Origin of the sequence: Rugamonas violacea (assembly GCF_016461825.1) — a bacterium.
Lineage (GTDB): Bacteria > Pseudomonadota > Gammaproteobacteria > Burkholderiales > Burkholderiaceae_D > Rugamonas.
Genome location: NZ_JAEMNU010000123.1, coordinates 45931 through 90912, shown reverse-complemented (window position 1 = coordinate 90912; position 44982 = coordinate 45931). Strand labels below are relative to the sequence as shown.

40 protein-coding genes and 5 tRNA genes are annotated in these 44982 nt (G+C 67.8%); 19 read left to right on the top strand and 26 right to left on the bottom strand.

What is annotated here, in order from left to right; genetic code table 11:
- The coding region (locus H7U20_RS22640) for a copper resistance D family protein (protein WP_199761397.1) at positions 1-725 on the top strand (725 nt) is incomplete at its 5' end.
- A 16-nt stretch (positions 726-741) separates the two neighbouring features.
- Here H7U20_RS22640 and H7U20_RS22635 read toward each other — a convergent pair.
- Positions 742-1008, bottom strand: a complete 267-nt coding sequence (locus H7U20_RS22635) for a putative signal transducing protein (RefSeq protein WP_199761396.1) — start codon at positions 1006-1008, stop codon at positions 742-744.
- A 57-nt stretch (positions 1009-1065) separates the two neighbouring features.
- Positions 1066-2049, bottom strand: a complete 984-nt coding sequence (locus H7U20_RS22630; protein ID WP_199761395.1) for a 2-dehydropantoate 2-reductase — start codon at positions 2047-2049, stop codon at positions 1066-1068.
- A gap of 419 nt (positions 2050-2468) precedes the next feature.
- Here H7U20_RS22630 and H7U20_RS22625 point away from each other — a divergent pair, with 419 nt between their 5' ends.
- The 4 genes from H7U20_RS22625 to H7U20_RS22610 all read left to right on the top strand — a co-directional run bounded on the left by H7U20_RS22625 (position 2469) and on the right by H7U20_RS22610 (position 6897).
- Entirely contained in the window at positions 2469-3719 is a 1251-nt protein-coding gene (locus tag H7U20_RS22625) for an ABC transporter substrate-binding protein (protein ID WP_199761394.1), read from the top strand.
- Positions 3720-3918: 199 nt separating this feature from the next.
- Positions 3919-4845 carry a carbohydrate ABC transporter permease gene (locus H7U20_RS22620; protein WP_370593222.1) on the top strand — a complete coding sequence of 309 codons (927 nt, stop codon included), beginning with the start codon at positions 3919-3921 and terminating at the stop codon, positions 4843-4845.
- A gap of 10 nt (positions 4846-4855) precedes the next feature.
- The gene (locus tag H7U20_RS22615) at positions 4856-5710 is read left to right on the top strand and encodes a carbohydrate ABC transporter permease (RefSeq protein WP_199761393.1); all 855 of its coding nucleotides are present in this window, start codon (positions 4856-4858) and stop codon (positions 5708-5710) included.
- A gap of 59 nt (positions 5711-5769) precedes the next feature.
- On the top strand, positions 5770-6897 hold the full coding sequence (locus tag H7U20_RS22610; RefSeq protein WP_199761392.1) for an ABC transporter ATP-binding protein: 1128 nt from the start codon (positions 5770-5772) through the stop codon (positions 6895-6897).
- A gap of 7 nt (positions 6898-6904) precedes the next feature.
- Here the strand turns inward: H7U20_RS22610 and H7U20_RS22605 are convergent, their stop codons facing one another.
- The gene (locus H7U20_RS22605) at positions 6905-8383 is read right to left on the bottom strand and encodes an aldehyde dehydrogenase family protein (RefSeq protein ID WP_199761391.1); all 1479 of its coding nucleotides are present in this window, start codon (positions 8381-8383) and stop codon (positions 6905-6907) included.
- A gap of 414 nt (positions 8384-8797) precedes the next feature.
- Between H7U20_RS22605 and H7U20_RS22600 the strand changes: the two genes are divergently transcribed.
- Positions 8798-10204, top strand: a complete 1407-nt coding sequence (locus H7U20_RS22600) for a hypothetical protein (protein ID WP_199761390.1) — start codon at positions 8798-8800, stop codon at positions 10202-10204.
- 57 nt (positions 10205-10261) lie between these two features.
- On the opposite strand, the gene H7U20_RS22595 is transcribed toward H7U20_RS22600, so the two are convergent.
- Positions 10262-11302 carry a type II asparaginase gene (locus H7U20_RS22595; protein ID WP_233411022.1) on the bottom strand — a complete coding sequence of 347 codons (1041 nt, stop codon included), beginning with the start codon at positions 11300-11302 and terminating at the stop codon, positions 10262-10264.
- Between the two features lie 323 nt (positions 11303-11625).
- On the opposite strand from H7U20_RS22595, the gene H7U20_RS22590 reads away from it, so the two are divergent.
- The gene (locus H7U20_RS22590; protein WP_199761388.1) at positions 11626-11967 is read left to right on the top strand and encodes a hypothetical protein; all 342 of its coding nucleotides are present in this window, start codon (positions 11626-11628) and stop codon (positions 11965-11967) included.
- 111 nt (positions 11968-12078) lie between these two features.
- Here H7U20_RS22590 and H7U20_RS22585 read toward each other — a convergent pair whose 3' ends face one another.
- From H7U20_RS22585 to H7U20_RS22555, 7 genes are all read right to left on the bottom strand, one after another.
- Complete coding sequence (locus H7U20_RS22585; RefSeq protein WP_199761584.1) at positions 12079-13203, bottom strand: sulfotransferase family protein; 1125 nt, start codon at positions 13201-13203, stop codon at positions 12079-12081.
- Positions 13204-13253: 50 nt separating this feature from the next.
- Positions 13254-14609 (bottom strand): chromate efflux transporter, encoded by a 1356-nt coding sequence (gene chrA, locus H7U20_RS22580; RefSeq protein ID WP_199761387.1) that lies wholly within the window; start codon positions 14607-14609, stop codon positions 13254-13256.
- Positions 14599-15636, bottom strand: coding sequence for a hypothetical protein (locus H7U20_RS22575; protein ID WP_199761386.1), 1038 nt, complete (start codon positions 15634-15636; stop codon positions 14599-14601). Before H7U20_RS22575 ends, chrA begins: the two co-directional genes overlap by 11 nt.
- A gap of 3 nt (positions 15637-15639) precedes the next feature.
- Complete coding sequence (cysC, locus tag H7U20_RS22570; RefSeq protein ID WP_199761385.1) at positions 15640-16299, bottom strand: adenylyl-sulfate kinase; 660 nt, start codon at positions 16297-16299, stop codon at positions 15640-15642.
- Between the two features lie 66 nt (positions 16300-16365).
- Positions 16366-18156, bottom strand: coding sequence for a methyl-accepting chemotaxis protein (locus tag H7U20_RS22565; protein ID WP_199761384.1), 1791 nt, complete (start codon positions 18154-18156; stop codon positions 16366-16368).
- A 297-nt stretch (positions 18157-18453) separates the two neighbouring features.
- On the bottom strand, positions 18454-19002 hold the full coding sequence (locus H7U20_RS22560; protein WP_199761383.1) for an FxDxF family PEP-CTERM protein: 549 nt from the start codon (positions 19000-19002) through the stop codon (positions 18454-18456).
- A gap of 225 nt (positions 19003-19227) precedes the next feature.
- Complete coding sequence (locus H7U20_RS22555) at positions 19228-20319, bottom strand: patatin-like phospholipase domain-containing protein (RefSeq protein ID WP_233411021.1); 1092 nt, start codon at positions 20317-20319, stop codon at positions 19228-19230.
- 146 nt (positions 20320-20465) lie between these two features.
- On the opposite strand from H7U20_RS22555, the gene H7U20_RS22550 reads away from it, so the two are divergent.
- The 8 genes from H7U20_RS22550 (at position 20466) to H7U20_RS22515 (ending at position 26131) form a co-directional block, all read left to right on the top strand.
- Positions 20466-20870 (top strand): hypothetical protein, encoded by a 405-nt coding sequence (locus tag H7U20_RS22550; protein ID WP_199761382.1) that lies wholly within the window; start codon positions 20466-20468, stop codon positions 20868-20870.
- A gap of 106 nt (positions 20871-20976) precedes the next feature.
- Complete coding sequence (trhA, locus tag H7U20_RS22545; protein ID WP_199761381.1) at positions 20977-21594, top strand: PAQR family membrane homeostasis protein TrhA; 618 nt, start codon at positions 20977-20979, stop codon at positions 21592-21594.
- Between the two features lie 36 nt (positions 21595-21630).
- Entirely contained in the window at positions 21631-22512 is an 882-nt protein-coding gene (locus tag H7U20_RS22540; protein WP_199761380.1) for a LysR substrate-binding domain-containing protein, read from the top strand.
- A gap of 174 nt (positions 22513-22686) precedes the next feature.
- Positions 22687-22848, top strand: a complete 162-nt coding sequence (locus H7U20_RS22535) for a hypothetical protein (RefSeq protein ID WP_193616304.1) — start codon at positions 22687-22689, stop codon at positions 22846-22848.
- A 247-nt stretch (positions 22849-23095) separates the two neighbouring features.
- Positions 23096-23470: a LiaF transmembrane domain-containing protein gene (locus H7U20_RS22530; RefSeq protein ID WP_199761379.1), complete on the top strand. Its 375-nt coding sequence runs from the start codon at positions 23096-23098 to the stop codon at positions 23468-23470.
- 7 nt (positions 23471-23477) lie between these two features.
- Positions 23478-24299 (top strand): LiaI-LiaF-like domain-containing protein, encoded by an 822-nt coding sequence (locus H7U20_RS22525; protein WP_233410994.1) that lies wholly within the window; start codon positions 23478-23480, stop codon positions 24297-24299.
- A 3-nt stretch (positions 24300-24302) separates the two neighbouring features.
- Entirely contained in the window at positions 24303-25376 is a 1074-nt protein-coding gene (locus H7U20_RS22520; RefSeq protein WP_199761377.1) for a sensor histidine kinase, read from the top strand.
- Positions 25377-25378: 2 nt separating this feature from the next.
- Complete coding sequence (locus H7U20_RS22515) at positions 25379-26131, top strand: LytR/AlgR family response regulator transcription factor (RefSeq protein ID WP_199761376.1); 753 nt, start codon at positions 25379-25381, stop codon at positions 26129-26131.
- Here H7U20_RS22515 and H7U20_RS22510 read toward each other — a convergent pair.
- From H7U20_RS22510 to H7U20_RS22480, 7 genes are all read right to left on the bottom strand, one after another.
- Positions 26112-28418, bottom strand: coding sequence for an ATP-dependent DNA helicase (locus tag H7U20_RS22510; RefSeq protein WP_199761582.1), 2307 nt, complete (start codon positions 28416-28418; stop codon positions 26112-26114). The genes H7U20_RS22515 and H7U20_RS22510 overlap by 20 nt on opposite strands.
- A 79-nt stretch (positions 28419-28497) precedes the next feature.
- The gene (locus H7U20_RS22505; RefSeq protein ID WP_199761375.1) at positions 28498-30138 is read right to left on the bottom strand and encodes a VRR-NUC domain-containing protein; all 1641 of its coding nucleotides are present in this window, start codon (positions 30136-30138) and stop codon (positions 28498-28500) included.
- A gap of 206 nt (positions 30139-30344) precedes the next feature.
- Positions 30345-30908 (bottom strand): phasin family protein, encoded by a 564-nt coding sequence (locus H7U20_RS22500; RefSeq protein ID WP_199761374.1) that lies wholly within the window; start codon positions 30906-30908, stop codon positions 30345-30347.
- A gap of 97 nt (positions 30909-31005) precedes the next feature.
- Positions 31006-31293 carry a hypothetical protein gene (locus H7U20_RS22495; RefSeq protein WP_370593220.1) on the bottom strand — a complete coding sequence of 96 codons (288 nt, stop codon included), beginning with the start codon at positions 31291-31293 and terminating at the stop codon, positions 31006-31008.
- Between the two features lie 8 nt (positions 31294-31301).
- Complete coding sequence (locus tag H7U20_RS22490) at positions 31302-32462, bottom strand: GGDEF domain-containing protein (protein WP_233410993.1); 1161 nt, start codon at positions 32460-32462, stop codon at positions 31302-31304.
- A gap of 26 nt (positions 32463-32488) precedes the next feature.
- A complete protein-coding gene (locus H7U20_RS22485) occupies positions 32489-34654 on the bottom strand; it encodes an ATP-binding protein (protein WP_199761373.1) in 2166 nt (721 codons plus the stop codon).
- Between the two features lie 86 nt (positions 34655-34740).
- Complete coding sequence (locus tag H7U20_RS22480) at positions 34741-35247, bottom strand: winged helix-turn-helix transcriptional regulator (protein ID WP_199761372.1); 507 nt, start codon at positions 35245-35247, stop codon at positions 34741-34743.
- A 93-nt stretch (positions 35248-35340) separates the two neighbouring features.
- On the opposite strand from H7U20_RS22480, the gene H7U20_RS22475 reads away from it, so the two are divergent.
- Positions 35341-36195, top strand: a complete 855-nt coding sequence (locus H7U20_RS22475) for an SDR family oxidoreductase (protein ID WP_199761371.1) — start codon at positions 35341-35343, stop codon at positions 36193-36195.
- Between the two features lie 52 nt (positions 36196-36247).
- Here the strand turns inward: H7U20_RS22475 and H7U20_RS22470 are convergent, their stop codons facing one another.
- Together H7U20_RS22470 and H7U20_RS22465 are read right to left on the bottom strand one after the other, a co-directional pair.
- Positions 36248-36559, bottom strand: coding sequence for a cupin domain-containing protein (locus H7U20_RS22470; protein ID WP_199761370.1), 312 nt, complete (start codon positions 36557-36559; stop codon positions 36248-36250).
- Positions 36556-37158: a DJ-1/PfpI family protein gene (locus H7U20_RS22465; RefSeq protein ID WP_199761369.1), complete on the bottom strand. Its 603-nt coding sequence runs from the start codon at positions 37156-37158 to the stop codon at positions 36556-36558. The genes H7U20_RS22470 and H7U20_RS22465 overlap by 4 nt, the downstream gene beginning before the upstream one ends.
- An 81-nt stretch (positions 37159-37239) precedes the next feature.
- Between H7U20_RS22465 and H7U20_RS22460 the strand changes: the two genes are divergently transcribed.
- Positions 37240-38220 (top strand): GlxA family transcriptional regulator, encoded by a 981-nt coding sequence (locus H7U20_RS22460; RefSeq protein ID WP_233410992.1) that lies wholly within the window; start codon positions 37240-37242, stop codon positions 38218-38220.
- 139 nt (positions 38221-38359) lie between these two features.
- Here the strand turns inward: H7U20_RS22460 and H7U20_RS22455 are convergent.
- The 6 genes from H7U20_RS22455 to H7U20_RS22430 form a co-directional block, all read right to left on the bottom strand.
- Positions 38360-38444, bottom strand: a tRNA-Leu gene (locus H7U20_RS22455).
- Positions 38445-38664: 220 nt separating this feature from the next.
- A tRNA-Leu gene (locus tag H7U20_RS22450) sits at positions 38665-38749 on the bottom strand.
- A 222-nt stretch (positions 38750-38971) separates the two neighbouring features.
- Positions 38972-39056, bottom strand: a tRNA-Leu gene (locus H7U20_RS22445).
- 310 nt (positions 39057-39366) lie between these two features.
- Positions 39367-39451, bottom strand: a tRNA-Leu gene (locus H7U20_RS22440).
- Positions 39452-39535: 84 nt separating this feature from the next.
- Positions 39536-40798 carry a TonB family protein gene (locus H7U20_RS22435; RefSeq protein WP_199761578.1) on the bottom strand — a complete coding sequence of 421 codons (1263 nt, stop codon included), beginning with the start codon at positions 40796-40798 and terminating at the stop codon, positions 39536-39538.
- Between the two features lie 328 nt (positions 40799-41126).
- Positions 41127-41211: transfer RNA gene (locus tag H7U20_RS22430), tRNA-Leu, on the bottom strand.
- Between the two features lie 344 nt (positions 41212-41555).
- Between H7U20_RS22430 and rnr the strand changes: the two genes are divergently transcribed.
- Positions 41556-44150 carry a ribonuclease R gene (gene rnr / locus H7U20_RS22425; protein WP_199761368.1) on the top strand — a complete coding sequence of 865 codons (2595 nt, stop codon included), beginning with the start codon at positions 41556-41558 and terminating at the stop codon, positions 44148-44150.
- The gene (rlmB, locus tag H7U20_RS22420) at positions 44151-44894 is read left to right on the top strand and encodes a 23S rRNA (guanosine(2251)-2'-O)-methyltransferase RlmB (RefSeq protein WP_199761367.1); all 744 of its coding nucleotides are present in this window, start codon (positions 44151-44153) and stop codon (positions 44892-44894) included.
- Positions 44895-44982 lie beyond the last annotated feature (88 nt).

The window sequence follows — 44982 nt, the reverse complement described above, 5'->3', positions numbered from 1 at the left end:
GCGTGGCGGCGCTGTGGGCGTCGACCGCCGTGATGAGCGGCCTGCCGCTGGACGAGGCGTCCGGCATGTTCTGGACGATGCTCACCACCACCGACCACGGCCACGCCGGCTGCGTCACCATCGTCGTCATGGCGGTGTTGCTGGTGCTGCGCGGAATGGGCGGCGCCGGGCTGCTTGGCGAGGCGGCTGTGGTGTTGTCGCTGGCCGTGTTCGCCTACACGCGCGCCACGATGGGGCACGCCGGCGAGGCCGGTTTCTGGAGTCTGCCGCTGGCGGCCGAGTCGCTGCATCTGGCGGCGATCGCGCTGTGGACCGGCGTGGTCTTGCTGTCGGCTTGTTTCGTCTTCAACGGCGCGCGGCTGGCCGGCGCGGCGGCGGACGGCGGGCGCACGGCGCGCTATCTGGAGCGGATGTCGCAGGCGGCGGTGCTGGCGCTGGTGGTGATCGCCGCCACCGGCGTCTATAGCGGCTGGCATCGGGTGGGCACGGGCGGGAATCTGCTGCACACCGCCTACGGACTGACGTTGTTGGCCAAGCTTGGCTTGGTTGGGTTGGCGGTGGCGCTGGGCGGCTACAACAAGTTGGTCGGACTGCCCGCCGCCGCGCGCTCGGAACGGGGCCTGCGCTTGGTGCGCACGGTGCTGAGGATGGAGGCATTGCTGTTGTTGGCGGTGCTGCTCGCCGCCGCGCTGCTGACTTCGCAGCAGCCGCCGACCGCGCTGTAGATTCCGGCTCGCCGCTTCAGCCGGCCGCGCCGAAGTCGGCGTCATCCGGCAGCGCCAGGTCGCCACGCTCGAAGGCGGCGAGGATTTCGCGCGCCAATGCCAAATCGGCCTCGGGCACCAGCACCCGCGCGCCGCCGATGGCCGGGGCGAGCAGGAGGTTGGCCTGGGTATGCTGATCGTCGGTGACGACGGCGCGGATGCCGGCCGCCACCAGACAACCGCGCAGGACATGGGCGTCCGTCGGCACCAGGCGCCGTGCTACCAGGCGAAAATCGTTGTCCATGGGGTCTCCGATTGGCTGCTGACATTGCACCGACGCCGGCACCCGCCCAGCATACTCCTAAGCGGCCGGATACAGGCCCCGTCCGCGCGCGAACAAACGGGCCAGGCCGAACAGGGCGTCGATGTTGGGCGTGGCGACGCCGACGCGCTGGCCGATCTCGCGCACGGCGCCGACGATGCTGTCGAGCTCGATGGCGCGGCCGGCTTCGACGTCCTGCAACATCGAGGTGCGGAAGCCGCCCAGCTTGCGCGTGACCAGGTGGCGCTCCTCCGGCGTTTGCAGCACGGCGCAGCCGATGCGCTCGCCGACGGCGGCGGCCTCGCGCATGGCGGCGGAGCAGAAGTTGCGCACCAGCTCGTCGTCCTGCAGGCGGTCGGTGGTGGCGCCGGTCATGGCCGAGACGGGGTTGATCGTCATATTGCCCCACAGCTTGTACCAGATGTCGTAGCGTATCCGTGGCGACAGCGTGACGTCGAAGCCGGCATGGCGGAACAGCTCGCACACCGCCCGCGCCCGCGCCGACTCGCCGCCGGCCGGTTCGCCGATGATCAGGCCCTGGCCCATCTTGTGCGCCACCACGCCCGGTTCGGTGGTGGCGGTGCTGGCGTGCACCACGCAGCCGAGCACGGCCGCAAGGGGAATCGCCGCCGCCGCGCGGCCGCCCGCGTCGACGCTGTCGAGCGGGGCCTCGCCGAGCGCCTCAATGCCGCTGCCGAACCACCAGGGCACGCCGTTCATGGCCGGCAGCACGATGGTTTGCGGGCCGAGCAGGGGGGCGATGTCGGCGGCGACGGAGGCCAGCGCCGGCCCCTTGACGGCGATGATCACCAGATCCTGCGGGCCCAGTTCGGCGGCCCGCTCGGCGGCGCGGGCCGGCACTTGCAGCAGGGCGCCGTTTTGTTGCAGGCGCCAGCCGTGCGCGCGCAGGGCGGCCAGGGTGGCGCCGCGCGCCAGTGCGCTCACTTCGCAGGCGCCGGCCGCCGCCAGCCGGGCACCGAGAAATCCGCCGATGGCGCCGGCGCCGATGATGCATACCTTCATGTTGTGACTCCCCAGCTGGTTAAGAGTGGCGATATTGCCTGCGAAGCGGCGCCGATTCAAGTGTCATGAGTGACAAATCGTCAACGTCGTGGAAATGTGCCCAAGTGCGTCGATCCGGCGAACGGCCACGGCGGCGCAATCATGGTATTGCCGCCGCCGCCGCGACGAATGTAACTTTACGTAAGGATATCTTGCGAAGTGTTGCTTGGCGCGACGGGCGGAGAACCGGTCCGGGGGCGGCAAACCCTGTTGTGGCGCGGCTAATACCACTTGCGCGTAAAGAATTGTAAGCCACGACTTTGTGATAAAGAAATCTAGCGAATTTGCCAAGTTTCGGTGTTACGATTCAAAAACACGCCGACCTCAGGCGACGCTTCCGACAGAGAAGCGATCCGCGTTTCAATACAAGGAGACAAGTCATGAAGTTGCACCGGACCCTGGGCCATGCCCTGCTGTTGACGTTGTTGTCCGCCGGCGCCGCCCGCGCCGGCAACCTGCTGATCGAAAGTTGGCGGGTCGACGACAAGGCCTTGTGGGAGACGGTGCTGATTCCCGCCTTCGAAAAAACCCATCCCGGCATCAAGGTCAAGTTTTCGCCGACCGCGCCGACCGAATACGACTCCTCGCTGGCGGCCCGGCTGGCCGGCGGCACCGCCGGCGACCTGATGGCCTGCCGCCCCTTCGACGTCTCGCTGGCCTTGTTCAAGAAGGGCCATTTGGACAAGCTCGACGGCAAGCCGGGCATGCAGAACTTCCCCAACGTCGCCTTGCTGGCCTGGCAGACCGACGACGCCAAGGACACCTTCTGCATGCCGATCGCCTCGGTGATCCACGGCTTCTTCTACAACAAGAAAATCTTCAAGCAGCTCAATCTGCAGCCGCCCAAGACCGAGGCCGAGTTCTTCGGCGTGCTCGACGCCATCAAGAAGACCGGCAACATCGCGCCGCTGGCGCTGGGCACGGCCGACCAGTGGGAGTCCAGCCAGATCGTCTTCACCAACATCGGGCCGAACTACTGGCATGGCGAGGACGGCCGCATGTCGCTGATCGCCGGCAAGGCCAAATTCACCGATCCGGCCTTCGTCGGCGCGCTGGAGTACGAGGCCAAGCTGGGCACCTACCTGGCCAAGGGCGCCAGCGCGCAGACCTACGGCGACAGCCAGAACCAGTTCGCGCTGGGGCGGGCGGCGATTTATCCGACCGGTTCCTGGGACATCTCCTACTTCAACCAGACGCCGGCCCTGGAGCTGGGCGCCTTCCCGCCGCCGGTCAAGCGCGCCACCGACAAGTGCTACATCTCCGACCACATGGATATCGGCATGGGCGTCAACACGCGCTCGAAGAACAAGGCCGACGCCTACACCTTCCTGAGCTGGGTCGGCTCGGCCGAGTTCGCCGACATCTACACCAACCGGGTCACCGGCTTCTTCTCGCTGTCCAAGCATGCGATCACGGTGCGCGATCCGCTGGCCAAGCAGATGATCGACTGGCGCGCCAGTTGCGCCTCGACCATCCGGGTCAACTCGCAGGTGCTCAACCGGGGCCAGCCGAGCATGGAGAACGAGCTGTGGAACATCAACGCCCAGGTGTTGAACGGCAAGCTGGCGCCGAAGGACGCGGCGGCCCGGCTGCAAAACGGATTTGCCAAGTGGTATAAGCCACCGCAATAGAGAAAACGCCTCCTCCTCCTCGGCGTTTGTTGTGCCGGCGCCGCCCTGGCGTCGGCATTTTTTTCCAAGATTCCAAGGTGCCGGGGATGCTGGCGAACCCCACGGGCGCAATCTGGGGTCGGACCCGCGGGGTCCGACCCCGGCTCCTTGCCTTTGGGTGGTTTGTTAGCCGCCGGCGCCTTAAATATCGGAGATCCGTGTGAAATCAGTCGAGCACAATATCGGCCGCTGGCAACTGCTGGCCTTTTTGGCCCCCGCCGTGCTGATCTATGCGCTGTTCAGCGCGCTGCCGCTGGCCGACACGCTGCGCCAGGGTTTCTTTAGCAGCGACGACGCCGGCCGGCAGAGCTTCACCGGCCTGGCCAATTTCCGCACCGTGCTGTTCGACCCGGAATGGTCGGCGGCGTTCTGGAACGCGATGCGCAACAACCTGCTATTCTTCGCCATCCACATGTTGCTGCAAAATCCAATCGGCCTGCTGCTGGCCACCTTGTTCAGCCTGAAGGGGCTGCGCGCCGCGCGCACCTACCGCACCTTGATTTTCCTGCCGACCTTGTTGTCGGTGGTGATCATCGGCTTCATCTGGCAGCTGATCCTGTCGCCGCTGTGGGGCGTCGGCGAGCGGCTGCTGGACACGGTCGGCGCGGCCGGCCTGTTCCAACCGTGGCTGGGGCAGGAGAGCTCGGCGCTGGCCACGCTGGCGCTGATTTCGGTGTGGCAGTACATCGGCATTCCCACCATGCTGATCTACGCGGCGCTGCTGGCGGTGCCGGAGGAGATCGTCGAGGCGGCCCACGTCGAGGGCGCCGGCGCCTTGCGCATCTTCTGGGACATCAAGCTGCCGCTGATCTATCCCACGCTGGGGCTGGTGACCATCCTGACCTTCGTCGCCAACTTCAACGCCTTCGACCTGATCTATTCGGTGAAAGGCGCGCTGGCCGGTCCCAACTATGCGTCCGACATCCTCGGCACCTTGTTCTACCGCACCTTCTTCGGCTACCAGGCCCAGGTCGGCAACGCCAATATGGGCGCGGCGGTGGCCACCTTGATGTTCCTGGTGATCCTGCTCGGCGTCGGCGCCTATTTTGTCGGCGTGCAGCGGCGCCTGAGCCGCTACGCGCTGTGAAGGGGGCGCCATGAAATCCTCGTCCAACGCAACCTTGCTGCGGCCGGATCTGGGCCGGCTGGCCGTGCACGTGGTGCTGCTGGCCTACACCGCGCTGGCGTTGTTTCCCATCGCGCTGATCCTGATCAACTCGCTCAAGACGCGCGCCGCCATCTTCGACGATCCGCTGGCGCTGCCCAGCGCGGCCACCTTGTCGCTGGTCGGCTTCCAGAAGGTGCTGTCGGCGACCAACTTCCTTCTGTTCTACGGCAACAGCCTGGTGGTCACCCTGGGCTCGCTGCTGATGATCGTGTTGTTCGGCGCGATGGCGGCCTGGGCCTTGTCGGAATATACCTTCCGTGGGCAGCGGCCGCTGGCCTTGTTCCTGGCGCTGGGCATCATGATTCCGATCCGCCTGGGCACGGTGTCCATCCTCGAACTGATGGTGGCGCTGGGGCTGACCAACACCTTGCTGGCGCTGGTGCTGGTGTACACCGCGCAAGGCTTGCCGCTGGCGGTGATGATACTCACCGAGTTCATGCGCCAGGTGCCGGGCGAGCTGAAGGACGCGGCGCGCTGCGACGGCGTCGGCGAGTTCAAGATCTTCTTCCAGGTGATCCTGCCCTTGATCCGGCCGGCCATCGCCACGGTCGCCGTGTTCACCATGATCCCGGCCTGGAACGACCTGTGGTTCCCCTTGATCCTGGCGCCGTCCGAGCAGACCCAGACCGTCACCCTGGGCGTGCAGCAGTTCATCGGCCAGTACGCGACGGACTGGAACTCGGTGTTGGCGGCCTTGTCGCTGGCGGTGCTGCCGATGCTGTTGATGTATGCGATTTTTTCGCGCCAGTTGATCCGTGGCTTGACCGCCGGCGCGGTCAAGTAATTCAAGTCAAGTAATTCAATTCAAGTAATTCAAGGCAGCGACAAGATAAGGAAGGCAAGATGGCTAGCGTGAGTCTGAGGCAATTGCGTAAATCGTATGACGGCAAGACCGACGTGTTGGCCGGCATCGATCTGGACATCGCCCACGGCGAGTTCGTCGTGCTGGTCGGGCCGTCGGGTTGCGGCAAGTCGACCCTGCTGCGCATGTTGTGCGGACTGGAGCGTATCAGCGGCGGCAGCATGTTGATCGCCGGGCGCGAGGTCAACCATCTGCCGCCGGCCGAGCGCGGCATCGCCATGGTGTTCCAGAGCTACGCGCTGTATCCGCACATGACGGTGTTCAAGAACATGGCCTTCGGCTTGAAGGTGGCGGGCGAGGGCAAGGCCGCCATCGCGGCGCGGGTGCACAAGGCGGCGGAGATTTTGAAGATCGCCCATCTGCTCGAGCGCTTGCCGCGCGAGTTGTCCGGCGGCCAGCGGCAGCGCGTGGCGATCGGCCGCGCCATCGTGCGCGAGCCGCAACTGTTTCTGTTCGACGAGCCGCTGTCGAACCTGGACGCGGCCTTGCGCGTGCAGACCCGGCTGGAGATCGCCAAGCTGCAGCGCCAGCTCGGCGCCACCACCGTCTACGTCACCCACGACCAGGTCGAGGCGATGACCCTGGGCGACAAGATCGTCGTCATGCACGAGGGCCGCGTGCAGCAGGCCGGCTCGCCGCTGGAGCTGTATCAGCAGCCGGCCAACCGTTTCGTCGCCGGCTTCATCGGCGCGCCGACGATGAATTTTTTCGACGGCAAGGTGCTCGAGGCGGCGGCGGACGGCGTGCTGGTGGCGCTGGAGCAGGGCGGCCAGGCGCGCGCGCTGGTCGACGGCGGCGGCCTGCGCGCCGGCGACGCGGTCAGCCTGGGCCTGCGCGCCGAGCACGCGCTGGCGGACGGCCAGGCCGGCGAGCGCTTCGCCGGCACGGTCAGCGTGGTCGAGCATTTGGGCGAGACCAACTACGTCTACCTGACGATGGCCGACGGCCGCGACGTGGTGATCCGCAGCGACGCCAATCTGGCGCTGCGGCTGGGCCAGCCGCTGGCCTTCACGGCCGACAGCCGGGCCTTCCACCTGTTCGACGCCGACGGCCGCGCCGCCCGCCGCCTGCGTCCCGGCAACATGGTGGCGACCAGCCGCGACGCCTGAGTCCGGCCTACAACATCGGCAGGCGCAGCAGGTCGACGATCTTGCGGATCAGCCGATTGCGGTTCTTCGTGTAGGGCGGGAAGAACAGCTTGATGAGCATCAGCGGCGAGGCGCGCAACACGCCGCGCTCGTGCGAGAAGGTCTTGAAGCCGTACTCGCCGTGGGCGTTGCCGATGCCCGAATTGTTGACGCCGCCGAAGGGCAGGTTGCCGTGGGCGAAGTGGGCGACACAGTGGTTGACGCAGGCGCCGCCCGAGCTGGTCTGCTGCAAGACCTGGTCGATATGCGCCTGGCGCTTGCTCCACACATACAGGGCCAGCGGCTTCGGTCCGGCGTTGATGGTGGCGATGACCTCGTCGAGCGAGTCGTAGGCGATGATCGGCAGCAGCGGGCCGAAGATTTCCTCGCGCATGATGGCGGCGTCCGCTGGAATCTGATCGAGCAGGGTGGGGGCGATGTAGCAGTCTTGCAGGTCGACCTCGCCGCCGCCGCGCAGCACGGCGCCGCCCGCCAGCGCGTCGTTGAGCAGTTCGGCGAGGCGCGCGGTGTGGCGGCGGTTGACGATGCGGGTCAGGTCGGGGCTGCGCTTCTGCTCGGCCGCGCTGGCGCCGTAGCGCGCCGCCAGCACGGCGTTGCAGGCCGCGACGAAGGCCTCCTTGACCGAGGCGTGGACGTAGACGTGGTCGGGCGCCACGCAGGTTTGGCCGTTGTTGAGGAACTTGCCCCACATGATGGTCTCGGCCGCCAGCTTGAGGTCGGCGCTCTGGTCGACGATGGTCGGCGACTTGCCGCCCAGCTCCAGCGTGACGCTGCTCAGGTGGCGCGCGGCGGCGGCCATCACCAACTTGCCGACGTTGGGCGAGCCGGTGAAGAAGATGTGGTCGAAGGGCAGGTCGAGCAGGGCCTGCGAGGTCGGCTGGCTGCCCTGGAACAGCGCCACCTCGTCCGGCGGGAAGACGGCGGCGATGATCTCGGCCATCACCGCCGAGACCGCCGGCGTCATCTCCGACGGCTTGATGATGATCGTGTTGCCGGCGGCCAGGGCCGAGACCAGCGGGCCGAAGCACAGGCTCAGCGGATAGTTCCACGGCGCGATGATCAGCACGCGGCCGCGCGGCTGGCACTGCACCGAGGCGTAGGTGCCCAGCATGGTGGTGGTCGGCCAGGGCCGGCGCGGCTTCATCCAGCGCTTCAGCGCGCCCAGCACCTGGCGGATCTCCTCCATCACCGGCAGCAGCTCGGAGGCCTCGACCTCGGCGGCCGGCTTGTGGTAGTCCTGGGCGAAGGCGCTGTAGAGCGCCGCGCGGCGGCTCAGCATGGCGTCGCGCAGGCGCTTGATGCGGGCGATGCGCTCGGCCGCGCCGGAGCCGCGCCAGCGCAGCGCGGTGGCGCGCTGGGCCGCGAAGGCTTGCTCGATCAAGTGCCGATCGGCCTCGCCGTGGCTATGCGGATGCAAGGCTAGCAGCGGCTGTTGTTGTTCTTTCATAAAGTTTTCCCTTCGTATTGGATCAGCTAGCCTAGCATGACCGCCCGTGCTATTTTTACATGGTTGCTCTAATTTGCACGGCGCTACCCGCCCGGCGCCAACGGCCCAGGCAGGGCCACTGGAATGGCCATTGCGATGACCATTGCGGTGGCTGGCGCGCTGGCCGCCGCGCTGGCGTTTGTGCTGGCACAACGGCGGCCGGCTTAAGGGCACCTCGAAAAACCGTCGTTCCGCATCGGCGGAGCGCCGCGCAGGCGGGAATCTATACCCCGCATGTCCATTGGCTCAGCATGGGTTCCCGCCTACGCGGGAACGACAATTTGGTGGTTTTTCGAAGTGCCCTTAAGGGGGGAGTGGGTGGACTGGTCTGCTTTAATGAATGGTGGTTTATCTCAATCGGACAAGGAGAGGCACATGAAATTTGCAAAAACCGCACTGGCGGTGGCCGTCACCGCGCTGGTCGCGCTGGCGCCGGCGCTGGTGCGCACGCAGGAGGTCGCGGCCGCCAAGCCGGGCAAGCCGTCGAGCTACAGCCCGGTGGTGATCCACGAGGACTTCGCCGTCACGTTGGCGCGCATGAAGGCGGCGCGCGCCGGCCTGATGCGGCGGCAGCAGGAATTGCTGGCCGAGCGCTACGACCTGGGCGACCGGCCCAGCGGCGTGACCATGTTCCGTGGCAAGCCGGTGCAGGGCGGCGTGCGCGTGCGCCTGCCGCGCGGCACGACGTGGGAGCAGTTGGCGGCGCTGACGCCCGAGCAGGTGCGCGAGCGCGACCTGTTCCCGCTCGGCCTGCTGCCGCTGCCGCATCCGCACCAGGCCGAGGGCGGCATGCTGTTCCCGCACTTCCAGATCGAGGAGATCAAGCGGCAGGAGGGGCGCGATTTGACCCGTTTCGACCTGGACTTCGACCTGCCCGACCATTTCCTGCCGGAGTTCCCGGCGCCGATCTTCCTGACCACGCGGCCCGACCTGGGCGACGTGTCGCAGGGCAAGCTGCTGAGCATCGACAACTACTACGAGATGTTCAACGGCGTGCTCAACCCCAAGCAGATCGAGGGCCTGCGCTTGCTGCTGACGCCGTTCCCGCAGCAGCAGTTCAACCAGACCGAGGACCGGCGCAGCGAGCGGCCAAGCCGTGGCGTGGCCTGCTTCGACTGCCACGCCAACGGCCACAGCAACGGCGCCACCCATTTGGTGGGCGACATCCGGCCGCAGGAGTTCCGCCACCGCATCGAGACGCCGAGCCTGCGCGGGGTCAACATCCAGCGCCTGTTCGGCTCGCAACGGGCGCTCAAGACGGTGGAGGATTTCACCGAGTTCGAGCAGCGCGCCGCCTACTTCGACGGCGATCCGGTGATCGCCACCAAGAAGGGTGTCAACGTGCTGGAGCGGGGCAGCCAGGTGCATTTCATGGCCGAGGTGCAGGAGATTTTGGACTTTCCGCCGGCGCCCAAGCTGACGGTGATGGGCAAGCTCGATCCGAAGAAGGCCAGCGAGAGCGAGCTGCGCGGCCAGACCATCTTCTTCGGCAAGGGGCAATGTGTCACCTGCCACGCGCCGCCTTACTACACGGACAATTTGATGCACAACCTGAAGGCGGAGCGTTTCTACAAGCCGCGCCTGATCAACGGCATCATGGCCTCGGCCGACGGGCCGATCAAGACCTTCCCGTTGCGCGGCATCAAGGAGTCGCCGCCGTATCTGCACGACGGCCGCCTGCTGACCCTGGAGGACTCGGTGGAGTTCTTCAATCTGATCCTGGAAACCAAACTGAGCGACAAAGAAAAAGGCGACCTGGTCGCCTTCTTGCGCACGCTGTAGCGTGAGCTTGCCGACGGCGGCGCGGGCCGGCCCGCGCCGCCGTTGCCACGCCTACGATCAGTAGGTGTAGAACATGCGCTGGATTTCCTTGCTGCTGCTGGTCTTGGTCAGCGCCAGCATCAGCAGGATGCGGGCCTTCTGCGGGTTCAGCGTGTCGGCGGCGACGAAGTCGAGTTCGTCGTCGTTGGCTTCGCCGTTGCGCGCCACGATGCCCTGGCCGACGCGGCTGGCGCGGACGATCACGGTGCCTTGTTTGCGCGCCGCGCTCAGCGATGGCACGACCTTCTGGGCCAGGCTGCCGTCGCCGACGCCGGCGTGGACGATGCCCTTGGCGCCGCCGGCGATGAAGGCGTTCAGCGCGGCCGGACCCATGTTGGCGTAGCCGTAGACGATATCGACTTGCGGCAGGGATTGCAGGTTGCTGATATCAAATTCGGTATCGATCGTGTGCTTGCGGCTGGACACATGGTAGAAGTAGGGCTTGTTGCCCTGGATGTAGCCGAGCATGCCCAGTTCGGTGGTCTTGAAGCTGTCCGGGGTCGAGGTATTGGTTTTCGACACGTCGCGGGCGGCGTGGATCTGGTCGTTCATGGCGACCAGCACGCCCTTGCCGACGGCGTCGGGGCTGGCGGCCAGCAGCACGGCGTTGTACAGGTTCAGCGGGCCGTCGGCCGACAGCGCGGTGGACGGGCGCATGGCGCCGACCAGCACGACCGGCTTCTTGCTCTTGACCACGAGGTCGAGGAAGTAGGCGGTCTCTTCCAGCGTGTCGGTGCCGTGGGTGATGACGATGCCGTCGACGTTGTTCTGCGCCAGCAGGGTGTTGACGCGCTTGGCCAGGGTCAGCCAATGCTCGTTGCTCATGTTTTCGCTGGCGATCTGGAATACTTGCTCACCCGTCACATTGGCCACCTTGGCCAGTTCCGGCACGGCCTGGATCAGACGCTCGACGCCCACCGTGGCGGCGGTGTAGCCGATGGTGGTGGTGCTGCTGGCGCCGGTGCCGGCGATGGTGCCGCCGGTGGCCAGGATGGTGACGTTGCCCAGCTTGGGCGCGGCGGCCTCGGCGTGGACGTTGCTCGTGAACAGCACGAACATGGTGGCCACGGCGGTGACGAATTGTGCGGGTTTGTGGTGCAGCATGCGATCTCCTAGTTAAACTTTGGGTAAGGATGGTAACAAATCTACGCCGGGGCCGGGCCGCCGGCACGAAAAAAGCACGCTGCGTGCACATTTTTTGTGGCTTTTGCGGCACCCCCGGCTCAGTGGCGTGCGGACGGCGCGGCCGCGCGCGGCGCGCGGTAAATTATTGCGCAATCGGCTACAATTGCATTTGAGTATCATTTTGGCCGCCAGGGCAATACCGCCGGGGCGGCGCGGCGGGACGGACGGGGCCGCTTTTCACTTTTTTGAAAGATCCTATGGACAAAGGAATTGCGTTGCTGCTGGCGGCGGTCATTTCCTGTGGCGTGGCCGGCTGCGGCAAGTCGGCGGCGCAAAAGCAGCGCGATGAGGCGGCCACCCTGACCAGCCTGGGCGAGAAGTATGTGAAGGAAAAAGTGCTGGAACCGGCCTCGGCCCAGTTCCGCAACCAGTTCATCGGCAAGAAGGGCGCCCCTTGCGGCGAGGTCAACGCCAAGGACGCCTTCGGCGCCTACATCGGTTTCCAGCGCTACATCGCGGTGGCGCGCGACCTGACGTTGCTGGCGCAGGACGTGGTGCCGGCCGAGTTCGAGGCCTCCTGGGCCCAGTTGTGCCGCTGAGCGCCAGCCGCCAGGTGGTTGCCGCGCGGGCGGGCGCCCGTCCGCCATGGATGCCCGCCGGCGCGGCGCGGCGCCGCTGCGCAATGAGGAATTTGGGCTGCTGCGCCGGCCCTAGTCGCTGATCTCGAAGGTGGCCGGGTCGAGCGCGTCGAGCGCGGCGGCGGCGCCACTGCCGCCGCCGCCGGCATGGGCCTCCAGCCGCGCGCGGACCTGGGCCAGATAGTCGGCGCGGCAGCGGCGCAGCACGAAGTCGCGGAAGTTATTTTGCTCGATGTCGTGCCAGGCTTGGCTGCGGCCGGCGGCGGAGCGCTGCAGGGCCTCGCCCTGGTGGCTGTCGGTCACGCTGGCATCGGCCTCGGTCATCAAGGTGTAGCCGTAGCGCTGCATGTAGTCGCGGGTCAGCGTTTCGATGACGCGGATCTCCTCGCCGGACAACTGATGCTTGAACTTGTCGGCGTGGGCGGCGATCGGCGCGTAGCAGTTGGACGACCACAGCGCCGACAACTGGGCGATCTGCTGCGCTTCGACCGAGTTGCCGACGTCGAGCATCTGCGGCAGGAAATCGATGCCCATGAAATCGCACAGCGTGCGCAGCGTGGCCTCCTGGTTGGAGAGGAAATCCTCGTAGCGTATCGTCAGCACGCGGCGCGGATAGTGGCGCATCACGGCGTCGGCGGCGCGGTGGGCGGCCAGCCAGGTGCGGGTGTTGAGCAGGGTGTCGAAGTCGTGGATGATGGCGCGGTTCATCGACGCCACCTGGGCGCGCGGGTCGCGCACCACGTTGACGAACAACATGTCCGGCAGCAGCCGCATCAGCTCGTCGGCGTAGTGCACGCTGTCGAGCGATTTGTCCATCACCACGCGCGCGCCCTGGCGCTCGCCGGCGCGCAACAGCAGTTCCCACACCACCCGGTGCACGCTGCGCGGCTGGTGGCGGATGGACTCGAAGATCTCGACCGGATCGAACACCACCTGCTGCCACTTGACCATGCTGACCGCCTGCAGGCCGACCACGTCGACCACCAGGCGGAAATAGGCGCGGTCGTCCTGCAGGTCGCCGTACAGCGGCAGGATCGGCATCAGATCGACGATGTGCAGCGGGTAGGGCGAGTAGAACTGCGGCGACAGGTTCAAGCGCAGGCGCAGCGCGTGGCTGCCGCAGCGGCGCAGCGGGATCATCATCACCGGATGCGGGCGTTTGCTGTCGGCGGGGGCGGGGTTGGGGGTGGTGCTCATCATGGTCTCCTGGTCGTACCGGTCTGAAAAAAATCTGTTTGCTTCGATGCTTAAAACGCCAGCCAGCCGATCAGCGCGGCGGCGGCCACCACCCAGGCGGCGTCGACGCGCCAGCGCAGCAGGGCCAGCAGGGCGGCGGCGCACAGCGCCAGCGACAGCCAGTTGGGCGCGGCCATGCGGCCGATGGTGACGGCGGCGCCGAACACCATGCCGGCCAGCGCCGCGCGCACGCCGGCCAGCGCGGCCTGCGCCGGCGCCGAATGGCGCAGCCGCTCGACCATGCCGCTGGCGGCCAGCATCAGCGCCGCGCTGGGGACGAACATGCCGGCGCTGGCGGCGGCCGCGCCGGCCAGGCCGGCCACCTTCAGGCCGACGAAGGCGGAGCTGATCATCACCGGGCCGGGGCTGAGTTGGGTCAGGGCGATGCCGTCGATGAACTCGCGCTGGCTGAGCCAGCCGTAGCCGTCGACCACGGTGTGCTGCAACAGCGGGATGAAGACGTAGCCGCCGCCGAAGGTCAGCAGGCTCATGCCGGCGAAGCTGCACAGCAGGGTGAACAGGATGGCGTTGTTGGCGGCCAGCAGGGCCAGCGCCGCCGCCGGCAGGCCCAGCGCGGCCAGCAGGGCGGCGTGGTGCCGGGCCGGCCGGCGCGCCCGCCGGTGGTGGCCGATGCGCGCGCCGCTGTCCAGGGACGCTAAGTGGACGGTTGGCGTCGCGCCGGCGGCGGGCGTGGCCATGCCGCGGCCGGCCAATCCCGCCGCGTCGGCGTTGTTCGGCGTGCCCGGGCGCGGATATTTCCAGCCGGTCCAGGCCGCCACCAGCAGCACCAGCAGCGTGCTCGGCAGTCCCGGCAGCGCCGTCAGCAGCGCCGCCGCGCCCAGCGCCAGCGCGGCCTGGCGCCCGTCGCGTACGGCGCCGCGCCAGAGCCGGCAGGCCGAGGCCAGCACCACGGCGGTGATGGCCGGCGTGACGCCGAGGAAGACGGTGCGCACGGCGTCCATGCTGCCGTAGCGGAAGTACAGCAGGCCCAGGGTGGTGACCCAGACGAAGGCCGGCAGCACGGCGCACAGCATGCAGACGATGGCGCCGGCGACGCCGCGCAGCCGGTAGCCGACGTAGGCGACGACGTTGATGGCGACCGGACCGGGCATCACCGAGGCCAGCGCCAGGCCGTCGAGCAGGTCCTCGGCGGGCAGCAGGCGGCGCTTGTCGACCACCATCTGCTGGGTCACGGCGACCATCGCCATGAAGCCGCCGACGCTGCTGCAGCCGATGCGCAGGAACAGCAGGGCCAGCGTGCGCAGCGACACGGGCGGGAGCGGCGCGGCGCCCGGCTTGCCCGGCAGCTCCGGCCGCTGCTCGGGCGCGGCCGGCGGCGCCAGGCGCAGCTCTTCGCTAATGCCCATGGTGCTGCTCGGGCAGGGCGAAGTAGCGGCGGAATTGTTCGATGAAGCGATCGAGCTCGGCGGCCGGCAGGTGGTTGATGCCGCCGGCGGCCTTGCGTCCGCCGCCGCCGGGGAATTGTTCGCACAGGCCGTGGGCGCTGCGCTCGGCCGGCGCGCCGGAGCGCACGCTGACGACGTAGTGGCCGTCGGCGTGGCAGCTGAGGATGGCGAAGGAGGCGGCGTCGCCGGCTGCCGCCAGGCGGTTGGCCAGCACGCCGCTGACGCGCCGCGCCCAGGGCGCCGGCGGCAGCAGGTAGACGGCGCCGCCGGGCCGCTGCCAATGCGGCCGCAAGCCCTGCAGGCGGGCGCAGTCGGCCCGGTAGCCGTCGAGCAGCAGGGCGTGGCAGGGGCTGTCGGCGATGAAGGCGAGCGGGTCGGCGTAGGGGCTGACGGCGCGGTACAGCCGCTCGGGGGCGATGTGCAGGTCGGCCACGCAGTCGCCGTAGGCGTTGTAGTTGAGCACCTGGCCGAGTTGTTCCAGCGCGGCGACGGCGGCGCCGTCCAGGCCGGCGCGGGCGGCCAGCGCGCGCGCCGGCGCCGCCAGGTTGTCGCCGAAGGCGGCCGCCACCGCCCAGGGCCGGTAGCGGCCGTCCAGGTGGCGGTCGACCAGGATGCTGCTGCAGCAGTCCGGACAGTCGTCCCAGAACAGGCGCAGGCCGGGGTGGGCGAAGGCTTGCGCGGCGGCGTGGTGGTCGAAGTAGTCGACCCTGGCGCCGGCCGCCAGCAGGCGGCGCAGCGGCGCGGCGTTGGCGTCGAGCGAGATGTCGAGCACCAGCAGCTCGGCGCCGGCGCAGTCGCTCTCGCTGAGCTGCGCCGACAAGCGTTCGAGCAGGGCGATGTCGCGCTTGACGCCGGTGACCAGCTCGGACTCGGCCGGCGCGGCCAGGCGCAACTGGTGCAGCGCGCAGATGCCGTCGGCGTCGCCGTTGAAGACGTCGACGCGGCGGCTCGGCGCCGGCCGGCCGCTGGGGGGGACGTCGCGGCGCATGGTCTAGTTGCGGCGCTGCGCCAGGTGTTGGAACAGCAGGCGGCTGGACTGTTGCAGCGTCAGGCAGTCGGTGTCGAGCACCACGGCGGGGTAGAGCGGCACCTCGTAGGGCGCCGAGATGCCGGTGAACTCGGCGATCAGGCCGGCGCGGGCCTTGGCGTACAGGCCCTTGGGGTCGCGCTCCTCGCACACCTGGCAGGGCGTGCTGACGTAGGTCTCGATGAAGTTGTCCGCGCCGATGATGCCGCAGGCCATGGCGCGGTCCTGGCGCAGCGGCGAGATGAAGGCGGCGATGACGATCAGGCCGGCGTCGTTCATCAGGCGCGCCACTTCGGCGCTGCGGCGGATGTTTTCCTGCCGGTCTTGCGGCGAAAAGCCGAGGTCGCGGTTGAGGTGGTGGCGCAGGTTGTCGCCGTCGAGCACGTAGGCGGCGCGGCCGGCGTCGATCAGCATCTTCTCCAGCTCGCAAGCCAGGGTCGACTTGCCGGCCCCGCTCAGGCCGGTCAACCAGACGGTGGCGCCGCGCTGGCCGGCCTGGCGGCTGCGCGCCGCCGCCGACACCTTGCCCGGGTGCCAAAAGATGTTCGGCGCGCAGACTGCGGCCGGCTGGTCGGCGCTCGGCAGGTCGGGCGCCGGCGCTTCGCGTTGCTTGAGCGTGCTCATGCTTCTCCCTTGCGGCGCCGTCGCGGCGCCGTTCGCTGGTGGATGGTGGCGGCTAGGCCGGCCGGCTTAAAACTCTTCCCACTCGGCGTCGGACGGCGCCGTCGGACGGCGCGCGGCGGCCTCGCCGGACAGGGCCGGCTGGCGCCGTGCCGAGGCGGCGGGGGCGGCGACGGCCGGCGGCCGGGCCGGCGCGCGCGCCGGGCGCGATTCGGCACGGAACTCGGGGCGCGCCGCCGGGCGCGGCTGGGCCAGCGCGGCCGGCTGCGGCATCAGCGCGCGGCCGGACTGGCTTTCGATGCGGAACACGCTGACCACCTCGGTCAGGCTGTTGGCCTGGTCCTGCAGCGCCTGGGCGGCGGCGGCGGCCTCCTCGACCAGGGCGGCGTTCTGCTGGGTCACCGTGTCCATGTGGGTGACGGCGATGTTGATCTGTTCGATGCCGGACGATTGCTCCTGGCTGGCCGACATGATCTCGGACATGATCTCGGTGACGCGGCGCACGCTGTCGACCACCTCGTGCATGGTCGAGCCGGCCTGTTCGACCAGCTTGTTGCCGGCCTCGACCTTGTCGACCGAATCGCCGATCAGGGTCTTGATTTCCTTGGCGGCGGCGGCGCTGCGCTGGGCCAGGTTGCGCACCTCGGTGGCGACCACGGCGAAGCCACGGCCCTGCTCGCCGGCGCGCGCCGCCTCGACCGCCGCGTTCAGCGCCAAAATATTCGTCTGGAAGGCGATGCCGTCGATGACGCCGATGATGTCGACGATCTTGCGCGCCGAGATGTCGATGGCGGCCATGGTGTCGACCACCTGGGCCACCACGGCGCCGCCCTTGAGCGCCACGTCCGAGGCGGAGACGGCCAGGCCGTTGGCCTGGCGCGCGCTGTCCGAATTGAGCCGCACGGTCGAGGTCAGCTCCTCCATCGACGAGGCGGTCTGCTCCAGCGTGCTGGCCTGTTGCTCGGTGCGCGCCGACAGGTCCATATTGCCCGAGGCGATCTGGCCGGCGGCGGTGGCGATGGTGTCGGTGCTGACGTGGACCTGGCTGACGATCAGCGCCAGGCTGTCGCGCATCGAGGCCATGGCGGCCAGCAGGCTGTGCTGGTCGCCCGGTTTGGTGTCGATGCGCGTGGCCAGGTTGCCGGCGGCGATCTGGCCGGCGATGGCGGCGGCCTCGCCGGGCTCGCAGCCAAGTTCCTTGACGATGCCGCGGGTGATCAGCCAGGCCGCCGCGACGCTGGCCAGCAGGGCCAGCGAGCCGATGATCAGCATCAGCGAGCGGGCGCCGGCGTAGGCCTCGGCGGCGGCGGCGGTGCCGTCGGCGTTCTGTTTCTCCTCGACCTCGCGCAGCTGGCGCAGCAGCTCCCACCATTTCTTCTGCACCGGACGGAACTCGAAGCGCAGCACCTTGTAGGCCTCGTCCTGCTTGCCGTCAAGGGCCAGGCCGGCGGCGCGCGCGGTGAACGGCGCGGCCAGCAGGGCCTGCTGTTTGATCTGTTCAAGCAGGTTTTTTTCCTCGTTCGAGGTGCCGGCCAGGGTGCCGAACATCTGCCCCAACTGGTCTTGCGCGGTGTTGTACTTCTTCTCCTGCTCGGCCAGGCGCTTGACCTCGATCTGCACCTCGTTGGCTTCCTTCAGCAGGATCAGGTTGCGCAGCGCCAGCGCGCGCTCGGTGACGGTCAGGTCCATGGTGCCGGCCAGGCGCGTCTCGACATCGTTGACCTTGGTGATCTCGTCCATGCGGTCCTGGATCTGGCCCATGCTCGACAAGCCCAGTCCGATCACCACCATCAGCAGCAGGGCCACCAGACCGAAACCGATGCCGAGCCGGGAAGCGACGCTCATGTTCTGCAGTTTCATACATACCTCCGTGGAGCGCGATGGCCGGGGCGGCCTCGGCCGCCACTGCCGTCCGGGAAGGGGTCCGGGGCGGCTCCACTGCGCAGTTCAAACGAACAAAAACAATTCGCGAAAGGAAATGTCTGTTTGGATAGTAGTGGATTGAATGAGTCAGATTGTATTCAATAGTCACATGCGCGGCGCTTGTTGACGAGTTCGCTATGAGGACATGTGACTTGCAGAATGGCAGTGTTGCTGCTCGGCATCACCGGCCCGCCGCCGGCCGCGCCGGGGGGGGGCGGCGGCGGCCGATATTGCTCAGCCCACCTTGTTGTCGGCTTTGCCGCGGCTGCGCAGGCCGAGCAGGCCTATGCCGATCGACAACATCAGGAAGCCGGCCGGTTCGGGCACCGGCGCCGTCACCAGGCTCAGGTTGCCGGCGTAGGAGCCGCCGCGGGCGGCCAGCGCGGTGGCGCCGTTGACGGTGAAACCGTAGTTGCCGGCGGCCAGCGGGGCGGCCGGATAGAACTCGATCGCCGTGCCGCCGTTGAAGATCGACAACAGAGTGGTGTGGCTGTTGTCCAGGTTGACGCGGAAGAAGGTGATGCCGCTGATGCCGTAGTTGGCCAGGCGGTCCGGCGCGATCCAGGTCTTGCCGACGGCGGCGGTGCCGCTGGCCCATCCCAACAGTTCGGGATCGACGGAGAACAGGAACTCGTCGACATAGCCGCCCGGGGCGGCGTGCAGGGCGGAGAAGGTGGCGTTGCCGGCCGTGTCGAAGATCAGCGGGTCGGCCTGGGCGTTGCCTGCCAACAGGCCGGCGGCCAGCAGCAGGGCGGCGAGGCGGGGAAGGCGGATGTGCTTCATGTTGTTGCTCCTTATATGCGAGAAATGTGGTTCAAGCGGAGAAACGACGCCGGCCGGCGCGGGACAGGATAGGGGGGATGTCCGCCGTCAGGCGCAGCAAAGTAGTGTGTTTTCCAACCTTGCCAATGTATCAGGTGCTGTAAAAAAAACAACCCGGCGCCGGCGCCGGGTTGTGCCACCGCAACGCTAGTGCGACGCAAGTGTCCTCAATCGCGGAGTTGTTGATTAAAGCAGCGCGCGGCTGTGGCGGGTGGCGTTGCGGATCGCCGCCGGCTGGCCGGCCGGGCGGCCGAAAGCCTCCATGCCGCGCTCGTAGCCGTACTGCCATTGCTGCTCCATGGTGGCGACGAATTCGTCGTAGCTGTGCGGCATGTCGAGCCGGATGCGGTTGTGGCGCCAGACCAGCTTCTGCCGCACCGGCTCGCGTGCCAGCGCGCGCGAGACGTCGGAGGTGTCGATGCGCACCTCGGCGCGCTGGCCGTTGACGTAGCGCAGGCGGTGGTTGCCGTCCAGGCCCAGCACGGCGCGCCAGGCGGGGATGGCGAAGGTCTGGTCGAAGGCCTCCTTGAACTCCATCATCACTTCCTCGCCCAAGTGGCGCGCCAGCTCGATCGGGAACAGGTCGAGCACGCCGCCGATGTAGTGGTGGCCGGCATAGCGTTGGCAGGGGAAGTAGATCATGTCGGCGATCGAGATGCGCGCCGCCTCGCTCAGCGGCGCCGTGCTGTCGGTCAGCAGGGTGCGGGCGACGGCGTGCTGGCCCCAGCGCGGATCGCTCAGCGGCGCCTCCAGGCCGTGCAGCAGCGCGGCCGCGCGCGGCGGACAGAACACCGTCTCGGCGAACAGCTTGCGGCCGCCGCGCGGCTGGCCCACCTCGGCCGGCTCGAACAGCAGGCGGCCGGCGATGATGGCGACGTCGACCGCCGCCGGCGCCGCCGGTTCGGGCGGGAAGGGCAGCTTATGCGGCATCTCGAACAGGTAGTCGCTGAACAGGTCGGGGATGGTGGGGGCGCGGCCGGGATTGAGCTTGCGCTTGGCGGCGCGCAGCAGCGTGCCGACCAGGCCGGTGTGGCGGGCCGACTTGACGTCGCACCAGAAGCGGTACATCTGCGGCGAGCTGAGCCAGGCGCGCCGCTGCGCGTCGTCGGGCAGGTTGCGGATGATGGTGGCGGCGATGGCGCTGCCGCAGCTGGCCAACAGGAGGTCGGGGGCGCGGCCGGCCTGGCAGGCCGCCGCGTACATGCCCAGATAGATGCCGAAACGTGAACCGCCGCCGGCCATCACCATGCAGCGCTGGTATTTATTTGCTTGAATCATCACGACAACATACCACAGCCCGGGCGGGGCGGCGGCCGGCATTGCACCGCCAACATATAATTATCTTAAGAGCAATGTTGTAACATTTCCCAAGCTCAACATATCTGCATGCTATTATTGGATATTATGCAATGAGGGAAAACACGATGCATGGTCTGTTGAGGAAGTCCGCCGCGCTGCTGCTGTGCGTGGCCATGAGCGCCTGCACCACGATGCGCGTGGTGGCCGACGGCGAGGACGCGGTCAAGTCGGTGGCGGCGCGGCCGGCCGACGGCCTGACGGTCGGCGAGAGCCTGCTGATCGTCGGCCGCGACGGCAAGAAGCTGGACTTCAAACTGGCCGCCATCGAGGCCGACGCGCTGCGCGGCTCGGTCGACGGCCAGCAGCGCCGCATCGCCTTCGGCCAGATCGAGCGCATCGAGCGCAGCCACGTCGATCCCGGCAAGACGGCCGGCCTGATCGGCGGCGCCGTGCTGCTGGTGGTGCTGGCGGCGGCGCGCTCGATCGGCAACGATATCGACAACATCGGTTCGAAGCAGAAGTCCAAGTAGGCGCCGGCGCGCCATTCCCGGCGGCCGCCAATGCGGCATACAATGGCCGGGTGAGCGCGCAACCTGCCGCCGCCATGGGCGCCTAGGATGGTGCGTTGGATGGAATATGTATTACGGAGAGCGCTTCAACAGTATCACCCACACGGTCGGCGCGGCGCTGGCGGCGGTCGGCGGGGTTTTGCTGATCGTGCTGGCGGCGCGCAGCGGCGACGTCTGGAAGATGGTCAGCTTCAGCATCTACGCCGCCACCTTGCTGGCGTTGTATTTGACCTCGACGCTGTACCACAGCCTGCGCGGCCCGGCCAAGGACTTTTGGCGCACGCTGGACTACTGCGCGATCTATTTGCTGATCGCCGGCAGCTACACGCCGTTCACGCTGGTGAGCTTGCGCGGCCCCTGGGGCTGGTGGTTGTTCGGCGTGGTGTGGACGCTGGCGCTGGTCGGCATCGCGCAGGAGGTCTGGTACGCGCGCGGCGCGCGCCTGCTGTCGCTATTGATTTATGTGATGATGGGTTGGCTGGCCGTGATCGGCGCCCGGCCCCTGATCGCGGCGCTGAGCTGGAACGGCTTCCTTTGGTTGGCCGCCGGCGGCGTGTTGTACACGGGTGGCATCGTTTTTTATGCCACCGATCACAAATTGCGTCATGGCCACGGTGTGTGGCATTTGTTCGTGCTCGGAGGCAGCATCTGCCATTTCGGCGCGGTACTGCTGTATGTGGCCTGACGCTTATCGGCGCGCTTGCGCGCACCCAGGACCATAGTGGATATCAATTCAGACGATTTAAAGATTTTTGTTACCGTAGTCGACAGCGGCACCTTGAGCGCCGCCTCGGTGCATCTGGGCCAGACCACCTCGGGCGTCAGCCGCGCCCTGTCGCGGCTGGAGGACAAGCTGGCCACCTCGCTGCTGACCCGCACCACCCGGCGCATGGAGTTGACCGAGGAGGGCGAGCTGTTCCTGCAGCAGTCGCGCGCCATCCTCGGCGCCATGGAGCTGGCCGAGGAGACCATCCGCATCCGCCGGCAGAAGCCGGCCGGCCGCCTCAGCGTCGACGCCGCCTCGCCCTTCATGCTGCACTGCGTGGTGCCGCACGTGGCCGAGTTCCGCGCCCTGTATCCGGACATCCGCCTGGAGCTGAGCAGCAACGACCAGATCGCCGACCTGATCGAGCACCGCACCGACATCGCCATCCGCATCGGCGCGCTGAGCGATTCGACCCTGCACGCCCGCGCGCTCAGCTCGAGCGCGCTGCACGTGCTGGCCAGCCCCGATTATCTGCGCCGCCACGGCACGCCGAAGATGCCCGAGCAATTGGCCGGCCACAGTCTGCTCGGCTTCAGCCACTACGAACTGGGCAACGCCTGGCCGCTGCGCCACGACGACGGCAACAGCCTGCAGGTGACGCCGGCGCTGGCCGCCTCCAGCGGCGAGACCTTGCGCCAGCTGGCCCTGGCCGGCCAGGGCATCGTCTGCCTGGCCGACTTCATGACCCGCGCCGACATCAAGGCCGGCCGCCTGGTGCCGCTGCTGGCCAGCTTCAACAGCGGCTACCGCCAGCAGATCCACGCCGTCTACTACCGCAACACCCAGTTGTCGCAACGGATCAGCTGCTTCCTCGAGTTCCTGCAGCAGAAATTGTGAGACGCCGCGCCATTGTGCGTCAGCGAACAGAAAACCCGGCGGCGCGGCGCTAAGATGGCCTTGCGTGATCGACGCGCGCCACCCGCCACAACGGGGCCGCGGCGGATTGGCAGGTTAGCCGGTAGCCTCAAGTACCGGCACCAATTTCGACGACGTCAGCCTAGCGAGGACATCATGGCACAGACTACCCACCCATCGAAGTACCTGGTCCGCGCCTATCTCGAACGGCGCAATCACGACGCCAAGCCGCCGCCGACGCCGGAGGAGATCCGCCGTCAGCTGGGCTGGGGCATGCTGCTGATGGAGCCGCGCATCTGCGCCGGCGGCGGCCGCTGACAACGCTAGCCATCCCCATCCCCATACCAATACCGACAAGCCCGCCGCGCGCGGGCTTTTTTCTGGCTCCGCGCCGCCGCCACCCCCGCCAGACCCGCCAGACCCGCCACCCGCGCCCAAGCCCGGCGCCGTTGGCCGATCCGCGCGCCATTCGCCGGCCGCCATCCGTCATTCACCGAAAAGCCCTTCCGCCCGGCGCGCGCGGCGGGTATCTTCACGCTCATGCCATCTTCAACAGGGGAGCGAGATGAAAGACGTGACAAGCCAGGACTGGCGCAATCAACTATTGTGGGGCATGCTGCTGATCGTGTTCGGCGTGCTGGTGCTGCTCGACCGCGCCGAACTGCTGGAACTCGACTTCGACCCGCGCCGCGTCTGGCACTACTGGCCGTGGCTGCTGGTGGCCTTCGGCATCAGCGACATGCTGCCGCCGTCCTCGCCCCGGCTGTTCCTCGGCGGCCTGTGGAAGATCTTCTTCGCCGCCTGGTGGTACGTCTCCTACGAGCACGTCTGGGGCCTGGGCTTCCACGACAGCTGGCCGGCGTTGTTGATCGCCTGGGGCCTCGGACTGGTGCTGCGGCCGCTGCTGAACGACTACTTCAATTCGAACAAGGAGCACTGATATGCGCATGGAACGCCAACCCCGACGCCAACGTAATCCGGCCAGCCAGGTCGTGTTCGGCCTGCTGGTCATCGCCCTGGGCGTGCTGTTCTTGCTGGATAACCTGGGCGTGCTCGACTTCCGCTACTCGATGCACTTCTGGCCGCTGGTGCTGGTCGCCGTCGGCATCCTGAAGATCCTGCAAACCCGCAGCGCCGGCGGCGCCATGGTCGGCGGCGCGCTGATCCTGTTCGGCGGCCTGTTGACGCTCAAGGGACTGGGCCTGGTCTACGTCACCTGGCGCACGCTGTGGCCGATCCTGCTGATCGGCGCCGGCCTGATGGTGGTGTACCGTTCCGTCACCGGCCGCCGCGTCCTGGATGTCAAGGTGGTGAGACTGGACAAGGCCGACAATTGGCAGGGCAAGAGCGGTGCGACAGGCGGCGCGGCGACAGGCGGCGCAAGCAGCGCGGAAAACAAGGGCGAAGACAAGGGCGAAAACAAAAGCGAAAACAAGGGCGACGATGCCGTCATCAACGTCACAGCGGTGATGGGCAGTTATGTGCGGCGCGTCAGCAGCCAGCACTTCCGTGGCGGCGAGGTCACCGCCGTGATGGGTGGCTGCGAACTCGACCTGCGCCAGTGCTCGATCGACGGCGAGGCGGTGCTCGACGTGTTCGCCCTGTTCGGCGGCATCCAGATCAAGGTGCCGGCCGATTGGACGGTGGTGTTGGTGGGCACGCCCATCATGGGCGGCTTCGACGAGAAGACCAGCGCGCCGCCCAACGCCGGCAAGCGCCTGCTCATCAAAGGCTACGCCATCATGGGCGGCCTGGAAGTGCGCAACTAGGCGATGCGGGGCCTGTTCGCCAGCCGTCGCGGCGGCGTCGTCTACCTGTCGGTGTGGCTATTCCTCGGCTTTGCGCTGGGCGGCGTCATCACCCTGGTGGGGGCCGCCGCGCCGCTCAACGCGATGCTGTTCGCGCTGCCGGTGAACCTGGTCTACGCCTTCGCCGCCGGCTACTCGGCCTATTATCTGTGCCGCTCGTATCCGCTGGGCGGGCCACGGGCGCGGGCGATTCCGCTGGTGTTCTCGGTGGCGGCGCTGGTGGCCGGGGTGCTGTGGCTGGCCGTCGGCCAGGGCTGGAACGGCCTGTGCCTGCTGCTCGGCGTCAGCTGGGCCGGCATTGAACTGGGCCCCAGCCTGGCCGCGCTGATGGTGGCCGAGGGCGTGCTGCTGTACGGCTTCGCGGCGGCGCTGCACTACCTGGTCATCGAGTTTGTCCGCGCCACCGGCGCCGAGCAGCGCGCGCTGGAGGCGCGCCTGATGGCGCAGGAGGCCGAGCTGCGCATGTTGCGCACGCAGATCGATCCGCACTTCCTGTTCAACAGCCTCAATTCGATCAGCGCGCTGACCTCGCAGGACCCCAAGGGCGCGCGCCGCATGACGCTGGAACTGGCCAGCTTCTTCCGCCACAGCCTGGGGCTGGAGGCGCACCGCAAGGTCACCCTGGGCCAGGAAATGGAATTGATCCGCCACTTCCTGGCGGTCGAGCAGGTGCGCTTCGGCGCCCGCCTGCTGTTCGAGGAACAGATCGGCGCCGACGCGGCGGCCTGCCTGCTGCCGCCGATGCTGATCCAGCCGTTGGTGGAGAACGCCGTCAAGCACGGCATCTGCCATCTGCCCGAGGGCGGCACCATCCGCGTCACGGCGCGCCGCGCCGGTTCGCTGCTGCACATCGGCGTCGACAACCCGGTCGACCCGGACCCGCCGGCCAACGGCGGCCGGGGCCAGGGCATCGGCTTGAGCAACGTGCGCCAGCGTTTGGCCGGCGCCTACCGGCACGAGGCCAGCATCCATTGGGCGCGGCGGGAAAACCACTTCGGCGTGGAGATCACCATGCCGGCCCAACTGAACGAGGAGTGAGCATGCGTATCATCATTGTGGACGACGAGGCGCTGGCGCGCGGCGTGGTGCGCGAGTACCTGGCCGAACACGCCGACGTCGACATCGTCGCCGAATGCGCCAACGGTTTCGAGGCGGTCAAGGCGATCAGCGAACTGGCGCCCGACCTGGTCTTCCTCGACATCCAGATGCCCAAGCTGGACGGCTTCGAGGTGGCCGAGCTCAGCGCCGGCAAGGCGCGCTTCATTTTCGCCACCGCCTTCGACCAGTACGCCATCAAGGCCTTCGAGTTCCACGCCCTCGACTATCTGCTCAAGCCGTTCAGCCAGCAGCGCTTCGACCAAGCGCTGGCGCACGCCCGCGCCAGCATCGGCCAGGCCGGGCCGCAAGCCGACGGCGCCGTGGCCGCCGTTGTCGCCATGGCGCGCGAAGCGGCGGCGCGCAAGGTGCCGCTGGCGCGCCTGCTGATCCGCGACGGCGCCAAGGTCCACGTCATCGCCTGCGACAAGATCGCCTATATCGAGGCGCAGGACGACTATGTGCAGATCCACAGCGAGGGCAGGAGCTACTTGAAGAACCAGAGCCTGTCCGAGCTGGAGGGGCAGCTGGAGGCGGCGCGCTTCCTGCGCATCCACCGCTCGTATGTCGTCAACATCGATTTCGTCGAGCGCATCGAGCAGGCCACCCGCGACAGCCACGTCGCGCTGCTGGCCGACGGCGGCAGGCTTCCGATCAGCCGCAGCGGCTACCAGAAAATCAGGAGCGCGATGCTGTAGCGGCGGGCGGCGCTTCTTCGCGCCCGGCTTGCTCCACGCGCCACCAGGCCGGCAGCAGGCGGGCGATCTCCGGCCGGCCGAAGCGGTCGTCGATCAGGTACACGGTGCCGCGATCGGTCTGCGTGCGGATCACCCGGCCGGCCGCCTGCACCACCTTCTGCATGCCGGGGAAGAGATAGGCATAGTCGTAGCCGGCGCCGAAGACGGCCTCCATGCGCTGGCGGATCTGCTCGTTGACGGGATTCAGCTGCGGCAGGCCGAGGGTGGCGATGAAGGCGCCGATCAGCCGGGCGCCGGGCAAGTCGATGCCCTCGCCGAAGGAGCCGCCCAGCACGGCGAAGCCGACGCCGGCGCCGTCCTCGGCGAAGCGGGCCAGGAAGCCGGCCCGCGCCGTCTCGTCCATGCGGCGCTGCTGGCGCCACTGCGGCACTTGCGGATGCAGCCGGGCGAACTGTTCGGCGGCCTGCTCCATGTAGTCGAAGCTGCTGAAGAAGGCCAGGTAGTTGCCCGGCTGACGGGTGTACTGCGCGCCGATCAGCGCGGCGATCGGCGCCAGCGAGCGGGCCCGGTGCTGGTAGCGCGTCGAGATGTGGCCGGCCACGCGCACCGCCAATTGCTCGGCGGCGAACGGCGATTCGACGTCGACCCAGGCGGTGTCGGCCGGCATGCCCAGCGTGTCGCAGAAGTAGTTCCACGGACTGAGCGTGGCCGAGAACAGCGCCGTCGTGTGGCTGGCCTCGAAGCGCGGCCGCAGGAAGGGCGCCGGCACGATGTTGCGGATGCAGAGCAGCGAGTCGGGCCGGCTGGCGCTGCCGCCGCGCTTGCTGATGTCGAACAGCGAATGCTGGCCGAAGCTGTCGGCCAGGCGGCTGAACTGTAGCGCGGCGAAGTAGAACTCCAGCAGCGCCGGGTCGGACTGGGCCGGATGCTCGGCCTGGTGGGCGGCGATGGCGTTGGCGGCGTTCTGCAGCGCCGCGACGAATTTTTCCGGCAGCTCGGCGTAGGCCTGGTAGTCGGTTTGCTGCTCCTTTTCCAACGCGTTCCAGGCGCGCTGCACGCGGTCGAGTGGTTTCTTCAACGCCTCCGGCGCGCTCTTGCGCAGCAGGCGCAGGCTGGCGTGTTCCAGTTCCGCCGAATACATCTTGCGGGCGCGCGCGACCATGTTGTGCGCCTCGTCGACCAGCACGGCGACCTTCCAGCCGTTGAGCAGGGTCAGGCTGTGCAGCATGGCGCCGCTGTCGAAGTAGTAGTTGTAGTCGCCGATGACGACGTCGCTCCAGCGCGCCATTTCGCTGCACAGGTAGTAGGGGCAGACCTGGTGCGCCAGCGCCACCGCGCGCAGCGTGGCCTGGTCCAGCGGGCCGGCTTGCAGCGCGGCGGCGCGCGCGGCCGGCAGGCGGTCGTAGAAGCCGCGCGCCAGCGGGCAGGAGTCGCCATGGCAGGCCAGTTCGGGATGCTCGCAGGCGCTGCTGCGCGCCACCAGTTCGAGCACGCGCAGCGGCAGCGCCGGCGCCGCCCGGCGGATCACGGCCAGCGCGTCGAGCGCCATCTGCCGGCCGGAGGTTTTGGCGGCGAGGAAGAACACCTTGTCGAGCTTGTGCGCGGCGCTGGCTTTGAGCAGCGGGAACAGGCTGCCGACGGTCTTGCCGATGCCCGTCGGCGCCTGCGCCAGCAGGCAGCAAGCGCGCGTGCTGGCCTTGTACATCGCCTCGGCCAGCTGGCGCTGGCCGGCGCGGAAGGCGGCGTGCGGGAAGGCCAGGGTGGCCAGCGCCGCGTCGCGCGCCGCGCGCTGTGCCATCTCCTGCTCGGCCCAGTGCAGGAACAGCGCGCACTGCTGCTCGAAGTGGGCCTGTAGTTCGCTTGCCTGCCGCTCCTCGTGCAGCACGGTTTCCTGCTGGCTGCCGATGTCGAAGTAGACCAGCGCCAGGCGCAGCTGCGCCAGTCCCAATTGGCGGCACAGCAGGTGGCCGTAGATCTTCAACTGCGCCCAGTGCAGCCGGCGGTGGTTGTCCGGCATGCGCGCCAGGTCGCCGCGATAGGTCTTGATCTCCTCCAGTTGGCCCAGCTGCGGGTCGTAGCCGTCGGCGCGGCCGCGCACGTGCAGCGGGCCGTAGTCGCCGGCCAGGCTGATTTCGCTCTGGTAGTGCGGGCCGCGCCGCGCCGTCACCACGCCGTGGCCGGCGATGCCCTCCTGCGCCGTCGGCGAGGGCGTGAAGCGCAGATCCAGGTCGCCGGCCTTGGCGGTGAACTCGCACAGTGCGCGCACGGCGACGCTGTAGCCGGGCATGTTGGCCGGCGTCGGCGTCGGCGTCGGCGTCGGCGTCGGCGCCGGCACGGTCGTCATGGTTGTCACCGGCGCCATCGTTTCAGGCGCTCCATTGCAGATAGCAGACCGATACCGGCATCTGGTGTTCGGCGCAGTAGGCGATCCAGCGCAGCTGGTTGTCCTGCAGGCGGTCGCCCGGCCCCTTCACCTCGATCATGCTGTAGCGCTTTTCCTCCGGCCAGAATTGGATCAGGTCGGGGAAGCCGCTGCGGTTGGCCTTGACGTCTTGCAGGATGCGCTCGAAGGCCAGGCGCAGGTGCCGCGCGGGGATGCAGGCCAGCGCCAGTTCGAGCAGCTCGGTGTCGAGCGCGTCCCAGTACAGGAAGGGCGACTGGATGCCGGCCTTGCGGGCGTAGTTGGCGCGCACCGTGTCGCGCCAGCCGTCGCCGTCGAGCTGCGCCAGGCAGGCGGCGAACTGCGGCGCGCGGCGGCGCTGGAAGTCGGCGCTGTGCAGGTCGGCCGGGCCGCGATGGAAGGGGTGGAAGAAGGCGCCGGGGATGGCGCAGAAGATGGCGTCCCAGCACAGCAGGCCGAACAGCGAATTGATCAGCGCGTTCTCGACGTAGAACACCGGCGCCGCCGCGCTGCTCAGGTGGTCGCGCACGACCAGCTCGACGTAGGCCGGCTGGCCAGGCGCCGGCAGGCTCAGCTCCAGCCGCCGCACCGGCGCGGGCACGGCCGGCGCCGGCCGCGCCTGGCCCAGCTGGCGCGCCAGGCGCGGCGCGATGCGCAGCAGCTGCTGGCGTTCGGCCTCGCTCTCCGGCGCGCGCTGGGCCGCCTGCAGCAGCGTGAAGGCGGCCGCGCTGCGGCCATCCTTCTCCAGCACGCGGATGGCGCGCGCCCGCGCGCCGGGATAGCCGCAGCCGGCGTACAGGGCGTGCGCGGCGCACCAGTCCCGCTGCTTCTCCAGCTGCTGGGCGAACTGGAACAGCAGCTTGTCGCGCCGGCTGCGCAACCATTCGTTGTCGACGGCCGGCGGCGGCAGTCCGGCCAGCACCTCGTCGAGCGGCTCGCCGTTGACGAAGCGCTCTTGGCAGTGCTGCAGGCGCAGATAGTCGTCGATGTCGGCGCGGCTGCGGAAGCCGCGCGCGGCCGGCGCGAACTCGACCTTTTCATACTGGTAGATGCCCAGGTCGGACAGCACGAACTCGGTCCAGTCCTGATGCGCGTTGCCGAAGAAGATCAGGCGCAGGCGGTCGCACAGGGCCTGCGCGGCGATGCGGTAGGCCCGCTCGCCGGCGGCGCCATACCAGGCCGAGAAGCGCCGCGCGCCGTCGTGGCGGCCGGCCAGCAGGGCCAATTGCTCGGGCTTGCGCAGCTTGGCCTCGGCCGGCGCCAGTTGGAAGGCGCTGGCGATCTCGGCTTTTTGCAGCAACTCGAACAGCTGCTCCAGCGTCAGCAGCGGATCTGCTTCGACCAGGCCGAGTGCCACCAGCGGCGTGGCGGCGGCCTCGGCGGCGCCGATCTCGGCGTAGACCAGCTTGCTGGCGCGGAACAGCTCGCCCTTGCGCATCACCATGCGCACGAACAGCGCGCGGGACGGCTGCGGCAGGCCGGCGAAGTCGCGGATGAAGCCGCTTTCCTCGGCGCTCAGCAGGTCGCCGTAGCGGCCGGCGATCCAGTCCAGCACCTGGTGGAAGTTGTCCAGGTAGTACAGCGGATTGTCCAGAACGTTGATCATTGCGGTGCGGGAGGGGAGGAGGGCGGACGGCGGCAAATGGTTGACTGTGTTTATGTACAGTGTATCGCGTCCGCCGCCGCTTGCCCAGCGAATTTATGCCGGCCGGCAGCTGCCGGCGCCGCAGAAAAGTAAACGCCGCAGCAAACGCCAAAGCAAACGGGCCGCTGATCGGCGGCCCGTTGGGTGCATCGCTGCGTGGGGATTGACTACTTGGCGGCCTTGGCGGCCGCTGCCTCCGGCGCCTGGTCGACCAGCGCGGCGGCCTTGGCGATTTGCGCCTCGACCGCCTCGACGGCCTGCTTGGTGGCCTTGGTCACCTGCTCGTAGCCGTTGAAGGCGTTGTCGATGGCCGATTTGACGATCTGCACGGCGTTTTCCGAGCCGGGACGCACGTTCTTGGTGACGTCGTAGATCAGCGCGCTCAGATTGCTCTTGGCCTCGGCGATGTGGGCGTCGGCGGCGCGGGTGAATTCCTCACGGATGTCGGCGATGATGACGCCGAGCTGTTGGTTGTAGGCGGCCGCGTTGGCAAGGCCGGGTTTGGCTTGGGCCTGGGCGACGGCCAGCGCCGCCTTCGGGTCCGGCGCCTGGCTGATCTCCTTGCCGGCGGCCAGGCCGCCCTCGACGTTCGATTTGGCGGTGGCCAGGTTCAAGGCGACGACCTGTTCGACGCCCTGCACGGCCTTGCTGGTCAGGGTGTTAAAAGTTTCCAGTTGGAATTCAAATAAGGCTTTGGTGGCATTGGCAAACTGTTCGGGATTGGTGAACATAGAATCTCCTCGTTGTGATGGGATGAACTAGTACTTCCTTCAAGTCGTGCAAGTGTGCTGCAAAAGCGCCGGGCTGGCCCGTGTTGTGGTGGCCCCATTATTTAGCAAGTGATGGCTTTTCGCAATGGCTATCTCGATAGGGACCGGCGGCGATCTCCCAACCGGGGCCGAGCGGGGTCTGGTGGCAAACGCGCGCGCCGTCGACCTTGCTGCGCCAGATGTACCAGGGCGCCGGGCCGGCCAACAGGCTGGCGCAATACAGGCCCAGGCCCAGCGCGACGGCCAGGCGGGCCGGCCGCCGGCCGCCGCCGTGGCTGGGCTTGGCGGCGGCGGCGGCGGCGGCGAGGGAGGAGGTGGTGCGGCGCGGCGGTTGGCGGGTGTGCATGCGGGCTCTCACGGCAGTTGCAGGGCGCAGACCTGGTTGCGGCCCGCCTTTTTCGCAGCGTACAGCAAATTGTCGGCGCTGGCGATCATGCCGTGGTGGGCCGCCGGGTTGGCCGAGCTGGCGAAGTCGACGCTGGCCACGCCGAAGCTGGCGGTGGCGCGGATCAGCTGCTGCTTGTGGGCGATCGGCGTGGCGGCCAGCGCCTGGCGCAGGCGCTCGGCCAGCAACACGCCGCCGCGCAGGTCGGTCTCCGGCAGCACCAGCAGGAACTCCTCGCCGCCGTAGCGCACCACGCCGTCGATGCCCTCGCGCGTCATGCTGCGCAGCAGCTCGGCGAACATCACCAGCACGGCGTCGCCGCCGTGGTGGCCGTGGTTGTCGTTGATCGCCTTGAAATGGTCGAGGTCGCACATGATGACCGTCAGGCTCAGCTTGTAGCGCTGGGCCCGCGCCAGTTCGTTCTCCAGCAGCTGCTCGTGCAGGTGGCGGCGGTTGTAGCAGCCGGTCAGGTGGTCGCGGATCGACTGGTCGCGCAGCACGCAGCGGCTGGCGTACTCGTCGCGCCACAGGCGCTGGTAGCGCAGCGCCGCCACATAGCCGAACACGTTGGCCAGCAGCAGCAAGGTGGCCATGGTGCCCAGTTCGACGGCCGACAGCGGCGCGCGCCACCAGGCCAGCGCGATGAAGCCCAGCGTGCTGCCCAGCGCCACGGCGACGGCGTACAGCAGGCGGTTCGGGATGTAGATGTAGAGCACGGTGACCAGGATGCTCATGGTGATGGCGTGCAGCAGGAATTCGCTCGGCCGCAGCGCGGCGATCAGCAGGATGCCGGCGCTGCCGGCGACGCTGGCGGCGCTGGCGGCCAGCCGGCTGACCTTGATGGAGCGGGGCCGGCGGCGCAGCAGCCACAGGCAGCCCAGCCCGCACAGCACCACCGCCGCGCGCACCGTCAGCAGGGCCGGCGTGTGCTGCTGGGCGCCGATCCAGGCCAGGTCGGTGACGGCGAAACCGAGGTAGAAGACGGCGCAGAACAGCAGGGCCAGGCGCAATTGGCGCTGGGTCTGCGCCAGTTGCTCGCCGAGGAAGGCGCGCTCGGTGGCGCCGTGGCGGAATTCGGCGCTCAACGGCGCCACTTGCCAGCAATCGGACTCGACAGGGGGCAGGCTCAAAGCGTGTTCTCCATCCGCGACGCGGCTCAGCGCGGCGCGCTGGCCGGCAGCGACAGCGTGAAGCGGCTGCCCTGGCCGGGCGCGCTGTCGACGTCGATGCGGCCGCCCAGCACGCCGGTGACGATGTTGTGGGTGATGTACAGGCCCAGGCCGGAACCGCCCGAGCCGAGCCGGGTGGTGAAGAAGGGGTCGTAGATGCGTGTCAGGTGTTCGGCCGCGATGCCGCCGCCGTTGTCGCCCAGCGCCAGGGCGATGTCGTCGCCGACGCGGCGCGCCCGCACGCTGACGACGCCGTCGTCGCGCCCGGCCAGGCCGTGCACCAGGCTGTTTTCGAACAGATTGGCGACGGCTTGTTCGAGCGGGCCGGGATAGCTGTCGAGCTCCAGTCCGGCCTCGATGTCGAGTTCGAGCCGCAGCGGGCCGGCATGGCCGGCCTTCAATTGCGACAGCAGCTCGGGCAGCATCTGGTCGAGCTGGAAGCGGCAGCGCTGCGAGCCGGCCGAATCGACGGCGATGCGCTTGAAGCTGGCCACCAGGTCGGCGGCGCGGCGCAGATTGCGCACCATCACCTCGTCGGCTTCGGCCGCTTGCGCCAGGTAGCCCTCCAGCGCGGAGCGGCGCAGGCCGGCGGCCAGGCCGGCGCGCATTTCGGCGGTGCGCTCGCTGATGCTGGTGGCCATCATCAGGCTGTTGCCGATCGGCGTGTTCAATTCGTGGGCGACGCCGGCCACCAGCGTGCCCAGCGCGGCCAGCTTGTCGCGCCGCACCAGTTCGTCGCGCGTGCGGCCCAGGTTTTCCAGCGCCGCGCTGAGCTCCTCGTTGGCCAGGCGCAGCTCGGCCGTGCGGGCCGCCACCAGCTCTTCCAGGTGCTCGCGATGGCGCAGCAATTCCCGCTCGCGCCGCGTGCCGGCGATGGCGATGCCGGCCAGGTGGCTGGCGACGTCGATCAGGCGGCGTTCCTCGCTGGTCGGGCTGCGCACCTCGGTGTAGTACATGGCGAAGGAACCGAACACGTGGTCCTGTTCGAAGATGATGGGCGTCGACCAGCAGGCGCGCAGGCCGTGCTCGCCGGCCATGGCCCGGTAGGGCGCCCACAGCGGATCGTTCAGGATGTCCGCCACCACCACCGTCTCCTTGCGGTACATCGAGGTGCCGCAGGAGCCGACCGCCGGGCCGATCGCCAGCCCTTCGAAGGCGTGCAGGTAGGCGGGCGGCAGGCTGGCGCCGGCGCCGGCCTGCATGCTGACGCCGTCGTCGGCCAGCAGCATCACCGCGCACAGCACGCCGTCCGACTGCGCCTCGATCAGGTGGATCAGTTGGTCGAGCGTGGCCGTCAGCGGCGCGCCGCGGGCGATCATTTCGAGCAGCGCGTTCTGGCCCTGGCGCAGCGCCTCGGCGCGCGTGCGGCTGGAAATGTCGATCACGCGCACATGCATCAACTGGCGCTCGGCCTGGTCCAGCGCCACCATGCGCATTTCGCAGTTCAGCAGGCGCCCGTCGCGGTGCTGGAAAGTGACGGCGAACATGCGGATGTCGCCGGCCTGCACCTGGGCCATTTGCGCCGCCAGCGCCGCCGCCGAGGCGCGCCCGTCCGGTTGCCGCCGGGGGCACAGGTCGAGCAGGTTGGCCTGCAGCAGCTCGGCCTCGCTGCGGCCGAACAGGCGGCAAGCGTTGCGGTTGACGTCGATCAGCCGGTTCTGTTCCAGGTCCAGCAGCAGCACGATGTCGGGCGAGCTGGCCAGCATGGCGTGGTAGTTGACGCTCAGCTCGGCCAGGCAGGGATCGGGCGGCGCCGGCGTGTCGCTCAGCACGCCGAGCTCGTGCAGCACGCGGCGCGCCAGTTCGGCCGGCCGCAGCGGCAGGGTGATGTAGGCGGCGGCGCCGGCCTGCGTGGCGCGCAGTTGTTCGTCGTCGCTGGGCGTGGCCGACAGCAAAAAAACCGGCATGGGGCGGGCGCTGAGCGCCGTCAGGCGGCGGCACAGTTCGAAACCGGCGCTGCCGGCCAGCGCCACGTCGAGCAGCGTCAGGGCGATGCCGCCGGCCGCCACCGCCTGCAACGCGCTATCGCCCTTGCTGACCGACTGCACTTGGAAACTATATCGAGAAAGCAATTGTTGCAAGGCGGCTAAGTCAAAGGCGGAGCCAGTGGCGATCAGGATGGTCTGCGGCGGACGGGAGAGCGGTGGCGTCATGTCGGCAAAGTGTCTGGGGCAGCGGTGAACCCAGTGTATTACAAGATCGCCCCGGCCAGCCCTTCGCCGGGCCGGCGGGGGGCAAATTAGGCCGCCGCTGTCTGTTTCCCGCCCGCCGGCTCGGCTTGCCGGCGGGCCGCCTCGATGCGCGGATAGCTCTGCTCGATCCAGTCGACCAGGGCGGCCAGCCGTTCGGCCGCCTCGCGCCCCAGCGCCGTCAGGCTGTATTCGACGTGGGGCGGAATCACCTGGTGGTCGAGGCGCCGCACGAAGCCGTCGCCGACCAGGCCGTCGAGGGTTTGCGCCAGCATTTTTTCGCTGACGCCGCCGACGGCGCGGCGCAACTGGCTGAAGCGCCGGCTGCCGTCGGCCAGCAGCACCACCATGATGAGGGTGCCCCAGCGGCTGGTCAAATGGCTGAGCACGGCGCGCGAGGGGCAGTTGGCCGCCGTCAGCCGGGCGGCGAAATCGTCGATCTCGGCGTTGGCGGCGATGGTGGCGCGCAGGGTCTTGCCCGGTTGCGCGGGCCGCTGCGGGTCGTTCTGGTCGCTCTGGTCGGGTGGTTCGTGTTGCTCGTGCTGGTCGCGATTCATGGGTTTCTCCATACTTACCAAAATGTGCGTACTTACAATTTGTTAGTGTCGGTCCTATTATACGGTTCTCCCCACCACACATAGAGGATTTCCATGATCGTCATCACAGGCGCCACCGGCCAACTGGGCCAATTGATCGTCGCCGGCTTGCTCAAGTCGGTGCCGCCATCGCAGATCGTCGCCGCCGTGCGCGACGTCGGCAAGGCCGGCGCGCTGGCCGCGTTGGGCGTGCAGGTGCGCCACGCCGACTACGACGTGCCGGCCACGCTGGACGCCGCCTTCCACGGCGCCGGCAAGGTGCTGCTGATTTCGTCGAACGCCGTGGGGCAGCGCGTCGCCCAGCACCGCAACGTCGTCGACGCCGCCGTGCGCGCCGGCGCCGGCCTGCTGGCCTACACCAGCGTGCTGCACGCCGACAGTTCCGCACTGGGACTGGCGGCCGAGCACCGCGAGACGGAAGCGGCCGTGCGCGCCAGCGGTTTGCCTTACACCTTGCTGCGCAACGGCTGGTATATGGAGAATTACACGGGTGGTCTGGGCACCGCGCTGGAGCACGGCGCCTTGCTGGGCGGCGCGGGCGCGGGCCGCATCGCGGCGGCGGCGCGGGCCGATTACGCGGCGGCGGCCGTGGCCGTGCTGCTGAGCGAAACGGCGCCGCAAGCGATTTATGAGTTGGCCGGCGACAGCGCCTTCACGTTGACCGAACTGGCGGCGGAGCTGGCGCGCCAAAGCGGCAAGCCGGTGGCCTATAACGATCTGCCCGAAGCGGCCTACCGCGAAGCGCTGCTTGGCTTTGGCCTGCCGGCGCCGCTGGCGGCGCTGATCGCCGATTCGGACGCCGCCGCCGCGCAAGGCGCGCTGGACGACAGCAGTGGCAGCCTGGGCAAACTGATCGGCCGTCCGACGACGACGCTGGCCCAAGCGGTGCGCAGCGCGCTGCCGGCATAGCGGCAAGCGGGGAGGGCGGCAGCCGGCGGCGGATTCTGTCGGCCGCCGCCCTCTACACGCTGCCGCGCTTTTCGATCACCAGCACCCTGGCCTGGCCGCGTGGATGGGCGCTGTGGGCGTCCCCCACGTCGGCGAAGAACAGGTCGCCGGCCTGCAGCGTCACCAGCTGTTCACGCTCGTCGGCGCGGTAATGCATGTCGACGCAGCCATCGAGCACGGCAAACACTTCCTCGCCGTCGTTGACATGCCATGGATAGGGCTGGTCGCTCCAGTGCAGGCGCACCGTGGCGTCGGCGATGGCGGCGATGAGGTCGGCGCCCCAGGCGCGCGACGCCGTGAAGTCCTTGCTGCGCACGACTCTCAAGCTTCGTTCCAGTCGTATTCCATCTGCCGCGCGGTGCGCAGCGCCAGTTCGCGCCCGGCCAGCCGCTCGACCAGGTGCAGCGACATGTCCATGCCGGCCGAAATGCCGCCCGAGGTGACGGTGCGGCCGTTGTCGATCCAGCGCCGCTGCGGCTGCACGTGCAGCTGCGGGAACATGGCGCGCAGATCGTCGATGTCGGCCCAGTGCGTGGTGACGTCCTGCCCGTCCAGCAGGCCCGCCTGGGCCAGCAGGAAGGCGCCGGTGCACACCGACGCCACCAGCTCGCAAGCGTCGGCCCTGGCGGCGATCCATTGCGCCACGGCCGGCTTGGCCAGTTCCGCCGTCACCACGCCGCCGGGGACGATCAGCACGTCGATCTTGCCGGCGTCGGCGAAATGCGCTTCCGGCATCACGCTCAAGCCGGCGCGGGCGCGCAGCATGGCCGGCGTCTGGCCGATCGTTTTGACGCGGAACGGCGGCGGCGCATCCGGCGCGATCTTGCCGCTGACCCGCGTGGCGCAGGTGAACACTTCGTAAGGACCGGCGAAATCGAGAACCTCGACGTCGTCGAAAACAAAGATACCGATGGTGCGTGTCATGTGGACTCCTGTGGTTGAGGAGTCCATCATGGCAGCGCCGGCGTTGACACAAATGACATTCATGGTGGAATATCTGCCAATATGAATTCAACTGCCATGATCGATGTGTGGGTGCTGGTGTTCCCCGGCTTCGTGCTGCTGGACGCCACCGGACCGGCGCAGGTTTTTTCCACCGCCAACGACGAGGCGCGCGACGCCGGCCGGCCGGAACCGTATCGCATCCACATGATCTCGCCCGACGGCGGCGCCGTGCCGTCATCGTCCGGCATCAGCGTGCTGACGGCGCCGCTGCCACGCCGCCGGCTCGACGGCGCCACGTTGATCGTCTCCGGCGGCCGGGGCATGGAACTGGCGACGGCGCCACTCGATGCCGCCGCCCTGCGCTGGATCGCCCGCGCCGCCGCCGCCGTGGCGCGCTGCTGCGCCGTCTGCACCGGCGCCTTCGCGCTGGCGCGCGCCGGCCTGCTGGCGCATCGCCGCGCCGTCACCCACTGGCAGGACGTGGCGCAGTTGCGGGCGCAATACCCCAGCGTGCTGGTGCAGGACGACGCGATCTACATGAAGGACGGCCCCATCTACACCTCGGCCGGCATCACGGCCGGCATGGATCTGGCGCTCAGCCTGGTGGAAGAAGACCAGGGCCGCGCCGCCGCGCTCGGCGTCGCCAAGCGCATGGTGATGTTCCTCAAGCGGCCCGGCGGGCAGCGCCAGTTCAGTTCCGAACTGCTGGCGCAGGCCGAGCCGCAAGGTTTGCACGGCCGGCTGACGCAGTGGCTGCGGCCGCGCCTGAAGCTGCATATCGACGTCGAGCAGATGGCCGCCGCCTTCGCGCTGTCGGTGCGCACGCTGCACCGCAAGCTGCAGCAGGAAACCGGCGGCACGCCGGCGCAATTGCTGCTGCAGCTGCGCATGGAGGTGGCCTGCGAACTGCTGGAGCGGCCGGGCATGACGGTCAAGCGGGCCGCCGACCAGAGCGGCTTCGGCAGCGAGTACAACCTGCGCCGCGCGTTCGGCGCGCATCTGGGCGTGATGCCCAGCGAATACCGCGAGCGCTTCGGCTGAGTGGAAAAGCGCGGGAGGGAAGCGGGCGCTGCGGCTGAGTGGAAATGCGCGAGGGAAGCGGGCGCGTCGTTCTCGGCGCCAGAATGAAAAAAGCCGCAGACTCGTGAAAGTCTGCGGCTTTTTTGCGTATTCGGTAGAGTGGTGCCCACGGAGGGACTCGAACCCCCACACCTTGCGGCACATGGACCTGAACCATGCGCGTCTACCAATTCCGCCACGTGGGCACTGAACTGCTTGCTGCTCCCTGCTGCGTATTCTGCAACAGAGGACAGCATCTTAAGGGCCGGTCGCCATACCGTCAAGGGTGAAATGGTTCTTTTGTGAAAGAATTTCATTCTGCTTGAATCGGTGAATCGGTGAATCGGTGAATCGTCTAAGCGGCGCGGCAATGAAAAAAGCCGCAGACTGGTGAAAGTCTGCGGCTTTTTTGCGTATTCGGTAGAGTGGTGCCCACGGAGGGACTCGAACCCCCACACCTTGCGGCACATGGACCTGAACCATGCGCGTCTACCAATTCCGCCACGTGGGCACTGAACTGCTTGCTACTCTCCGCTGCGTATTCTGCAACAGAGGACAGCATCTTAAGGGCTGCTCAGCATGGCGTCAATAGCGGATCGCTAGTTTTCGGAAAAACTTGCTACCTGCCAATTTGCAGCGGCACTTTGCCTTGCCAGCACACCGGCGGCGCGGAAATGACAAAAGCCGCAGACTGTTGCCAGTCTGCGGCTTTCATTTCCTGCCAATCCGGTAGTGGTGCCCACGGAGGGACTCGAACCCCCACACCTTGCGGCACATGGACCTGAACCATGCGCGTCTACCAATTCCGCCACGTGGGCACTGCGGGTTGTCTATTGTTCCGACAACGTTGCAACGGGGCGTATCTTACTAAGCCGAACCATGGCCGTCAATGTTGAATTTGGGTCACTTCGAAAAACCAGCAAATTGTCGTTCCCGCGCAGGCGGGAACCCATGCTGAGTCAATGGACATGCGGGGTATGGATTCCCGCCCGCGCGGCGGTCCGCCGATGCCGAATGACGGTTTTTCGAGGGACCCTTTGATTTGCCGCAATATTTGTCGCGGCGGGAAATGACAAAAGCCGCAGACTGTCGCCAGTCTGCGGCTTTCATTTCCTGCTTATCCGGTAGTGGTGCCCACGGAGGGACTCGAACCCCCACACCTTGCGGCACATGGACCTGAACCATGCGCGTCTACCAATTCCGCCACGTGGGCACTGCGGGTCGTCTACTGTTCCGACAACGTTGCAACGGGGCGGATCATACTAAGCCGGGCCGCCGCCGTCAATGGCGAATTTGCTCAGTCGATGGACCAGGCGTAAATGATATTGGTCCAGGTTGGCTCGGCCAGGGCGTCGCCGCTGGCCGGCTTGAATTTGCACAGCGAAAGCGCCTTGCGCGCGGCCTTGTCGAGCTCGGGGAAACCGCTCGACTTCTGCACTTTCGATTCGATGACCCGTCCGTCGCCGCCAACCAGCAGGGCCAGTTGTACCGTGCCGGACTCGCCGTTCCTGTAGGAATTGGTCGGATAGGGTGGCGCGGCGCAGGCGCGCGCATCGGCCAGCATGGCGGTGCGCGACGCTTGGCCGGCGCTGGCCGGATTCGCGCCGGCCACCGCCGCGCCGGACGGGTTCGCCGTGGCGACCGGTTTGCTCTCGCCGCGCGCCGCTTCGGCCACCGCCGGCTTGTCGCTCTCTTCGCGCAAGCGCGCCGATTCGGCTGGCGCCGGCACTTTGGCCGTCGGCGCGGCTGGCGCCGGCACGGCGCTTTCCCTGCCAGCGTCGGCCGCCTGGGGCGAGGAGCGGGAGGCGGGGCTGTGCGGCGTCGGCGGCTGCGCGGGCGCCGGCGCGTCGAGCTTGTGCAAGCCGAAGCCCATGCTCTTCAGCATGGCGGTCAGGCGCTCGTACTCGGACGCCTTGCCGCTGGGGGCGGGCGCGGCAGGCACCTTTGGCGCGCTCGATGGCGTCGACGGTTCCACCGCGACCGGCTTGCCGGCGCTGCCATTCGACGTCGCCACCTCGGCCGTCGTCCCGGCGGCGGCAGGCGAGCCCTGGTCCGGCTTGGCGGCGGCAAGCACCGTCGTTTCAATGCGCAGCGCCGATTGATTTTCCTGCCAGGCCACATAGATGACGACGCTCAAGACCAGGGACAAACTTCCGATGAGCGCGCCGACAACGCGCAGGTTTCGGCCTTGCTTGTGATCGCCGAACAGCCGGAACCAGACATCGGCCTGGTTGGCGGCTTGGCCATCGGCGGGACGGGGTGCTTGGCGGGGTGGGGCGCCGGCGTTGCCGCCTTCGCGCCCCTCTTGAGCGTCATGGCGCCCTTCACGGGCATGCCAGCCGTGGATGATCTGCAGGTCATACAGTTCCCGTTGGTCCGGATCGGACAGCACGCTGTACGCCGTGTTCAAGCGCGCCATCATTTGCGCCGCATCCTGGTCGCCACTGTTTTTATCGGGGTGGTGTTTTTGCGATAGTGAGCGGTAGGCCGCGCGAATCACCTCGGCGGGAGCGTCCCGGGTGACGTTGAGACTGTCGTAGTGGCTGTGCAATTTTGTCATCGGAAATGGCGCTGTATTGACTGCGGGCGATCGTGGGTTGAGGAAACTTGTCGACGGTACGAGATAGTATATTGAATTCATGGCAAGACAATGCATCCCGGATGGCCGCCAGAAAAGAATGAGCTAAAAACAACAAAAATGGACATGCTGCATGTTCCGCGGCCACACGCGCGGCGTTGGTCGTTGGGCGTGTGGTGTCGGCGTCGGCGTCGCCGGCCCATGGCTGGGGAGGCGCTGGGGGAGGCGCTGCTGGAGGGGGAGGAGGGCGCGGCAATGAAAAAAGCCGCAGACTCGTGAAAGTCTGCGGCTTTTTTACTTATTCGGTAGATGGTGCCCACGGAGGGACTCGAACCCCCACACCTTGCGGCACATGGACCTGAACCATGCGCGTCTACCAATTCCGCCACGTGGGCACTGATGCTGCTCAACAACTTCTGCTATTATAGCGTTTTGGAGAGTCTTGCGCCAGATGAGCTTTCGCTCCTTACTGCACATTAACCCTGTCTTACGCTTCCCGCCTTGACGCTGTTTTTCAACGTTGTCGCTGCGAGAGACCAGAATTATAGAGGAATCGCCGACGTTGTCAAAGCCGTTTTGTGAATTTCTTTCAAAACCCGCCGGCGGGCATGCTGCGTTAGGTAAAGAACCCCGAATCCAAGTACACTACGGCCTATCACCGTGTCAATATATTGACGGTGGCAGTTTTCAGGCCGGAACTTCCATTTGATCACTGTCAATAATAACTATAGAAATACTTTTGAACCAATCTACCCACACCATTCCCAGCCGGGAGGAAATTCTCGGTATCTTCCGCAGCGCCAAGGCGCCGCTCGACTTGCGCGCCCTCGCGAAGTCCCTCAAAGTAGGCACCGAAGCGCAGACCGTGCTGTCGCGCCGGCTCAACGCGATGGAACGCGACGGCCAGCTGAAATCGGATGACACGGGGCACTTCGTGCTGGCCGAGCAGACCGGCTTCGTGGCCGGCCGCGTCAGCAGCCACCGCGACGGCTTCGGCTTCGTCATCCCGGACGAGCCGGGCGACGACCTGTTCCTGCCGGAAAAAGAAATGCAGAAAGTGCTGCATGGCGACCGCGTGCTGGCCAAGGTGGTCGGCGTCGACCGTCGCGGCCGTCCGGAAGGCACCATCGTCGAGGTGGTCAGCCGCGCCAACACCCACATCATCGGCCGCCTGCTCAATGAGAACGGGGTCTGGGTCGTGGCGCCGGAAGACAAGCGCATCGCCCAGGACATCCTGATCAGCGGCGGCGTCGGCAAGGCCAAGTCGGGCCAGATCGTCAGCGTCGAGCTGACCGAGCAACCGATGCGCTTCAAGCAGCCGGTCGGCAAGATTTCCGAAGTGCTGGGTTCGCTGGACGACCCCGGCATGGAGATCGAGATCGCCGTGCGCAAATTCAACGTGCCGCACATCTTCTCGGACGCCGCGCTGAAACAGGCCGCCAAGCTGCCCGACGTGGTGCGCGAGTCCGACCTGGGCGAGCGGGTCGACCTGCGCGACGTGCCGATGGTCACCATCGACGGCGAAGACGCGCGCGATTTCGACGACGCGGTGTACTGCGAGCCGGTCAAGATCGGCCGCAGCAACGCCTTCCGTCTGATCGTCGCCATCGCCGACGTCAGCCATTACGTCAAGCCGAACGACGCGCTCGACACCGACGCGCTCGAACGCAGCACCTCGGTCTACTTCCCGCGCCGGGTCATTCCGATGCTGCCGGAAAAACTCTCCAACGGCCTGTGCTCGCTGAACCCGGCGGTCGACCGCATGACCCTGGTGTGCGACGCCGTCATCACCGCCAAGGGCGAGATCAAGGCCTACCAGTTCTACCCGGCCGTGATCCACTCGGCCGCGCGGCTGACCTACAGCGAAGTGGCCGACATCCTCGGCAACACCAAGGGACCGGAGGCCAAGCGCCGCCAGGCCATCGTGCCGCACCTGCAGAATTTGTACGACGTCTACCAGGCGCTGTTGAAGGCGCGCACCGAACGCGGCGCGATCGACTTCGAGACCACCGAGACCTACATCGTCTGCAACCCGTCGGGCAAGATCGAGAAGATCATCCCGCGCACGCGCAACGACGCCCACCGCCTGATCGAGGAATGCATGCTGACGGCCAACGTCTGCGCCGCCGACCTGCTGATCCGCAACAAGCATCCCGGCACCTACCGCATCCACGCCAGCCCGACCAAGGAAAAGCTGACCCAGGTGCGCACCTTCCTCAAGCAGGTCGGCCTGAACCTGAACGGCGGCGACAAGCCGACGGCGGGCGATTACGCCGAGCTGATGAAGAAGGTCAAGGAGCGCCCGGACGCCGGCCTGCTGCAAACCATGCTGCTGCGTTCGATGCAGCAAGCCGTCTACAGCCCGGACAACATCGGCCACTTCGGCCTGGCGTATGAGGCGTATGCCCACTTCACCAGCCCGATCCGCCGCTATCCCGACCTGCTGACCCACCGCGCCATCAAGGCCATCCTGCTGGGCAAGAAGTACGAGCCCAAGGTGGCCGCCACGAGCGTGCTCAACACCAATGTCTCGAACGCCACGCGCAAGCAGCAGGCCAAGGACAAGGCCGAGGGCAAAGAGAAGAAGTCGGCCGACCTGACCGTCTGGGACGCCCTCGGCGTGCACTGCTCGGCCAACGAGCGGCGCGCCGACGAGGCCTCGCGCGACGTCGAAGCCTGGCTCAAGTGCTACTTCATGCAGGACAAGCTGGGCGAGGAGTTCACCGGCATCATCACCGGCGTGACCACCTTCGGCATCTTCGTGCAATTGGACAGCCTGTTCGTCGAGGGCCTGGTGCACGTCACCGACCTGGGCGCCGACTACTTCCAGTACGACGACGCCCGCCACGAACTGCGCGGCGACCGCACCGGCAAGCGCTACCAGCTGACCGACCGCGTCACCGTGCAGGTCACCCGCGTCGACCTGGAAATGCGCAAGATCGACCTGCGTCTGGCCGGCGAGCCGGTGGCGGCGCCGAAAGGTCCGCGCGGCAAGGGCGGCGCCGAAGTCGACGAGCCGGTCGGTGGCGGTCGCGGCCGCAACGGCAAGAACAGCAACGGTTCCGGCCGGACCAATATCAAGCCGGGTCCGCAGACCCAGTCGCGCCACGAAATCAAGACCAGCCAGCCGCAGGCCCAGCCGGCGCCGGCCCAGCCCGCGCCGGCCGCCAAGGCCAAGGCCGGGGCCGGTTCCAAAGCCAAGGCCGTGCCCAAGGCGCCGGCCAAGAGCGTGGCCAAGGCCGACGGCGGCCGCAAGTCAAATGCCGCGGCGGGTGCCGCGGTAGCACCCCGAGCAGCGAAGCCTGTCTCAAAATCTGGTAAGAAGAAGCGATAAATGAAGAATAAAATGATTTTTGGTTTCCATGCGGTGACCTCGCGTTTGCGTCATGAGGCCTCGTCGGTGGAAGAAATTTTCATCGATGCGACCCGTAGCGACCGCCGCATGCAGGATCTGGTGGCCAACGCCAAGACCCTGGGCGTGCGCGTCATGCCGGTCGACTCCTCGCGTCTGGACAAGATCGTCGGCACCCGCCGCCACCAGGGCGTGATCGCCTTCGCCTCCGAACTGGCGCTGGCGCGCAACCTCGACGAGCTGCTCGACGCCATCGACGGCCCGCCGCTGCTGCTGGTCCTCGACGGCATCACCGATCCGCACAACCTGGGCGCCTGCCTGCGCGTCGCCGACGGTGTCGGCGCCCACGCCGTCATCGTGCCGAAGGACCGCGCCGTCGGCCTCAACGCCACCGCCGCCAAGGTCGCCAGCGGCGCCGCCGAGACGGTGCCCTACATCACCGTGACGAATCTGGCGCGCACCCTGCGCGACCTGAAGGACCGCGACATCTGGCTGATCGGCACTTCCGACGACGGCGACAAAGGCCTGTACGAAGCCGACTTCACCGGCCCGACCGCCCTGGTCATGGGTTCGGAAGGCGAGGGCATGCGCCGCCTGACCCGCGAGACCTGCGACATGCTGGTCAGCATTCCGATGTTCGGTTCGGTCGAAAGCCTGAACGTCTCGGTCGCCTCCGGCGTCTGTCTGTACGAAGCGCGCCGCCAGCGCATGGCCAAAGAAGGCTAAGGCCAGCCCCGCCGCGCCGGCTCCCGGCCGGCTTGCCGCTGACTTGAACCCACCCCAGCGGCGTGAACCTGGGGTCGGACCCGGCGGG

What these genes read in the sequence shown, in the direction of transcription:
- H7U20_RS22635 (WP_199761396.1), bottom strand. Translation starts at nt 1,008, where the DNA reads ATGGACAACGATTTTCGCCTGGTAGCACGGCGCCTGGTGCCGACGGAC.
- H7U20_RS22630 (WP_199761395.1), bottom strand. Translation starts at nt 2,049, where the DNA reads ATGAAGGTATGCATCATCGGCGCCGGCGCCATCGGCGGATTTCTCGGT.
- H7U20_RS22625 (WP_199761394.1), top strand. Translation starts at nt 2,469, where the DNA reads ATGAAGTTGCACCGGACCCTGGGCCATGCCCTGCTGTTGACGTTGTTG.
- H7U20_RS22615 (WP_199761393.1), top strand. Translation starts at nt 4,856, where the DNA reads ATGAAATCCTCGTCCAACGCAACCTTGCTGCGGCCGGATCTGGGCCGG.
- H7U20_RS22610 (WP_199761392.1), top strand. Translation starts at nt 5,770, where the DNA reads ATGGCTAGCGTGAGTCTGAGGCAATTGCGTAAATCGTATGACGGCAAG.
- H7U20_RS22605 (WP_199761391.1), bottom strand. Translation starts at nt 8,383, where the DNA reads ATGAAAGAACAACAACAGCCGCTGCTAGCCTTGCATCCGCATAGCCAC.
- H7U20_RS22600 (WP_199761390.1), top strand. Translation starts at nt 8,798, where the DNA reads ATGAAATTTGCAAAAACCGCACTGGCGGTGGCCGTCACCGCGCTGGTC.
- H7U20_RS22595 (WP_233411022.1), bottom strand. Translation starts at nt 11,302, where the DNA reads ATGTTCGTGCTGTTCACGAGCAACGTCCACGCCGAGGCCGCCGCGCCC.
- H7U20_RS22590 (WP_199761388.1), top strand. Translation starts at nt 11,626, where the DNA reads ATGGACAAAGGAATTGCGTTGCTGCTGGCGGCGGTCATTTCCTGTGGC.
- H7U20_RS22585 (WP_199761584.1), bottom strand. Translation starts at nt 13,203, where the DNA reads ATGAGCACCACCCCCAACCCCGCCCCCGCCGACAGCAAACGCCCGCAT.
- chrA (WP_199761387.1), bottom strand. Translation starts at nt 14,609, where the DNA reads ATGGGCATTAGCGAAGAGCTGCGCCTGGCGCCGCCGGCCGCGCCCGAG.
- H7U20_RS22575 (WP_199761386.1), bottom strand. Translation starts at nt 15,636, where the DNA reads ATGCGCCGCGACGTCCCCCCCAGCGGCCGGCCGGCGCCGAGCCGCCGC.
- cysC (WP_199761385.1), bottom strand. Translation starts at nt 16,299, where the DNA reads ATGAGCACGCTCAAGCAACGCGAAGCGCCGGCGCCCGACCTGCCGAGC.
- H7U20_RS22565 (WP_199761384.1), bottom strand. Translation starts at nt 18,156, where the DNA reads ATGAAACTGCAGAACATGAGCGTCGCTTCCCGGCTCGGCATCGGTTTC.
- H7U20_RS22560 (WP_199761383.1), bottom strand. Translation starts at nt 19,002, where the DNA reads ATGAAGCACATCCGCCTTCCCCGCCTCGCCGCCCTGCTGCTGGCCGCC.
- H7U20_RS22555 (WP_233411021.1), bottom strand. Translation starts at nt 20,319, where the DNA reads ATGATTCAAGCAAATAAATACCAGCGCTGCATGGTGATGGCCGGCGGC.
- H7U20_RS22550 (WP_199761382.1), top strand. Translation starts at nt 20,466, where the DNA reads ATGCATGGTCTGTTGAGGAAGTCCGCCGCGCTGCTGCTGTGCGTGGCC.
- trhA (WP_199761381.1), top strand. Translation starts at nt 20,977, where the DNA reads ATGTATTACGGAGAGCGCTTCAACAGTATCACCCACACGGTCGGCGCG.
- H7U20_RS22535 (WP_193616304.1), top strand. Translation starts at nt 22,687, where the DNA reads ATGGCACAGACTACCCACCCATCGAAGTACCTGGTCCGCGCCTATCTC.
- H7U20_RS22530 (WP_199761379.1), top strand. Translation starts at nt 23,096, where the DNA reads ATGAAAGACGTGACAAGCCAGGACTGGCGCAATCAACTATTGTGGGGC.
- H7U20_RS22525 (WP_233410994.1), top strand. Translation starts at nt 23,478, where the DNA reads ATGGAACGCCAACCCCGACGCCAACGTAATCCGGCCAGCCAGGTCGTG.
- H7U20_RS22520 (WP_199761377.1), top strand. Translation starts at nt 24,303, where the DNA reads ATGCGGGGCCTGTTCGCCAGCCGTCGCGGCGGCGTCGTCTACCTGTCG.
- H7U20_RS22515 (WP_199761376.1), top strand. Translation starts at nt 25,379, where the DNA reads ATGCGTATCATCATTGTGGACGACGAGGCGCTGGCGCGCGGCGTGGTG.
- H7U20_RS22510 (WP_199761582.1), bottom strand. Translation starts at nt 28,418, where the DNA reads ATGCCCGGCTACAGCGTCGCCGTGCGCGCACTGTGCGAGTTCACCGCC.
- H7U20_RS22505 (WP_199761375.1), bottom strand. Translation starts at nt 30,138, where the DNA reads ATGATCAACGTTCTGGACAATCCGCTGTACTACCTGGACAACTTCCAC.
- H7U20_RS22500 (WP_199761374.1), bottom strand. Translation starts at nt 30,908, where the DNA reads ATGTTCACCAATCCCGAACAGTTTGCCAATGCCACCAAAGCCTTATTT.
- H7U20_RS22495 (WP_370593220.1), bottom strand. Translation starts at nt 31,293, where the DNA reads ATGCACACCCGCCAACCGCCGCGCCGCACCACCTCCTCCCTCGCCGCC.
- H7U20_RS22485 (WP_199761373.1), bottom strand. Translation starts at nt 34,654, where the DNA reads ATGACGCCACCGCTCTCCCGTCCGCCGCAGACCATCCTGATCGCCACT.
- H7U20_RS22480 (WP_199761372.1), bottom strand. Translation starts at nt 35,247, where the DNA reads ATGAATCGCGACCAGCACGAGCAACACGAACCACCCGACCAGAGCGAC.
- H7U20_RS22475 (WP_199761371.1), top strand. Translation starts at nt 35,341, where the DNA reads ATGATCGTCATCACAGGCGCCACCGGCCAACTGGGCCAATTGATCGTC.
- H7U20_RS22465 (WP_199761369.1), bottom strand. Translation starts at nt 37,158, where the DNA reads ATGACACGCACCATCGGTATCTTTGTTTTCGACGACGTCGAGGTTCTC.
- H7U20_RS22460 (WP_233410992.1), top strand. Translation starts at nt 37,240, where the DNA reads ATGAATTCAACTGCCATGATCGATGTGTGGGTGCTGGTGTTCCCCGGC.
- H7U20_RS22435 (WP_199761578.1), bottom strand. Translation starts at nt 40,798, where the DNA reads ATGACAAAATTGCACAGCCACTACGACAGTCTCAACGTCACCCGGGAC.
- rlmB (WP_199761367.1), top strand. Translation starts at nt 44,151, where the DNA reads ATGAAGAATAAAATGATTTTTGGTTTCCATGCGGTGACCTCGCGTTTG.